We start from the raw sequence: 56849 nt of genomic DNA on the forward strand, positions 1-56849 counted from the left end.
GACCGCAAGCCCTTCATCGCCTGCCTGATCACCGTCGACCCGGACTTCTTCCCGAAGTGGAAGGAGTTCAACGGCAAGCCCGCCGACGCCACCGTCGCCGACCTGGCCGAGGACCCGGACCTGCTGGCCGCCCTGCAGGGCGCGGTGGACGAGGGCAACGCGGCCGTCTCGCACGCCGAGGCGGTCAAGAAGTTCCGCCTGCTGGACACCGAGTTCTCCGAGGAGAGCGGCCACCTGACGCCCTCGCTGAAGCTCAAGCGCAACGTCGTGCTGAAGGACTACGCGGCCGACATCGAGGCGCTCTACACGAAGTGAGCCGTCCCCGGGACGACAAGACGCCGGGCCCGCCCCTCCAGGAAGGGGGCGGGCCCGGCGTCGTCCCGGCGGCGGCCGGGGGCCGTGCCGGCGTCGTGCTACCCGGCCAGCAGCGAGGTCAGCCGCCCGGCCAGCAGGTCCCAGCGCCAGGAGCGCTCCACCCAGCGCCGCCCGGCCTCGCCCATCCGCCGGCGCAGCTCCTCGTCGCGCAGCAGCCGGACGATCCGCTCGGCCGCCGCCGGGGCCGAGCCGCCGGGCACCACGTACCCGGTCTCGCCCTCCAGCACGGCGTCCGGGGCGCCCCCGGAGTCCCCCGCGACCACCGGCAGGCCGGTCGCCGAGGCCTCCAGGTAGACGATGCCCAGGCCCTCGACGTCCAGCCCCCCGCGCCTGGTCCGGCAGGGCATCGCGAAGACGTCCCCGGCGCCGTAGTGGGCGGGCAGTTCCTCCCACGGCACCGAGCCGGTGAACCGCACCGAGTCCCGTACGCCCGTGGTGTCCGCCAGCTTCTCCAGGTCCGCCCGGTACGGGCCGCCGCCGACGATCAGCAGCACCGCGTCCGGCACGTCGGCCAGGATCTGCGGCATCGCCTCGATCAGGGTGTCCTGGCCCTTGCGCGGCACCAGCCGGGAGACGCAGACCACCACCGGCCGGTCCGCCAGCCCGAGCCGGCGGCGCACCTCGGCGCCCCCGGAGCCGGGGTGGAAGGTCGTCTCGTCCACGCCCGGCGGCAGCTGGACCATCCGGGCCGCGGCCTCCGGCCCGACCGCGGCGGCGATCCGGGAGCGGGTGTACTCGCCCAGGTAGGTCAGCACGTCGGTGCCCGCGCCGATCCGGCGCAGCAGCTGCCGGGAGACCGGCAGCTGGGCCCAGGCGGCCTCGTGCCCGTGCGTCATGCCGAGCAGCCGCCCGGCCCCGGCCCGGCGCAGCGTGGGCGCCATCAGGCCGAGCGGGGCGGCGGCGCCGAACCAGACCGAGTCGCACCGTTCGGCGCGCAGGATCTCGGCGGCCCGCCGGGTGACCCGGGGTGTGGGAACCATCACCTTCGTCCGGTCCCGGATCACCGGGAACGGCTGCTCGGCGTCGAAGCTCCGCACCTCGCTGCCGTCCCGCCAGGTCGAGGCGTACACCACGACGCTTCCGGCGGGCTGACGGACGGCCATGTTGTGCACGAAGGCCTGGATGCCGCCCGGTCGGGGCGGGAAGTCATTGGTGACGATCAAGGTTCTGTGCATCAGGCCACGGCTCGCTCGGTCGGGGGGTGCTCGGTGTACCGCTGGGTGATCCGTACGATAGGTCAACACCATGACCCACCGGGAACGGAAGCGCACACGGCAACCGTTTGACCCCCGGGTCAGTCCTAGTACCTAGGCCGCGACAGCGCGTGGCCCGGGCGTCCGTCGGTACGACGCCTCCGGTGGGGACGTACGAGACGAACGAGGGAGCGCAGTGGAATTGGCCCCGGCCACCGAGCCCGGTTCTTCGCGCGGCCGGCTCGGCCGCCCGCTCGGGGCGCTCGCCGCTCTCGGCGCGACCTGGGTGGCCACCCGGACGCTGCTGGTGCTGCTGATCACCGGTGTGCTGAAGTCGCCCGGCGGTGACGTCACCGCCGACGTGTGGATGATCTACCACGCCTGGTACGGCGTGCTGCAGACCGGCACCTTCCCGTTCGACGACGTGACCTGGCAGTACCCGCCGGGCGCCGCCCTGGTGATCCTGCTGCCGGGCCTGCTGCCCTGGTCGTACCTGGTCTCGTTCTGGGTGATCTGCGGGATCGCCGACGCCGCCGCGGCCGCGCTGCTGGTCCGCACCGGCCTGCGCCGGGGCCGGGCGCTGACCGGCGCCTGGATGTGGGTGGTGGGCGTCCCGCTGCTCGGTCCGATGATCTACAACCGCTTCGACGTCATCGTCACCGCGGTCGCGCTGGCCGGGCTGCTGGCGCTGATCCGCCGGCCGGCCGTCGGCGGGCTGCTGCTGGGCCTGGGCGGCATCGTCAAGGTCTGGCCGCTGCTCGGCCTGATCGGCACCCCCTCCGGCCGCCGCACCCGCCGTTCCTGGACGCTCGCGGGGGCCACCGCCGTCTCGATCGGCTTCCTGCTCGCGGCGGGCATGAACGGCGCCTTCGACTTCCTGGCCTTCCAGAAGGACCGCGGCATCGAGGTCGAGTCGGTCGGCGCGCTGCCGCTGCACCTGGCCCGGATCGCCGGGGGCTGGGACGGCAGGGTCACCATGAACTACGGCTCCCCCGAGATGCTCGGGCCGTGGGTCGGCGTGATCAGCAAGGTGATGATGGCCGGCACCGTGCTGGGCTTCCTCTGGCTGCTGTTCTGGCGCTTCACCTCCAAGCGCCGCAACGCGGCCACCATGTACGACGCGGCGCTGTGCGCGCTGCTGATCTTCGTGGTGACCAGCCGGGTGATCAGCCCGCAGTACCTGGTCTGGCTGGTCGGCGTCGCGGCGGTCTGCCTGACGGTGCGCGGCAGCAGCCAGCGGCCGGTGGCCCTGCTGATCCTGCTCGCCTGCCCGCTGACGCTGGTCGAGTTCCCGACGATGTTCACCCAGGTCCTGGCCAGCGACCCGGGCGCGATCGCCGTCCTGGCCGCGCGCAACCTGCTGCTGCTGGCCGCCGCCGTGCTCTCCTGCGTCCGGCTGTGGCGCTCCAGCCGCGGCGAGGCGCCGCTGCCGCCGACCGTGGTGCTGGACCGCGAACCCACCGCCGGCTACCCGGTCCGCCCCGGCATCGCGTACGAGCAGGACCTGCTGGACGGCATCGACCACCCGGGCGGCGCGCCCGCCGAGCAGCGGCGCTGACGCGTCCCAGCCCAGAGTCAGTCCTTCAGCGCCGCCACGTCCTCCCGCCAGAGCCGGGTGAACTCGGCCAGGCCGAGGCCCAGTTCGGCGCGGAGCAGCCGGTCCGTACGGCGCTCGCGGTCCTCGCCCTGCCCGTCGTCGGCGCCGACCGCCCGGTAGAAGGCGATCAGCCGCTGCGGCCCGTAGCGGCGGGCGATCAGCTCGCAGGCCAGCCAGGACTGCTCGTAGGCCTGGGCGATGCCGGGGGCGCCGGCGGTGAAGTCCCGGTCCTCGGGCAGCTCGGTGGGGGCCTTCCCGGCGGCGACGTCCCGGGCCAGCTCGGGGGCGATCTGCCGCGGGCCGCGGCCGGAGTCGCGGTAGGCCGTCCAGTCGGCGACGCCCTCGGAGAGCCAGAGCGGTGTCCAGGCCCGGGTGTCGGCCCTGGTCGCGACGTGGGTGGCCTCGTGGGTGATGACCACCTGCCGGCCGAAGGCGCTGAGCCGCCCGTACGCCTCGGGGTTGACCAGCACCCGGTCCGCCGGGGTGTTCCGGGGCGCGCCGGGGGCCGCCACGGTGACCGCCGCCATGTCCGTCCAGCTCGCCGGGTCGCCCTCCAGCAGCCGGGCGAACCGCTCCTCGGTGGCGGGCAGTTCGAGCAGCAGCCGGCCGGGCCGGCCGCCGCCCCAGAGCTCCTCGACGGCGGGCACCGCCCGGTCCCCCACCTCGACCAGCCCGGCCGGGTCGGGGCCGTCGGCGGAGGCGAGCACCAGGCAGCGCGCGCCCGGCGCCGCGCGCACCGGGCCGAAGTCCCACAGCGCCGGCGGCCCGCTCGCGCTCTCCTCGCGCTCGACCCGCCAGCCGTCCGCCGCCCGGGCCAGCTCGATCCGCCGCGGGTACACCACGGGGTGGTCGTCGTACCCGGCGATCCGGACCGCCAGGTCGGCCGCGGCGGTCAGCCGGTCCGGGCCGCCGCCGGCGGCGAGCACCAGGTCGCGGTACCCGGCCTCGGCCACCGGCAGCCCCGACCGGGAGGACAGCGAGGCCGCCCGCTCCGCCAGCGCCGCGGCCACCTCGGCGCGCCGGTCGGCGGCCTGCCGGGCGGGTGCCGCCGGGGCGGCCGGCGGCAGCGACAGCTGGGCCAGCCCGCCGGCCACGAGCAGCAGCGCACCCCGCCGGGACAGCGCGCGGCGGGGCCGGGCTATCGGGTGGGGGTCGCGGGGGTCGGACGGCGGCGAGCTCAGAGCCTGACCACCCCTGAGATCGGCATGGCGTTGACGCTCTCGTAGCGGACCCTGGCGCCCGGGTAGGGGGCGTGCACGATCACGCCGCCGCCGGCGTACATGCCGACGTGGTGCATGTCCCGGTAGAAGATCACCAGGTCTCCCGGTCGCGCGTCGGAGATGTTGATCCGCTGGCCGGCGGACGCCTGGGCCTGCGAGGTGCGCGGCAGGGTCACTCCGGCCTGCCGCCAGCTGTAGTACATCAGACCGGAGCAGTCGAACGCGCGCGGCCCGGTGGCCCCGTAGACGTACGGCGAGCCGACCATCCGCACCGCGGCGGCCAGCGCGGCGGCCCCCCGCTCGGAGGCGGGCGGGGTGGAGCCGAGGTCCAGCCGGTCGGTGCCGCGGGTGGCGCGCTGCTCGGCGTCCCTGGCGTCCTGGGCGACCATCCGGACCCGCTCGGCCGCCCCCAGGCCGTTCAGCAGCTTCTGCGCCTTGGCCAGCCGCTGCTGGATCTGCTGCTTGCTGTCGGCGAGCGAGCGGCGGGCCTCGTCCAGTTCGGCGAGCTTGCCGGTCGCCTCGGTGCGCCGCTGGTCGAGCCGGCGCTGACGGGTGACCAGCTCGTGCAGCGTCTCCCGCTGCCGCTCGGTGGCCTGGCCCAGGGCGCGGGCGCGGGCGAGGTAGCCCTCCGGGTCGGGGGAGAGCATCAGCTGGGCGGTCTGGGTCATCCCGCCGCCGCGGTACTCGGCCCCGGCCACGGTCGCCAGGTCGCCGCGCAACTCGTTGAGCTGGTCCTGGGCGACGGCGATCTCGCCCTGCAGGATCGTGGTCTCGCCCTGGAGCCGCCGCTGGGCCTCCTGCGCCGCGTTGGACTTCTCCGACGCCTGCTCGGCCTCGTCGTAGAGCTGTTCCACCTGCGCCTTGACGTCCTTGCGGTCGGCCGGGTCGGGGCTGCCGGGGGCGGCCTGGGCGCTGCCGCCGGTCGCCACGCCCAGCGCGGTGGTCGCCGCCGCCGTCAGCACCAGCGCGCGGGCGAGCAGTTGGGAACGGCGGTGCACGGGCATGCTGCAGCGGCTCCAATCCGGCGTCGCGGCCCCCGCCGCCGCACCACTGCGGGCGGCCGTGGAGCGGGAGTCCGGTGGCAGACGTTAGCGAGTCCGGGCAAGCGAGTCCAAACCCCTCCGGACCCGAATATTTGACCCGTAATCGGACATCAGCCCGATCCGCCGGAAAAGCCGCAGGCCCGGCCTCCCGTGACGGAAGACCGGGCCCGGAGGCGCGGAGCGGGGATCAGACCCGCACGATGCCGGACAGCGGCATGTTGGTGACGGCCTCGTAGCGGACCGAGGCGCCCGGCTTGGGCGCGTGCAGCACCTGGCCGTTGCCCGCGTAGATGCCGACGTGGTGGGCGTCGGTGTAGAAGATCAGCAGGTCGCCGGGCTGGGCCTGGGACAGGTCGGTGCCGATCCGGGTGCCGGCGTGGGCCTGGTCCTGCGAGGTGCGCGGCAGCGAGACGCCGACCTGGTTGAACGCCCAGACCATCAGGCCGGAGCAGTCGAAGGAGCTCGGGCCGGTGGCGCCCCACACGTACGGGCTGCCGACCTTGGAGGCGGCGGCCGACAGCGCGGCGGCACCGCGCGAGCTGCCGGCGGCGGGCAGCTTGGCGACCGGCGTGGACGAGGGCGCCGCGAGGTCGGTGCGGCTGTTGTCGCGCGAGGCGCGCTCGGCGGCCTGCTGCTGGGCCTTCGCGGCGTCGGCCTGGGCCTTGGCGTCCGCGGCGGCCTTCTCCTCGGCCGCGCGCAGCGCCTGGCGCTCCTGCTCGGTCAGGGTGTTGAGCAGGTCCTGGGCCGCCTTCAGCTTGTTCTGGACCTCGTCCTTGGAGGCCTTCAGCTGCGTGGTGGTGGACTCCAGCTCGGCGAGCTTGCCCTGGGCCTCGGAGCGGTCCTGGTCGAGCTTGCGCTGCTGCTCCTGGAGCTGCTTCAGCTGGTTCTTCTGGGTGTCACCGGCCTGGTTCAGCGCACCGGCCTGGGTGAGGAAGGTGTCCGGGCTGGACGAGAACATCAGCTGGACGGTCGGGGATATGCCGCCGTTGCGGTACTGCTCCCCGGCGATCTCGGCGAGGCCGCCCTGCAGGTCGGTCACCTGGGCCTGCTGGCGGGCCACCTGGTCCTGCAGGCCGGCGACCTGCTTCTCCAGGGCCTGCTGCTTCTCCTGGGCGGCGTTGTACTGCTCGGTCGCCACCTCGGCCTGCTCGTTGAGCTGGTCGACCTGCTCCTTGACCTGGTCCTTGGTCGGCTGCGGGTCGGCGTGGGCGCCGGACTGCGCGGAGAGGGCGACGGCTGCGGCAGCGACACCGGTCAGGATCGAGACACGGGCGCGGCCGGCTGGCTTGGGACGACGATGGGACGCCACGAAGGCGGACTCCTTCTTCCTACGTCCGCCTACCGGGTGAGCTGACGGGTTCGGGCCGGAAGCATGCCCTACGGCGCCTCACGGCCGTCGCAACGGCCGACCTGGCACCGATTCACCCCGGAGGAACGTGGTTCCCCGGCTCCGCTGCGCAGCGCCCCCGACCACTGGGCTCCCCTGTCGGGCAGTCGCTTCGTCCTGCCCCGCTGCCTCGCGAACTCGGCGGTAACCACCGCCGCCACCCTGGCTGGGCGATCGACAGTGCGGTGGTTCGGAGCATGACCCTAGTAACTGAACCGTGATCGGTTCAAATCCTTGTCAGAAAAAAGACGGAAGATTACCCAAGTTCTTTTGTGAAAATGACCGTTGGTGACCGCCGCCGTACGCAAGGCTGATCAGGTCTCACCCATTGAGCGCGAAGCGGTCGAAAACCCGAACGCCACCCCCGTCGGAGGGTGGCGCGGATCACAGGGCCCGGACGGGGCCCCTTCGGCGTGTCGGGCCGTCAGACCCGGCGGATGGTGTTGATCGGCATCGCGTCGGCCTTCATCACCTTCACGACGTCACCGGTGTGCGGCGCGTGGACCACCATGCCGTTGCCGATGTACATCCCGACGTGGTGCATGTCGCCGCCGTAGATCACCAGGTCGCCGGGCTGGGCCTGGTCCATCGAGGGCACCCGGGTCCCGTAGTGGCCCTGCTCCTGGGAGGTGCGCGGCAGCGAGACGCCCGCCTGGCCGTACGCCCAGACCATCAGGCCCGAGCAGTCGAAGGTGCTCGGACCGGTGGCGCCCCACACGTACGGCGAGCCCTGCTTGCTCATCGCCTTGGCGAGGGCCACCGCCGCGTAGCCGCTGGCCGGCGGCAGGTTGCTCAGGTCGACCCGCTCGCTGCCGCGGGAGGCGCGCTCGTCCTGCGCCTGCTGGGCCTTCAGGGCGTTGCGCTCGGCGGCGCTGAGCGAGTTCAGCAGGTCCTGGGCGGCCTTCAGCTTGGTGTTGACGTCCGACTTGGCCTGGTTCAGGTCCTTGGTGGTGGTGTCGAGCGAGGCCAGCACGGCGGCCGCCTCGGTCTTCTCCTGGTCCAGCCGGCGCTGCTGGTCCAGCAGCGACTTGAGCGCCTCGGCCTGGGTGGTGCTGGCCTGCTGGACGGTGGAGGCCTTGTCCAGGTAGCCCGACGGGTCGGAGGAGAGCATCAGCTGGACGGACGGGTCGATGCCGTTGGTGCGGTACTGCTCGCCCGCCACCTCGGCCAGGCCGACCTGGAGCTGGGTCATCTGCTCCTGACCCCGGGCCACCTGGTCCTGCAGCTGGTCGGCCTGCTTGCGCAGCTGGTCGGCCCGCTCCTTGGCGCCGTTGTACTTCTCCGCCGCCTGCTCCTGCTCCTCCTGGAGCTGGTCGATCTGCGCCTTGACGTCCGTCTTGTTCGGCTGCGGCGCGGCGTGCGCGGCGACCTGGGCGGAGAGGGCGACCGCGGTCGCAGCGGCAGCGGTGAGCACGGAGACCCGGGCGCGGCTCGCCTGCTTCGGACGGCGGTGGGAGGCCAAGGGAGCAGCTCCTTCTTCCATCGGACTCACCTGATCTGATGAGATTCCGGAAAATAGGTTTGACGCCAGACCCTAGTGAAGATCTATCCGTTTTGCTACTCCCCCGTAGGCGTGAACTCCGTTTCCCACACTGACTTCACGGGACCCGCACACCATCGCGGAAACGACGCTGACCAGGCCGCATTCCGCCCGGTCCGCACTCAGGGCCGCGACAGCCGGTTCAGCAGCAGCACCGAGGCCACCGGGCGCGCGCCCGCCTTCCGCACGCCCTCCGCGACCTCCCGGTCGGCCGAGACCACGACCACCGGACGGCCCTGCGGCTCGGCCCGCACCAGACGGCGGATCAGCTCGTCCGCCGTCTCCCCGGTCCGGCTGAACCGCACCCGGACCCCGCGCGGCGGCGCCATGATCACCGGGACGTCCAGGTCCTGCCCGTCGAACACACAGGTGACCTCCGCCTGCGTGCGCTGGGCCAGCATCGCCAGCCCGCCCAGCAGCCGGATCCGCTGCTGCTCCAGCGGCAGCGTCGGATAGCCGGTCTTGGTCACGTTGTAGCCGTCCACCACCAGGTGCACCTGCGGGATCGCCAGCAGCTGGTCCAGCAGCGCCGGGTCGTCCTCGGCCAGCCCGCGCCGCGCCACGTCGTGCGGCGAGGCCGCCCCCGGCACCACCGCCTCCACCAGGTCCGCCGGGCGGATCTGGGAGACCGGCAGCGCCAGCTCCCGCTGCAGCCCCTGGGCCGACTGCAGCACGGTGTCCAGCAGCAGCCGCAGCCGCATGTCCTCGACGCTGCGCCCCTCGCGGGCCGACCGCTTGCCCTGCTCGGCCGCGTTCTCCAGCTCGGAGACCCGGTGCCTGAGCCGCCGCGCCTCGGTCTCGGCCGCGCCGCGCTCGGCCGCGCCCTGGGCCTTCACGGCCTCCAGCTCCCCGACCACCCGGCGCGTCTCGGCCTGCGCCCGGCGGGTGTCGCTCTCCAGCGACCGCACCTTCTTGCGCAGCGACTCGGCCTCCCGCCGGACGCCCTCGAACTCCGCGCGCTGCCGCTCCAGGTCCGCCCGCGCGGCGGAGCGCACCTCGGCCAGCTCGGCCTGCAGCTTCTCCACCAGCCGGGCCGCCTCCGCGACCGCGTCCTCGGCCCCGGCCCGCTCGGCCTCCTCGCCGGCCTCGGCGACCAGCCGGCTCCAGCCCGCCGAGCGCACCAGGTAGGCCGCGGCCGCGACGTCCATCGGATCGGCGGCGCCCGGGACACTGCCCGACTCCAGCGCCCGCACCAGGTCCGGCTGCCCCAGCCGCAGCCGCTCCGCTATCCGCACCCGGAACGCCGGCTCCGCCTCCAGCGCGGCCGCCAGCGCGGTGGCCGCGTACTTGGCCCGCCGCGCGGGGGTGAACTTCACGTACTGACGCAGGCTCTGCGGGAGCTCGCCCGGCGGCAGTCCGCCCAGCGCGTCCGAGGCCAGCCCGACCACCCGCCGGCGCACCCCCTCGGGCAGCGGCCGGTCCAGCTTCTCCACGACCCGCTCCGGCTCGGAGCCGGCGGCGTGCTCGACGTCCCCGGAGGCCGGGACCTCCGCTGCACCCTCGACACTCCCGGCGCCCTCGGACCCGACGGCTCCGGACGCGGCGCTCCCCGCCGGGCCCGTCCCGGCCTCCGGCGCCTGCGCAGCGGGCCGAAGCCCCTGCGCTTCGCCGGGCTCCTTCGCTGCGTCCACCACGTCCTCGGCTCCGATCCTGTTCTCCGGCGGGGTACGGCCGCGACCGCCCCCTGTCGTCACGCTCCGTACGTCTTGTTCTCTGTCATTGTCCCGTGCGGCGGACGGGCGCGCCGCGCACCGCCCGCCGAAGCTGCGGGGGTCAGCCCTGCTCGGCCGGGGCCTCCACGCCCTCGGCGCCCGGACGGGCCACCAGTTCGACCTGGTCCACGGCGTTGCACCAGCGGCAGCGCACCGACTCGACGGTCTCGCTCAGCACCTCGGTCTCCTCGACCTTGGAGTCGCCGGCCAGGTCGAAGTGCAGGAACTCGGTCACCCGCGCGGTGCGGGTCACGTCGAACCGGGTGAGGTTTCCGCACAGGGTGCAGCGCCAGCGCGTCTCGGCGGTCAGAGCGGGGACGGTCATCGGGGGTCCTCTCGGGTGGTCCCTTCGTGGGCTAGGCGCTCCCCCCGGAGCCCCGGCATCGGCGGCGGGAGGCGGGATTGCCCGCCCCAAGCCTATTGCCTGGGGCAACCACCACGACCACCGGTCAGCGGAATAGCGGGGCTAGTCCACCTGCCGTAAACCGCCGTGTCACCTGCGGCGCCCGGAGGGATGCTTGGCCGCATGGCGCTCGCGGCCCCCGACCACACCGCCGAGCGGGGCGGCCGGCCGGACGCGCCCGCCCCGGCGGTCACCTACGCCCTGATCGCGGTCAACACCCTGGTCTTCCTGCTCGGCCCGGCCGCCGGCCTCAATCCGCTGTACGGCACCGGCCAGGCCCGGGTCTGCGCGGAGCAGCGGTACGAACAGCGCTGGGGCGCCGTCCCGGCCGAACTGCTGAGCGGACGGACGCTGACCGCCGAACAGCTGGCCGAGGCCCCCGACCCCGTCCCCGGCTGCCCGGCCGCCCCGACCCCGGGCAAGCACCCGGCGCTGTCCGCCCTCACCGGCCTCTTCCTGCACGCCGGCTGGCTGCACCTGCTGGGCAACCTGCTCTTCCTCCACGTCTTCGGCCCCACCGTCGAACGCCGGTTGGGCCGGGCCCGGTACGCCGTCTTCTACCTGGCCGCCGGCAGTCTGGCCGCGTACGGCTTCGCGCTCGCCGAGGCGCACTCGCCGGACTCGACCCGGGTGCTCATCGGGGCCTCCGGCGCGATCTCCGGCGTCCTGGGCGCCTATCTGCGCTTCCACCCCCGGGCCCGGGTGACGACCCTCGTCCCGCTGCTGCTCTTCCTGCCGCTGCGCTTCCCGGCCTGGCTGGTGCTGGGCCTCTGGTTCGCGCTGCAGTGGTGGTCGGTGCACTCGGCGGGCCCGGGGGTGGCCTACCTGGTCCACGTGATCGGCTTCTCGGCCGGCTTCCTCTACGCCTGCACCGTGGTCCGCCACCCCCCGCGACGACCCGGCTGACGCCCGATACGCTGGCGGCACCTCACAAAGGAGCCCGAACAGTGATCACCGCCATCGTCCTGATCAAGACCAGTGTCGACCGCATCCCGGAGATCGCCGAGGCCATCGCTTCCATCGAGGGGGTCAGCGAGGTGTACTCGGTGACCGGCGGCTACGACCTGGTGGCGATGGTCCGGGTGCGCCGTCACGACGACCTGGCCGAGGTCATCCCCGGCCGGCTCAACAAGGTCCCGGGCGTGGCGCACACCGAGACCCAGATCGCCTTCCGCACCTACTCCCAGCACGACCTGGAAGCCGCCTTCGCCCTCGGCCTGGACGAGTAGTGACGACCGGCACCGACCGGCGGGGAGCCCGGCTCAGCCCTCCCGGCGCGTGTCGGCCACACAACGGCCGCCCTCGTTGCGGTAGTTCCACGCCGCGCCGTCCGTGACCAGCTCGCGGACGGCGGTCAGGAAGCGGTCGACGTGCTCGTCCGGGGTCCCGGCGCCGAAGCTCACCCGGATCGCGTTCAGGCTGCGCTCGCCCGGCAGCGACGGCTCCGGCGCGCCGCACTCGGACGGGGCCACGTCCTCGTCCCCGAGCAGGGTCCGCACCAGCGGGTGGGCGCAGAACAGGCCGTCGCGCACCCCGATGCCGTACTCGGCGGACAGCGCGGCCGAGAAGTGCGAGCTGTTCCAGCCCCGGACGACGAAGGACAGCACGCCGACCCGCGCCGAGCCCTCCCCGAACAGGTTGAGCACCTTGACCTGCGGGATCTCCGCCAGCCCCGCGGTCAGCCGGTCGACCAGCTGCCGCTCCCGGGCCTCCAGCGCGTCGAAGCCCGCCTCGCCCAGCGCCCGGCAGGCGGAGGCGATCGCGTAGGCGCCGATGACGTTCGGCGAACCGGCCTCGTGCCGGGCCGGTCCGGTGTGCCACTGCACGGCCACCGAGCCGTCCGTCTCCCGGGCCACCGTGCGGGTCGCCCCGCCGCCGGCCAGGTACGGTTCCGCCTCGTCCAGCCAGTCCGCCCGGCCGGCCAGCACCCCGGCGCCGAACGGCGCGTAGATCTTGTGGCCGGAGAACGCGATCCAGTCGACGTCCAGTTCGCGCACCGAGACCCGGTGGTGCGGGGCCAGCTGGGCGGCGTCCAGGACCACCCGGGCGCCGTGCCGGTGCGCGGTCGCGGTCAGTTCGGCCACCGGCCACAGCTCGCCGGTCACGTTGGAGGCGCCGGTGACGCACAGCAGCTTCGGGCCCTCGGGCGCCCCGGCGAGCGCCGCGTCCAGGGCGGCCACCGCCTCGGCCCGCGAACGCGGCGCGCGCAGGTAGGTGACGGCCAGTCCGGCGTGCGCCCAGGGCAGCAGCGAGGCGTGGTGCTCGGTCTCGAAGGCGAACACCCGGGTGCCGGCCGGGACGGCGGAGGCCAGCAGGTTGAGCGAGTCGGTGGTGGCCCGGGTGAAGACCACCTGGTCGCCCTCGCGCAGGTCGAGGAACTCGCCGACGGTGCGGCGGCTCTGCTCGAACAGGTCGGTGGAGAGCTGCGAGAGGTACCCGGCACCGCGGTGCACGCTGCCGTAGTACGGGGCGTAGGCGGCGACGTCGTCCCACACCCGCTGCAGCGCGGGCGAACTGGCCGCGTAGTCGAGCGCCGCGTAGCCGACCTTCTCACCGTTGACGAGCGGGACCTGGACGTCGGCACCGAGGACGGCGAGCGGGGTGCGGATTTCGGTAGAAAGGGACATGAGGATGCACTCCTTCGAGGTCTGGGACCCCGGGAGTGTCAGTCGTCGGGCGTCCGCGCTTGTCGCACGGACGGCATGCCGTGACGACCCGGTCCTCACCCAGGGCACCCCGCCACGGACGGAGGGTTGCCGGACAGCGAGCTGGGGCTTTGCGCTGTCACTCATGACCTGCCGAAGACTCTAGGTCGCGTCCGCCGGGTGGTCAAACAGGCATCCACCATCCGGACGGCGCCTTCGCCCGCTCGCCTCCGGGGCGCTCCGACCCGGCGCCGACGCTCGTCGCTCCGGCGCTCGTCCCTCGCTTGTCGCTCCTCAACTTTCGGCACCGGCGCGCCCCTTCGGCTCGGGGCGGCCCCTTCGGCTCAGAGCACGGAAGCCCGCACCGGCGTACCGGTACGGGCTCCCGACTGCCGTCTCAGCCGCGGGTGGTGGCGTCCGACCAGCGGCGCAGCAGCTCCTGCGCGGCGCCCGAGTCGATGGCCTCCGCGGCCCGCACCATGCCCGCCGCGAGCTGCTCCGCCAGCGGTGCCTCGCCCAGGTCGAGCGCGACCAGCGCCGCCGCCGTGTTCAGCAGGACGGCGTCCCGCACCGGCCCGCGCTCCCCCGCCAGCAGACGGCGCGCGACCTCGGCGTTGTACGCCGGGTCCCCGCCGCGCAGCGCCTCGATGCCGACCAGCTCGATGCCGACGTCCCGCGGGTCGAAGGAGGTCTCGGTGACCACCCCGTCGCGCACCACCCACACCCGCGAGGTGGTGGCGGTGGTCAGCTCGTCCAGTCCGTCGTCGCCGCGGAAGACCAGCGCGGTCGAGCCGCGCCGGGCGAGGACGCCGGCGATCAGCCCGGCGAGCCGGGTGTCGAAGCAGCCGACGGCGTGGGAGGTGACCTTGGCCGGGTTGGTCAGCGGGCCGAGGAGGTTGAACGCGGTCGGCACCCCGAGGTCACGCCGGGCGGTGGCCGCGTGCCGCATCGAGGGGTGGAACTTCGCCGCGAAGCAGAAGGTGAGCCCGACCTCCTCGGCCACCTCGGCGACCCGCCGGGCGGACAGGTCCAGTGCGATGCCGAGCTTCTCCAGCACGTCGGAGGACCCGCTGGACGAGGAGGCGGCCCGGTTGCCGTGCTTGACCACCTTGGCGCCGGCCGCCGCGGCGACGATCGCCGACATCGTGGAGATGTTGACGGTCTTCGCCCGGTCCCCGCCGGTGCCGACGATGTCCACCGCCGGGCCGGGGATGTGCAGCGGCTCGGCGTGCGCGTACATCGCGTCCACCAGACCGGTGACCTCGTCGACCGTCTCGCCCTTGGCCCGCAGCGCGATCATGAACCCGGCCACCTGCGCGGGGGACGCCTCGCCGCTCATGATCCGGTCCATCGCCCACGCGGTGGACGAGCGGTCGAGGTCCTCCCCCTTCAACAGCGCCGTCAGGAGGTCCGGCCAGGAGCGGACCACCTGCGCGGGGTCGCTACCGCCGTTCGCAGGGTTCACGTTCACCATGGCTGACTCCAGCTGTTGTCGGTTCCCCCGCTCCCGGGGGACGTCCGTACGGATGGAGCCAGCCTATCGAGCGGCGGGTGCCTACGGCCCCGTCTTCTCTCCTACTGAAATAACGCAGGTCAACGAGTGGCCGGCGCCCGCTTCGCCAGCCGGGCCCGGAGCAGGGTGGCGACCGCCTCGGCCAGCGCCACCGGGTCCACCGGGTGGGAGATCGCGGCATCGGCCCTGCTCCAGGCGGCGAGCCAGGAGTCCTGCGGCCGGCCGATCAGCACCAGCACCGGCGGGCAGCCGTAGATCTCGTCCTTCAGCTGACGCCCGAGCCCCAGCCCGCCGGCCGGGACGGCCTCGCCGTCCAGCACGCAGAGGTCCACGCCGCCCTTCTCCAGCGCCTTGAGCACCGCGGGGGTGGTCGCGCACTCCAGGTAGGACAGCTCCGGAAGATCCTCGGCGGGCCGACGGCCGAGCGCCGTCAGCACCTGCTCGCGGGTGTTGCGGTCGTCGCTGTAGACGAGGACGGTGAGCGTCTCATCGGTCGTGTACGCCATGGACCCTGCTCCCTCAAGTGTGATCCGGACCACGTTCGCCTGATCCGGATGCTACTCCCGATCACCCGCCGCCGAGTCCCCCTCGCGCACGTTCCCGCTCAAGCCGCCGCGCCCGGGGCTCACCCGGCTGGCGGAGGGGCCGTCACCCGGAACCGCCCGTTCCCCCGTACGGCCGACCCCGGCTCCCCGCCCTTACCTCCTGCGGCTACGCCGACCGTGCAACGACGCGCCGGGCAACGGGGTCGTGGACCCCTCAGAGGAACCGTCAGAAAAGGGACACGCCGCTGCTCAACCCCCGTCCGGGCACCCCGCCACCCCTCAAGCGGGCATACCGCACGCACCGGACACTCCGAGGGACACCCCCCGGCGTGAAGACGGAATAAGGGACCGACATAATGTCCGTCGTGGCGACAGCAACAGCAGTAGAAACCGGGCACGCGCACGGATCGGTCAACCGGCCGAACATGGTCAGCGTCGGAACGATCGTCTGGCTCAGTTCCGAGTTGATGTTCTTCGCGGCCCTCTTCGCGATGTACTTCACGCTCCGCTCCGTCAAGGGAGCCGAGTTCTGGACCGAGAAGGCCCACGCGCTCAACGTGCCGTTCTCCTCGGTCAACACCACGATCCTGGTGCTCTCCTCGCTGACCTGCCAGCTCGGTGTGTTCGCTGCCGAGCGCGGTGACGTGAAGAAGCTCCGGGCGTGGTTCATCCTCACGTTCGCAATGGGCGCGATCTTCATCGGCGGCCAGGTGTACGAGTACACCGCGCTGGTCAAGGAGGACGGCCTGTCCCTGTCCTCCGACCCGTACGGCACGGTGTTCTACCTGACCACCGGCTTCCACGGCCTGCACGTGACGGGTGGTCTGATCGCCTTCCTGCTGGTCCTGGGACGGACGTACGCAGCCAAGCGCTTCACGCACGAGCAGGCCACCGCCGCGATCGTCGTGTCGTACTACTGGCACTTCGTCGACGTCGTGTGGATCGGCCTGTTCGCGACCATCTACCTGATCAAGTAACCAGCTGATCAGGTCGCTGGCCACCGGCTGCGGCCCCCGCCCTCACCGGCGACGGGCCGCTTCTGCCGGTGCCGACGCTCCCACCGACCGACCGCGCGCGCAGCCCTAGACAGGCAGCCTCGTGCCGGCCAGACCGGCCGCCGGGTGCACCCACCAGTCGACCAGATCCTGACACCGGGGTTATTCCGTGAAAAAGCTCTCCGCACGACGGCGCCACCCATTGGCGGCGCTGGTCGTCCTACTTCTCGCCCTGGCGGCAACCGGGGGGCTGTACGCCGCGTTCGCGCCCGCCGACAAGGCGCAGGCCGACGTCGCCGCGCAGTCGCTCGCGATCGATGAGGGCAAGAAGCTCTTCGCCGTCGGTTGCTCCTCCTGCCACGGCCTGAACGGCCAGGGCAGCAGTGACGGTCCGAGCCTGGTCGGCGTCGGCTCCGCCTCCGTCGACTTCCAGGTCGGCACCGGCCGCATGCCGGCCCAGCAGCCCGGCGCCCAGGTGCCGCGCAAGAAGAACATCTACACGCAGGCGGAGATCGACCAGCTCGCCGCCTTCGTCGCCTCTCTCGGCCCCGGCCCGGTGACCCCGAAGGAGGAGCAGTACACCTCGACCAACCCCGAGGACATCTCCAAGGGTGGCGAGCTGTTCCGCACCAACTGCGCCCAGTGCCACAACTTCGCCGGCCAGGGCGGTGCCCTGACCAAGGGCAAGTACGCCCCGTCGCTGGAGGGCGTGGACGCCAAGCACATCTACGAGGCCATGCAGACCGGCCCGCAGAACATGCCGTCGTTCCCGGACACCACCATGCCCGAGGAGCAGAAGAAGCAGATCGTGGCCTTCGTCCGCCACACCACCTCCGATGAGCCCAACCCCGGTGGTCTCACGCTCGGCAGCCTCGGTCCGGTGACCGAGGGCCTGTTCGGCTGGATCTTCGGGCTCGGCACGCTCATCGCGGTCGCGATCTGGGTCGCCGCCCACACCACCAAGGCCAAGAAGTCATGAGCCACGACATGTCAGAAGAGAAGCTCCCGGAGTCGCACGGCTCCGCCGGCGAGGTGGCCGAGCACGGCAACCCGTTCGCCGACCCGGGCCTGCCGGCCCACGAGCCCCGTCGCACCGACATCGACGAGAAGGCCGCCTCGCGCGCCGAGCGCCAGGTCTCGCTGATGTTCGTGATCTCGATGCTCGCCACCGTGGGCTTCATCGCCTCGTACGTGGCCATCGACCCGGACAAGATCGTCTACATCTTCCCGCTGGGCAAGGTCAGCGCGCTGAACTTCGCGCTGGGCCTGACCCTGGGCGTCGCCCTCTTCATGATCGGCGCGGGCGCGGTCCACTGGGCCCGCACCCTGATGTCGGACGTCGAGCTGCCGGCCGAGCGTCACCCGATCGAGGCCTCCGACGAGGTCCGCGCGGACGTCATCGAGCAGTTCAAGACCGGTGCCGCGGAGTCCGGCTTCGGTCGCCGCAAGATGATCCGCAACACCCTCATCGGTTCGATGGCCCTGGTCCCGCTGTCCGGCGTGGTCCTGCTCCGCGACCTCGGCCCGCTCCCGGAGAAGAAGCTCCAGGAGACCGGCTGGAAGGAGGCGACGGAGACCAAGCCGCTGCAGCTCGTCAACATGAACACCATGCAGCCGATGAAGCCCGAGGACGTCATCATCGGGTCGCTGACCTTCGCCATGCCGGAGGGCCTGTCGACCCACGACGAGGACTTCCAGCAGCGCATCGCCAAGGACGCCCTGATGCTGGTCCGCATCGCGCCGGACGACATCAAGGACGACAAGTCCAAGGAGCTGGGCTTCGAGGGCATCCTCGCCTACTCCAAGATCTGCACCCACGTCGGCTGCCCGATCAGCCTGTACGAGCAGCAGACCCACCACGCGCTCTGCCCCTGCCACCAGTCGACCTTCGACCTGGCGGATGGCGCGCGCGTCATCTTCGGCCCGGCCGGCCACCCGCTGCCGCAGCTGAAGATCACCACTGACGAAAAGGGCAACCTGGTCGCCACCGGCGACTTCGCCGAGCCCGTCGGCCCGAGCTTCTGGGAGCGTGCTCGATGAGTAGCGCGAGCAGCACCACGACCGGTGCCGCCAAGCCCTCCAGCACGCGCGACAAGCCCGCCAACAAGTGGGAAGCCGCCGCTGACTGGACGGACGGCCGGCTGGGGATCTACTCCCTGGCCAAGGCCAACCTCCGCAAGATCTTCCCGGACCACTGGTCCTTCATGCTGGGCGAGATCTGCCTCTACTCGTTCGTGATCATCATCCTGACCGGCGTCTACCTGACGCTGTTCTTCAAGCCCTCCATGGGCGAGGTGATCTACAACGGGTCGTACGTCCCGCTCAAGGGCATCGGCATGTCCGAGGCCTACGCGTCGACGCTCGACATCAGCTTCGAGGTCCGCGGCGGCCTGCTGATCCGTCAGATCCACCACTGGGCCGCGCTGGTCTTCGTGGCCGCGATGCTCGTGCACATGATGCGCGTGTTCTTCACCGGCGCGTTCCGCAAGCCCCGCGAGATCAACTGGGTCTTCGGCTTCCTGCTGCTGGTCCTGGGCATGTTCGACGGCTTCTTCGGCTACTCGCTGCCGGACGACCTGCTGTCGGGTACCGGTATCCGCTTCATGGAAGGCGCGATCCTCGCCGTCCCGCTGGTCGGCACCTACCTGCAGATGTTCCTGTACGGCGGCGAGTTCCCCGGCCACGACATCATCCCGCGGTTCTTCACCATCCACGTGCTGCTGATCCCGGGCATCATGCTCGGCCTGCTGGTGGCGCACCTGATCCTGGTCTTCTACCACAAGCACACCCAGTGGGCGGGCCCGGGCAAGACCGAGAAGAACGTCGTCGGCATGCCGCTGATGCCGGTCTACATGGCCAAGGCCGGTGGCTTCTTCTTCCTGGTCTTCGGTCTGATCTCCGCCATCTCGGCGATCGCCTCGATCAACCCGATCTGGGCGTACGGCCCGTACCGTCCGGACCAGGTGTCCACGGACGCCCAGCCCGACTGGTACATGGGCTTCTCCGAGGGCCTGATCCGTGTCATGCCGGGCTGGGAGATCAGCCTGTGGGGCCACACCCTGAACCTGGGTGTCTTCGTCCCGCTGATGATCTTCCCGCTGGTCCTGGTCGCGATCGCGGTCTACCCCTTCATCGAGGGCTGGATCACCGGCGACAAGCGCGAGCACCACATCCTGGACCGCCCGCGCAACGCCCCGGTCCGCACCGCCCTGGGTGCCGCCTGGATCAGCCTCTACCTGGTCCTGCTGGTCGGTGGTGGCAACGACCTGTTCGCCACCCACCTGCACCTGTCGATCAACTCGATCACCTACTTCGTCCGCGTCGGCTTCTTCGCGGTGCCGGTCATCGTCTTCATCATCACCAAGCGCTGGTGCCTCGGCCTCCAGCGCCGTGACAAGGAGAAGGTGCTGCACGGCCGCGAGACGGGCGTCATCAAGCGCCTGCCGCACGGCGAGTTCGTCGAGGTCCACGCGCAGCTGCCGCAGAAGGACCTGTTCAAGCTCACCGCGCACGAGCAGACCCAGCCGGTCGAGCTGCCGGCCCAGACGGACGAGAACGGCGTGGCCCGCAAGGCCGGCGCCCTCACCCGCACCCGGGCCAAGCTGTCCCGCGGCTTCTACGGCGAGGGCAGCCAGATCCCCAAGCCCACCGCCGAGGAGCACCACGAGATCACCAGCGGCCACGGCCACCACTGATCCCGTACCCGCGTCACCCCGAGGGCCGCTGACCAGAGTTCATCTGGTCGGCGGCCCTCGGCCTTTCCCGCATCCGCCAGCCCGTACCCGCCGCGCCCCTGGAGCCCCCGTGCAGCTCTCCGTCGACCCCGCGTCCGCCACTCCCCCGTACGAGCAGATCCGCGCCCAGATCGCCGAGCGGGCCCGCACCGGGGAGCTGCCGACCGGGCTGAAGCTGCCCACCGTCCGGGCGCTGGCCGAGGAGCTGGGGCTGGCCGCCGGCACCGTCGCCCGGGCGTACCGGGAGCTGGAGGCCGACGGCGTGGTGGAGACCCACGGCCGGCGCGGCACCCTGATCGCCGCCGCCGGGGACACCGCGCACCGGCTGGCCGCCGCGGCCGCCGCCGAGTACGCCGAGCGCGCCGAGCGCCTCGGGCTCTCCCACGCGGACGCCCTGGCAGCGGTCGTCACCGCCCTGGGGCTGGCCTACCCCGAAGGCTGACGACGAGGGGCCTGAGGGGGGTCTGCGGGGGCTCAGACCTCCGGGCGGATCATCCCGGCGGCCGGGGCCTGGGCGGCCGGTGCGGTGGTGCTGAGGGGCTGTCCGGCGGCGCTGTGCTTGACCCAGTCCGTCCAGGTGACGTTCCAGTCCCCGAAGCCGTTGCCGAACGGCTCCATCGTGGCGCCGTGGCTGTTCACCACCGTCACCAGGTCCCCCACCCGGGTGTTGTCGTAGAACCACTTGGCGTTCTCGGTGCTCATGCCGGTACAGCCGTGGCTGACGTTCTCGTAGCCCTGCGAGCCGACCGACCAGGGCGCCGCGTGGACGTACTCCCCGCTCCAGGTCACCCGGGTGGCCCACAGCACGTCGAGGTCATAGGCCTCCGTGCTGCCGGCGGCTATGCCGATGGTCTCGCCGTTCATCCGGACGGACTTCTCCTGGCCGAGCACCACCTTGACGCCGTTGCGGGTGTCGAAGCCGGGCTTGCCGGTGGTGACCGGGATCGTCCGGACGACCTCGCCGTCGCGCTTGAGGGTGAGTTCGTGGGTGGCCGCGTCGACCACCGACTCGACCCGCTCGCCTATCCGGATCCGCAGCGAGCTGCGGTCGCCGCCGTAGAGGCCGTCGGCGATCCGGCTGCCGGTGCCGTCGAAGGCCAGCGCGACGGTCGTCCCGGCCGGCCAGTACTCCTCCGGGCGGAAGTGCAGGTTCTTGTCGTCCACCCAGTACCAGGCGCCGGTGACGGCGGGCTGGGAGGTCACGGTCAGGGCCTGCTCGACCTCCTGACGGGCCTGCGGGTCCTTCACCGCCTCGGAGAGCTGCACGGTGAGCGGCTGGCCCACCCCGTAGACCCCGCTGCCGGAGGAGTCCGGGCCGAGCTTGGCGGTGAGCAGGCGCTGGGCGGCGAGGGTGGAGAAGTTCTGGGTGGTGTCGCCCCGGCCGCCCTTGCCGTCGTCGGCGGAGACCCGGACGGAGTACGCGGTGCCGGCCTTCAGCCGGCCGGTGGTCTGCCAGCTGCGCTGGTCGTCGGCGAGCCGGCCCGCGACCACCCGGCCGTCCGGGCCCACCACGGTGACGTCGGTGAGCCGGCTGCCCTCGACGGCCGTCACGGTGACCGGCTGGGAGGGATCGGTCCTGCCGTCCGCCGAGAGGTGGACCAGCGGGGCCGCGTCGATCCGGTGCGGCCCGGCCGACTCCTCCCCGCCGGACGAGCAGGCGGCCAGCGGGGCCAGCACTGCGAGGGCCAGCGAGATGCCGCCGATACCCGCGATTCCGCGCCTGTCGGCCATGACCGCCTCCGGGGTTCGCACGATTGATCAGATCGTAGGAACGCCTGGTGCCGAAGCGACATCCGAGCGACCCCCCGTTCACCCGGCCGAGTGAGGCGTCACCCCGCGGACGCGCCAGGGCCGGTCCCCCCGTGCGGGAGGACCGGCCCTGGTGTCGGTTGCGGAACCCTACTGGTTCTGGTTCTCGCCCCGGTAGAACTCGAAGACCCATCCGAAGATGCCGATCATGATGATCGGGGCGGCCCAGAACATCAGCCACCAGCCGAAGATCACGCCCAGGAAGGCGAGCGCGCCACCGAGCGCCAGCGAGAGCGGCTGCCAGCTGTGCGGGGCGAAGAAGCCCAGCTCGCCGGAGTCGTCCGCGACCTCGGCCTCGGGGTTGTCACCCGCGCCGCTGTCCACCCGGCGGGCGGTGAAGGCGAGGTAGTACCCGATGAAGGCGCACAGGGCGAAGGCGAGGAACAGCGCCGTGGTACCGGCGGCCTCCAGGCCCGGGCCCGAGTTGTTGGTCCACAGGCCGTACGTGATGGCCATCGCCAGCACGAAGACCGACAGGCCCAGGAAGATCTTTCCCTGTTCCTTCATCAGGCGTCACCCTCCTGCTTGCCCTTGCCCAGCTTCGGGGCGTCGTACTTCGCCGGGGTCACACCGGCGAGGTGCTTGGCCGGCTCACCGTGGTTCTCCAGGTAGTCCAGCGCGGCGATCTCCGGGTGGTGGAGGTCGAAGGCCGGGGATTCGGAGCGGATCCGGGGCAGCGTGAGGAAGTTGTGCCGCGGCGGCGGGCAGGAGGTCGCCCACTCCAGCGAACGGCCGAAGCCCCACGGGTCGTCCACGGTGACCTTCTCGCCGTACTTGGCGGTCTTCCAGACGTTGTAGAGGAACGGCAGGATCGACAGGCCGAGCACGAAGGAGCCGATGGTCGAGACGGTGTTCAGGGTGGTGAAGCCGTCCGAGGCCAGGTAGTCGGCGTAGCGGCGGGGCATGCCCTCCGCGCCGAGCCAGTGCTGCACCAGGAAGGTGGTGTGGAAGCCGAAGAACAGCGTCCAGAAGGTGATCTTGCCGAGGCGCTCGTCCAGCATCTTGCCGGTCATCTTCGGCCACCAGAAGTGGAAGCCGGCGAACATCGCGAAGACGACGGTGCCGAAGACCACGTAGTGGAAGTGGGCGACGACGAAGTACGAGTCCGAGACGTGGAAGTCGATCGGCGGGGAGGCCAGCAGGACACCGGTCAGACCACCGAAGAGGAAGGTGACCAGGAAGCCGACCGTCCAGAGCATCGGGGTCTCGAAGCTCAGCGAGCCCTTCCACATGGTGCCGACCCAGTTGAAGAACTTCACCCCGGTCGGGACCGCGATCAGGAAGGTCATGAAGGAGAAGAACGGCAGCAGCACCTGCCCGGTGACGTACATGTGGTGCGCCCACACCGTCACCGACAGGCCGGCGATCGCGATGGTGGCCGCGATCAGGCCGGAGTAGCCGAACATCGGCTTGCGGCTGAAGACCGGGATGATCTCCGAGACGATACCGAAGAACGGCAGCGCGATGATGTACACCTCGGGGTGGCCGAAGAACCAGAACAGGTGCTGCCAGAGCATCGCCCCGCCGTTGGCCGGGTCGAAGACGTGGGCACCGAACTTGCGGTCGGCCTCCAGGGCGAACAGCGCGGCGGCCAGGACCGGGAAGGCCAGCAGGACCAGCACCGAGGTCAGCAGGACGTTCCAGACGAAGATCGACATCCGGAACATCGTCATGCCGGGGGCGCGCATGCAGATGATCGTGGTGATGAAGTTGACCGCACCGAGGATCGTGCCGAAGCCGGAGAAGGCCAGGCCCATGATCCACATGTCGCCGCCGATGCCCGGCGAGTGCACCGCGTCCGACAGCGGGGAGTAGGCGAACCAACCGAAGTTGGCAGCGCCGTTCGGAGTCAGGAAGCCCGCCACCGCGATGGTCGAACCGAAGAGGTACAGCCAGTACGCGAACATGTTCAGACGCGGGAAGGCCACGTCCGGGGCGCCGATCTGCAGCGGCATGATCCAGTTGGCGAAGCCGGCGAACAGCGGCGTCGCGAACATCAGCAGCATGATCGTGCCGTGCATCGTGAACGCCTGGTTGAACTGCTCGTTCGACAGGATCTGGGTCCCGGGACGAGCCAGCTCGGCGCGCATGACCAGGGCGAGGATGCCGCCGATCAGGAAGAAGGCGAACGACGTGCCCAGGTACAGGGTGCCGATCGTCTTGTGGTCAGTGGTCGTCAACCACTTGATGATGGTCGAACCCGGCTTCCGGGTCCGCTGCGCCCCGACCGTGACGGCCTCGGCGCCCCCGCCGGCCGCGGCGGGCTCGTTGAGGATGGTCACTTCTCTTCACTTCCCATGGTGATGAGGCCGGAGGGCACCGCACCGTTCTGACCCTTGGCGCGAAGCTCGGCCAGGTGCTTGTCGTAGTCGGCGCGGTCGACGACCTTGACGTTGAACAGCATGCGCGAGTGGTCGGTGCCGCAGAGCTCGGCACACTTGCCCATGTACTCGCCCTTGACGGTCGGGGTGACCTCGAACTTGTTCACCACGCCCGGCACGACGTCCATCTTCATCATGAAGTTGACGGGCCAGAAGTCGTGGATGACGTCACGCGAGGTCAGACGGAACTGCACCGTCTCGTTGACCGGCAGCCAGAGCGTCGGCACGTCCTTGGGGGTGCCGACCTCGTACGCGGCGTCCTTGTTGGCCGGGTCAGGGGTCTCGGTGTTCTCGTAGTTGAACGCCCAGCTCCACTGGAAGCCGACCACGTTGACGTAGTGCTGCGGCTTCTCGGAGACGTGCGTCAGCTTGTTCTCGTCGCGGGCGACGAAGTAGAAGAGCACCGAGACGATGATGATGGGGACCGCGGTGTAGAGCGCCTCGATGGGCACGTTGTACCGGGTCTGCGGGGGGATCTCCACGCCGGTGCGCTTGCGCCGGTGGAAGATCACGCTCCAGATGATCAGACCCCACATCAGTACGCCGACCACCAGCGCCGCGATCCAGGACCCCTGCCACATCTGGAGGACCATCGGCCCTTCCTTGGTGACGGGGCTCGGGAGGCCAAGCCTGGGGAGGTCGTTGGCCGAGCAGCCGGTGGCGGTCGCGATGACGAGGCCCAGTGCCAGCGCCTGAGGCAGCTTCCGCCGCATCGTGCGCCGCGGCGAGCGGTCGGAGCCGTTGGGACTCACGTAGCGCCTTCCCGAAGTCTCGCCCGCCTTCGCGTCGCCCCGGGGAGGAGTGTGAGCCTCCACGGCGACCCGTCCACGGGCACGGTTTGAATGCTTATGCGGGCCAAACCCTACTCCAGCCTTATGCGCTCCTGACGGGCAGCCCCCGGTAACGCGCCGCCCGGTCGCCCGATCAGGCCCGGCAGGGGCTGCGCCGCAGGTCATCGTAGGCATTCGAGGTCCGTACGCCCGATCGGGGGATGACCTCGGACAACGCCCGTGACGACCCGTCGGACGCGGACGAAGCGGACATTCGGGGTGATCGACTGACGGTGGGTGAGCCCGGCGAGCGGACCCGGACCCGCCCCCGGTGTGTCGTTAAATGTGACCGTGTACTTCGACGCGGCCTCGACGGCCCCTCTGCACCCCGTCGCGCGGCAGGCGCTGACCGCCGCCCTGGACGAGGGCTGGGCCGATCCGGCCCGGCTGTACCGCTCCGGCCGGCAGGCCCGGATGCTGCTGGACGCCGCCCGCGAGACGGTCGCCGCGGTGCTGGGCGCGCGGGCCGACGAGATCGCCTTCACCGCGAGCGGCACCCAGGCCGTCCAGCTCGGCCTGCTCGGCGCCCTGACCGGCCACCGGCGGCGCGGCGCCCACCTGGTGCACTCCGCGGTGGAGCACTCCAGCGTGCTGCACGTCGCCGAACGCCACGAGGCGGGCGGGGGCGAGGTCTCGGTGGTGCCGGTCGACCGGGGCGGACGGGTCGACCCGGCGGCCTTCGGCGCGCTGCTGCGGCCCGACACCGCGCTGGCCGCGCTGCAGAGCGCCAACCACGAGGTGGGCACGGTCCAGCCGGTCGGCGAGGTCGCCGAGCTGTGCGCCGCGGCCGGCGTCCCGCTGCTGGTGGACGCGGCGCAGAGCGCGGGCCGGACGGACGTCCCGGCGGGCTGGTCGCTGCTGACCGCGAGCGCGCACAAGTGGGGCGGCCCGGCGGGGGTCGGGGTGCTGGCGGTGCGCAAGGGCGTCCGCTACTCCTCGCCGCTGCCGGCCGACGAACGCGAGGGCGGCAGGGTGCCCGGCTACGTCAACGTCCCGGCGATCGTGGCCGCGGCCGCTTCGCTGCGCGCCGTACGGGCCGAGGCCGACCGGGAGAACGCCCGGCTGCACGCGCTGGTGGAACGGATCCGGGCCCGGGTGCCGCGCCTGGTGCCCGAGGTCGAGGTGGTCGGCGACCCGGTGCGGCGGCTGCCGCACATCGTCACCTTCTCCTGCCTGTACGTCGACGGCGAGGTGCTGCTGACCGAGCTGGACCGGGCCGGCTTCGCGGTCTCCTCCGGCTCCTCCTGCACCTCCTCCACGCTGACGCCCAGCCATGTGCTGGCGGCGATGGGGGTGCTCACCGAGGGCAACGTCCGGGTCTCGCTGCCGTACGGAACGGCCGAGGCCGACGTGGACCGCTTCCTCGCGGTGCTGCCCGACCTGGTGGCCGGCGTCCGGGCGCCGCTCGGGCTGGACCTGCCGGCCCCGGAGGCCTCCACGGCTTCGGCTGAGCTGCCGCCCCGAGCCGAAGGGCGCGCCGGTGCCGTAAATGACGAGCGACAAGCGACCGACGAAGGAGGGAGTGCGGGAGGGAGGACTGTCGGCGCCGGGTCCGAGCGCCCGGAGGCGAGCGGGCGAGTCACAGTCATCGACGCCCTGGGCAAGCGGTGTCCGCTGCCGGTGATCGAGCTGGCGAAGCGGATCGGCGAGGTGCCGGAGGGCGGCACGGTCGCGGTGCTGGCGGACGACGAGGCGGCCCGGCTGGACATCCCGGCCTGGTGCGGGATGCGCGGGCACGAGTACGCGGGCGAGGCCCCGGCCGCCGACTACGGCGGCGACCGGGGCTCGGCCTACCTCGTGGTGCGGCGGACTACTTGACCAGGTGCGCGCGGATCTCGGCGGCCGCCTCGGCGCCGTAGCTGTCCTCGAAGCGCTTCAGGAAGCCGGTCGGGCGCAGCTCGTACTCCTGGGTGCCGACGGTCTCGATGACCAGGGTGGCGAGCATGCAGCCGAGCTGGGCGGAGCGCTCCAGGTCGAGGTCCCAGGACAGACCGGCCAGGAAGCCGGCCCGGAAGGCGTCGCCGACGCCGGTCGGGTCGACCTTGGCCTCCTCCTGGGCGCAGCCGACCAGGATCGCGGCCTCGCCCTTGCGCTCGATCCGGACGCCCTTGCTGCCGAGGGTGGTGATCCGGGTGCCGACGCGGGTCAGCAGCTCCTCGGCGTCCCAGCCGGTCTTGGTCTCGATCAGCGCGGCCTCGTACTCGTTGGTGAAGAGGTACGCGGCGCCGTCCACGATCTCGCGGATGTCGTCGCCCTCCAGGCGGGCCAGCTGCTGGGAGGGGTCGGCGGCGAAGGCGTAGCCGCGGGTACGGCACTCCTGGGTGTGGCGGACCATGCCCTGCGGGTCGTCGGCGCCGATCAGGACGAGGTCCAGGCCGCCGACCCGGTCGAAGATCGGCTTCAGCTCGATGCTGCGGGCCTCGGCCATGGCGCCCGTGTAGAACGAGGCGATCTGGTTGTGGTCCTCGTCCGTGGTGCACATGAAGCGGGCGGTGTGCCGGGTCTCGGAGATGTGGACGGAGTCGCAGTCCACGTTGTTGCGCTCCAGCCAGCTGCGGTACTCGGCGAAGTCCGCGCCGGCGGCACCGACCAGGACCGGGCGGAGCCCGAGCACACCCATGCCGAAGGCGATGTTCGGGGCGACCCCGCCGCGGCGGATGTCCAGGGTGTCGACCAGGAAGGACAGCGACACGGTGTGCAGCTGCTCGGCGACGAGCTGGTCGGCGAACCGGCCGGGGAACGTCATCAGGTGGTCGGTGGCGATCGAGCCGGCGACGGCGATACGCACGGAAGGTCTCCTCAGGGTGGCTGCTGTGCCAGCGGGCAGGCGGGGGTGAACCCACTCACGGTACCCGGCCACCGGAGGTGCCCCGGCAAGAGTGCCGCAAGTTGCCGCCCTCACGGCCATCGTGGCACCCGTCGCCGTCGAACGTGTACTACCTCCGGGTAGCACTGGTGGGCGGGCGGAGGCCGTCCTAGGGTCGCCCTCAGGAGGCCCGCCGCGCGGGCGGGCCCCGACGTCGACCGTGGCAGTGTCGCCACGGCTCCCGATCGGAGCGATGCCCGATGATGACCGACCACTCCCCGTTGTCCGCCCGGCGGGCCGAGGACGGCGAGACCCTCGACGCCCTGGTGGACTCCTCCCGGCGGCTGCGCCGGTTCTGGCCGCTGCTGGTGGCCGGCCCGGAGCCGACGGCCCCGGTGTCGGCCGGCCTGCGGGTGCCGTCCGGGGCGCAGCGGGTGGTCGCGGGGATGGCCGAGTACGGCTTCTGAGCCGCGGCCCGATCCAACCGCCGGCGAATCGAACCGCCGACGAATCGAAGCGGAACCGGATCCGCCCGGAGCACGTCACATCCGCGCGGAGCGGCCGAGGAGGCCGCACCGCTGAGCTCTCGGGAGGATGTGCAGATGGATCTGGAGACGATGCCCCGGCGTGGTCGGCGGACGGCGGCCCTGGCGGCTCTGGCGCTGGCGGCGGTGGTGACGGTGGCCGGGTGCAACGGGGACGGGAAGCCGGCCTCGGACTCGGCGACGAGCGGCTCGGCCTCGGCGAGCGCCTCCCCGCAGGCCCCGGTTCCCTCCGGCAGCCCCTCCGCGGCGGCTCCGACCGGCAGCCCCTCGGACACCGGCCGGCCGTCGGCGCCGCCGACCGATTTCGTGCCCACCCCGGCCTCGCCCGCTCCCGGGCAGCCGGTGCCGGGCACTCCCCCGGTCAACGGGATCGCACCGGGCGAGCCGAACCCCAACGGTTCGGGCTCGGGCTCGCCGGCCCGTCCGCCGGTGGCCTACCGGGTGGACGGCACCACCAAGCTGACCGTCTACTTCTTCGGCGGGGTCTGCACGAAGTACGCGCTGAAGGCGGACGAGTCGCAGCCGGGCCGGGTGGACGTCGTGGTGGTGCCGGGCCAGCCCGCCGTGCAGCCCGGGCAGGTCTGCAACGCGCTGGCCAAGCGGCAGTCGGTGGCGGCCGACCTGCGCTCGCCGCTGGCCGGCCGGACGGTGGTCGACAAGACCAGCGGCCAGGAGGTGCCGCTGGAGGCCGACCCGCACAGCGGGCCGGACCCGGTCACCCCGGACGTCGCCGGCCAGTAGCGCCGCGGGCGCGGAGACGACGAAGAGGCGGCCCCGGGAGCTCCCGGGGCCGCCTCTTCGCAGCTGGCCCAGCCGAAGCGGCGGGGCCAGCCGAACGCTGCGGGCCTAGCTGAACGAGTCGCCGCAGGCGCAGGAGCCGGTGGCGTTCGGGTTGTCGATCGTGAAGCCCTGCTTCTCGATGGTGTCGACGAAGTCGACGGTGGCGCCGCCCAGGTACGGGGCGCTCATCCGGTCGGTGACGACCTTCACACCGTCGAAGTCCTTGAGCACGTCGCCGTCGAGCGAGCGCTCGTCGAAGAACAGCTGGTAACGCAGGCCGGAGCAGCCGCCGGGCTGGACGGCGACGCGCAGCGCGAGGTCCTCGCGGCCTTCCTGCTCCAGCAGGGCCTTGACCTTGGCCGCGGCGGCATCGGTGAGGAGGATGCCACTCTCGACGGTGGTCTCGTCCTGGACGGTCATCTGCTTTCTCCCGGTCTTTGACGACGGTCTACCGCCAGTGCCAACCAACGGCCGTCCGGTTTCATTTCCGGGCGGCGATGGATTTCTTCGGCCTGTTCGGCTGATTGTCCGTGGGCCGGGTGTGCCACCCGTGTTCCCTACGTTCCCCATGCTCGCACAACCCTGGCGGACCGGTCACCGCCCGAGCCCCGGATCCGGCCGAACCGGCCCCGCGGCGGCCCGCCCGAGGCCAGGATGGTCCGCATGATCCTTCGCCCGGTCAGGGACACCGCCGCGGACGCGGAGACCGTCCACGAACTGTCCGCCGCCGCGTTCGCCGACCCCGCCGGGGCCGGGCCGGCGCCCCAGCCGACGCCGTTGCGGCTGGCCCGCACCCGGCACCTGGCGCGCACCGATCCCGGCGGCTGCTGGCTGGCCTCGATCGACGGGGAGCCGGTCGGGGTGGTGCTGTCGATGCGGCGGGAGGGCCTGTGGTCGCCGTCCCTGTTCGCGGTCCGGCCGTCCGCGCAGGGCAAGGGCGTCGGACGGCTGCTGATGGAACGGGCGGCGGCGCACGCGAAGGGCTGCCTGCGCGGGATGGTCTGCGCCTCGGACTCCCCCGCGGCGGCACGGCGCTACCGGATGGCCGGGTTCACCCTGCACCCGGCGATGCGGCTGACCGGGCGGGTGGACCGGGCCGGGCTGATCGACCCCGGGGACATCCCGGTGCACCGCGGCAACGCCACCCACCTGCACCTGCTGGACTCGGTGGACCGGCGGCTGCGCGGGTCCGCGCACGGGCCCGACCACGAGCTGATGCTGGGCCACTTCGAGGAACTGCTGATCGCCGACGCGCTGGCCGGCAGCGGCTACTGCTACCGGGACGGCGGCGGGGTGCGGCTGCTGGCGGCCACCAGCAAGCGGATCGCCGCCCGGCTGCTGCGCGAGGCGCTGGCCCGGGTGCCGGACGGGGTCGAGGCCCAGGTGGAGTTCCTGACCGCGGAGCAGGAGTGGGCGCTGGACGTCGGGCTGGAGGTCGGGCTGACGCCGCGGGCCGGCGGCTTCGTCGGGGTGCGCGGGATGCGGCCGCCGGCGCCGTACCTGCCGAGCGGGGCGTTCCTGTAGCGGCGGGAGGGAGCGCGGGCGGGAACGGGCACGGCCCCACCGGCTCCTCGGAACCTCAGGAGCCGGCGGGGCCGTGCGCGGGAGCCTCGGGCCCCGGTCAGACCATGGTGTCCAGGATCTCCTTGACCATCTCCATGGTGGTGCCCGGGTGCAGGAAGGCGAAGCGGGCGACCGTCTCGCCGTCCCAGCCGGTGGGGGTGACGAAGCCGATCTGGTCCGCGAGCAGCTGCTGCGACCAGCGGTAGTAGTCCTCGTTGGTCCAGCCCGTGCGCTTGAAGCAGACGGCCGAGAGCTGCGGGTCGAACAGCAGCTCCAGGTGGTCGGTCTCACGGATCAGCTGCGCGGTCTCCCGGGCGAGCGTGAGGCCGGCCTCGATGGCGTCGGTGTAGGCCTGGACGCCGTGCACGGCGAGCGAGAACCAGAGCGGCAGGCCGCGGGCGCGCCGGGTCAGGTGGTAGGCGTAGTCGGTGGGGTTCCACTCGTCGCCCTCGGTGTGCAGGACGTCCAGGTAGGACGCGTCCTGGGTGTGCACGGCGCGGGCGAGCTGCGGGTTGCGGTAGATCAGCGCGGCGCAGTCGAAGGGGGCGAACAGCCACTTGTGCGGGTCGACCACGAAGGAGTCGGCGTGCTCGATGCCGTTGTAGCGCTCGCGCACCGAGGGGGCGAACAGGCCCGCGCCGCCGTAGGCGCCGTCCACGTGGAACCACAGGTCGCGCTCGCGGGCGACCTCGGCCAGGCCGGCGAGGTCGTCGACGATGCCCTCGTTGGTGGTGCCGCCGGTGCCGACGACCGCGATCACCGTCTCGGGGTTCGGGTCGGCCGCCAGCGCGGCGCGCAGCGCCTCACCGGTGAATCGCCGGTTCACGGTCGGGACCTTGAAGGCCTCGACGCCGATGATGTTGAAGGTGTTCTTCACCGAGGAGTGCACCTGGTCGGCGACGGCTATCCGCAGCCGCGCCTCCGGGCCGACGCCCAGGCGGCGGCGGGCGGTGTCGCGGGCGACCACGAGGGCGGAGAGGTTGCCCGCCGAGCCGCCGGAGACGAAGGTGCCGCCGGCCGTCTCGGGCATGCCCGCGCGGTCGGCGATCAGGCGCAGCACCTGGTTCTCGGCGGCGATCGCGCCGGCCGCCTCCAGCCAGGAGATGCCCTGCAGGGAGGCGCAGGAGACCACCATGTCGAACAGCAGCGCGGCCTTGGTCGGGGCGCACGGGATGAAGGACAGGTAGCGCGGGCTGTCGGCGGAGATGACCGCGCGGGACAGCTCGTGGTCGTAGAGCTTGAGCACGTCGGCCGGGTTGTTGCCGTCCTGGTTCAGCAGGCCGGACAGCTGGGCGCGCAGGTGCTCGCCGTCACCGGGGTGGTCGAGCGGGACGGGGTCGTACTGCAGCCGCTCCCGCATGTAGTCGAAAACCAGGTCGACCAGTTCGTTGTCGGGCCGGTGCATGCGGTCGGGGGCTGCGGACACGGCGGGTCCCTCTCGGCTGTGGGGTGTCGGGGGTCAGGATCCGGCCCGGCCGGCGGGGGACTTCACCGCGACGACCGGACGTGATCAGCGTAGGCAGCCGGAGTGCTTCGCCGCGCGTCGGAACGCGGCTGGTCAGGCAGGTTTCGGGCGTCTTCGGGCCGGTCCGCGCAGGATTCCTGCGTACCCCGCCGGGGTCAGCCGATGAGCTGGGAGAGGACCACCGAGGAGCGGCTGCGCTGGACGCCGGGCTCGCGCCGGATCCGCTCGATGACGGCCTCCAGATGGCGCATGTCGGCGGCCCGCAGGTGGACCAGGGCGTCCGGGTCGCCGGTGACCGTCCAGGCCGCGACGACCTCCGGGAACTGCCGCAGGCTGGCCAGGATCTCCTCGGGGGCGGTGCGCTCGCGGCAGTAGACCTCGACGAAGGCCTCGGTCTGCCAGCCGAGGACGGACGGGTCGAGCACCACGGTGAAGCCCCGCACCACGCCGCGCGCCCGCAGCCGGTCGATCCGGCGGCGCACGGCGGTGGCGGAGAGGTTCACCTGCAGGCCGATCTCGGCGTACGAGGCGCGGCCGTCGCTGCCGAGCCGGGCGAGCAGGAGCCGGTCGGTCTCGTCCAGGTCGGCCCCGACCACCTCGTGTGCTCGGCTGCTGGTCATCGGTGCGGGGCTCCACGGGTCGTGCGGGGGTCGGCGGGGCGTCGCGGAGGCTGCTGCCGTTGCCGTCGCCATTGCCGAAACGGTTCGCCAACCATTCTGGCGGATGACCCGAACGAGTTCACCGCCGAAGGATGACGGGCCGGTGTCGGTCGGCGGGCAAACCGCCGGCCGGGGCGCGCCACGGCGCACCCGGAGGACGGTCCCGCCCCGGACGCGGCCCTCCGAGCGCCCTGCCGGCGGAAAGGTGGGGGCGACGGGCGGCCGGGGCCTTCGAAATATCGATTCGGACACGCCCGGACCCACCCAAATCGGTCAACCGGCTCCGATAGGGCCGATCCGGCGAGCGGTTCTCGTCACATCGACAGAACGGCCATCGTCACTCTGACGCGAACCGGTTATCATAGATAGCGTCAGATAGACGAAAAGGCTTCACCGCTTGATCGGCCGCACAGAAGGGCACCCGCCCGTGACCACCACCATCACCGAGACCTACGGCGTCGACCCCACTCCGACGCCGCTCGCTCTGCTGCTGCTCGGCCGTGAGGCCGACCCGAACAGCGAGCGCGGCGTCGAGTGCCCCGGTGACCTCCCGCCGGCCTCCGACCCGAACCTCGTGGAGCGCGCCCGGGCGGCCAAGGCCACGCTGGGCGACCGCGTCTTCATCCTCGGCCACCACTACCAGCGCGACGAGGTGATCGAGTTCGCCGACGTCACCGGCGACTCCTTCAAGCTCGCCCGCGACGCGGCGGCCCGTCCCGAGGCCGAGTACATCGTCTTCTGCGGTGTGCACTTCATGGCCGAGTCCGCGGACATCCTCACCACCGCGGCCCAGCAGGTCATCCTGCCGGACCTCGCGGCCGGCTGCTCGATGGCCGACATGGCCACCGCCGAGCAGGTCGCCGAGTGCTGGGACGCGCTGGCCGACGCCGGCATAGCCGACGTGACCGTCCCGGTCTCGTACATGAACTCCTCCGCCGACATCAAGGCCTTCACCGGCCGGCACGGCGGCACCATCTGCACCTCCTCCAACGCGAAGCGCGCCCTGGAGTGGGCGTTCGAGCAGGGCGAGAAGGTGCTCTTCCTGCCCGACCAGCACCTCGGCCGCAACACCGCGGTGCGCGACATGGGCCTCTCGCTGGACGACTGCGTCGTCTACAACCCGCACAAGCCGAACGGCGGCCTGACCGCCGAGCAGCTGCGGGACGCCAAGATGATCCTCTGGCGCGGCCACTGCTCGGTGCACGGCCGGTTCAGCCTGGACTCGGTGAACGACGTCCGCGCCCGGATCCCCGGCGTGAACGTCCTGGTGCACCCCGAGTGCAAGCACGAGGTCGTCGCGGCCGCCGACATGGTGGGCTCGACCGAGTACATCATCAAGGCGCTGGACGCCGCCGAGCCCGGCTCCAAGTGGGCCATCGGCACCGAGCTGAACCTCGTCCGCCGGCTGGCCAAGGCGCACCCGGACAAGGAGATCGTCTTCCTCGACCGCGCGGTCTGCTTCTGCTCGACCATGAACCGGATCGACCTGCCGCACCTGGTCTGGGCGCTGGAGTCGCTGGTCGAGGGCCGGGTGCCGAACGTGATCACCGTCGACCCGGAGACCGAGAAGCACGCCAAGGCCGCCCTGGACCGGATGCTGGCCCTGCCGTAGCCCGGCTGGTCGCGGCCCGCCCCGAGCCGTGTCGTGGGCGAGCGGGCGAGCCCCCGCCCCGAGCCGTGTCACGGGCGAGCGGGCGAACAACAGCCGAAGGGCGGGCCCCCTCCTGGTGGAGGGGGCCCGCCCTTTCGTCTGGCAGCAGTCGCAGCGTTACTCGGGGAAGCCCGGGATCACGCCCTCGCCGTCGGCCATCAGCAGCTCGCGGACCTCGTCGATCGTCGCGTCGGCGCTCGGCAGGATCAGCTCGGACGGCTCCAGCGAATCCAGCGGCACCGGGGTGCCGAACTGCTTCACCGCGTCCAGCAGCTTGCCGTAGGCCCGACGGAAGAGTTCGTCGTCCCCGGACTCCACTGCGGTGACGAGCTCGGAGTCGAGCTCGTTGAGCAGGTTCAGGTGGTCCTCGCCCACCTCGAACTGCCCCTCACCCATGACCCTCATGATCATGCCGTGCGTCTCCCTGGTTCGTGGGGTGGAGCTCAGATCACTTGTTGTAGTTGATGCGCGGGGTGTCCTGCTGCTGCTGCGGCTGGGCCTCCGGCCGGCCCTGCTCGATCGCGGCCGGGCCCGAGGCGGGACCGCCGGACAGCTCGGCCTTCATCCGGGCCAGCTCCAGCTCGACGTCGGAACCACCGGCGACGCGCTCCAGCTCGGCCTCGATGTCGTCCTTGCGGCCGAGACCGCTGGCGTCGTCGAGCGCACCGGAAGCGAGCAGCTCGTCGATGGCACCGGCCCGGGCCTGCATCTGGGCGGTCTTGTCCTCGGCACGCTGGATCGCCAGGCCGACGTCGCCCATCTCCTCGGAGATGCCCGAGAAGGACTCGGCGATGCGGGTCTGCGCCTGCGCGGCGGTGTACGTCGCCTTGATGGTCTCCTTCTTGGTGCGGAAGGCGTCCACCTTGGCCTGCAGCCGCTGGGAGGCGAGGGTGAGCTTCTCCTCCTCGGCCTGCAGCTGCTGGTACTGGGTCTCCAGATCGGTGATCTGGGACTGCATGTTGGCCTTGCGGGTCAGCGCCTCGCGCGCGAGGTCCTCGCGGCCGAGGGACAGCGCCTTGCGGCCCTGGTCCTCGTACTTGGCCGACTGCTGCTGGAGCTGGGTCAGCTGGAGTTCGAGACGCTTGCGCGAGGTCGCGACGTCCGCGACACCGCGCCGTACCTTCTGCAGCAGTTCCAGCTGCTTCTGGTACGAATAGTCGAGCGTCTCACGCGGATCCTCCGCCCGATCCAAGGCCTTGTTCGCCTTGGAGCGGAAGATCAGCCCCATACGCTTCATGATTCCGTCGCTCATGGGCCTCGGGTGCCCCCTTCTCCGGCCTGCGGTCTCTATCTCGTTACCAGACACGACGAGTGTATGTGCAGCGAGCCCATCGCCGCAGTGCACCTGCCTGCAACAAGACTGCTACAGCGACCAGTGGCGTTTCCTCATCCCCCGGGTGGATCCGCCCCTCATCCCCCCCATCGTCCATCCGACTGATCCCCTACGGGAAGCCCCCGGGAAACCCGGTTCCGGCGGCTTCCTGCCGGTATCGATATGCGTTCGGTTCCGAGGGCACCCGTGGAAGCGGCTCCGCACCCCGTACGCTGGTGGTGTGTTCCGACGCCGTTCAGATGATGCCGCCGCCTCCGCCACCGTGCTGGAGAAGCAGGACGAGACGACCCAGGCCCGCCACCCCGAGGCCAAGAAGGGCCGCCCCACCCCCAAGCGCAACGAGGCCGCGGCCAACCGACGCGCCCGGGTGACGGTGCCCAAGGACCGCAAGGAGGCCACCCGCCAGGCGCGCGAGCAGATGCGGAGCGAGCGCGAGAAGCAGCGCCAAGCGCTGATGAACGGCGACCAGCGCCACCTCCCGGCCCGTGACAAGGGCCCGGTGCGCAAGTTCGCCCGCGACTACGTGGACGCCCGCTGGTCGCTCGCCGAGTTCTTCCTCCCCGCCGCCGTCGTCATCCTGGTGCTCAGCATCATCAAGGTGACCCAGCTGCAGGTGCTCTCCACGCTGCTGTTCCTGCTGTTCTTCGTCTTCGTGATCCTGGACTTCGTCCGCCTCGGCCTGGGCCTGCGCAAGCAGCTCGCCGAGCGCTTCCCGAACGAGAACACCCGCGGCGCGGTCGCCTACGGGATCATGCGCACCCTGCAGATGCGCCGCCTGCGCCTGCCCAAGCCGCAGGTGCGGCGCGGGGAGAAGCCCTGACCGCCGAACCGGTCGACTCCGGCTGGGCCCCGCCCTCCTGGGAGGGGCCCGGCCTGTACGCGCTGCCGGGGCAGGGCCACGGCGGCCACGACCGGCTGGCCCAGGAGCGACGGCTGCCCTCGCGCAGCGGATCCTTCGCCGGCGGCACCGCCGCCTGGCTGGACCGGCTCGGCGGACTGCGCAACTTCGTCCGCCAGGAACTCGTCTCCCGCCAGCTCGCCGAACAGCTGGCCGGCCGCGCCGGGCAGCGGGTGCTCGACATCGGCTGCGGCCAGGGCACCCAGGCGCTGCGGCTGGCCCGGGCCGGTCACTACGTCACCGGGATCGACTCGGACCCGGTCGCGCTCGGCGTCGCCCAGGGGGCGCTCGCCGAGGAACCCGAGGAGGTCCGCGGCCGGCTGCAGCTGCTCAGCGGCGACGGCCACCAGTGCGGGCGCTGGTTCGGCCCGCGCAGCTTCGACGTGGTGCTCTGCCACGGCGTCCTGATGTACCTGCCCGACCCGGACCCGATGATCGCCTCGCTGGCCCGGCTGCTGGCGCCCGGCGGGCTGCTCTCGCTGCTGGTCCGCAACCGCGACGCCCTCGCCCTGCGGCCCGCCGCCGCCGGGGACTGGCGGGCCGCCCTGCACGCCTTCGAGAGCGACCGGTACTACAACCGGCTCGGACTGGCCGCCCGGGCCTACCGGCTCGCCGACCTCTCCGTCACCCTCTCCGAGGTGTCGGTGCCGATCCGGCACTGGTACGGCGTGCGGGTCTTCACCGACAACGCCCCCGACGACGCGGCCCCGCCGGTGGACGGGCGGCAGCTGGCCCAGCTCCTCGAAGCCGAGGACCGGGCCGGCCGCACCGACCCGTACCGGCAGGTCGCCGCGCTGCTGCACGTGATCGGGTCGAAGTAGACCCGCCGGGCCCGCTCACCGTGCGGGCCCGCCGAGGGGCCTACCCCTCGTGCAGGCTCATCGCGTAGATCACCCGGTCGTCCTCCAGGAGCACCGCGGTGTCGACGCCGTCCTCCGCGAGCTGCTTCCAGGTCTCCCCGATCCAGGTCTCGGCGTCGCCCTGACCGGCGAACTCCTCCTGGCCGGCGTCGGTCGTCGCCGCGCTGCCGTCCGCCTTCTCGTACCGCCACGTCCACGCCATGCCCGGCTCCTCCCACCGACGACGCTGCCTGTAGTTGCTGCGCACCTTAGCCTGCCCGGCCCGATCTTCCGTATGCCTCGTCCGGACGCCCCGTCCGGCAGGATGGGCGGCATGGCGACCCTCCCCCCGCTCCCCCGCACGCTGCTGCTCGGCGGCGCCCGGTCCGGCAAGTCCACCCGCGCCGAGCAGCTGCTCGCCGACCGGCCGGACGTCCTGTACGTGGCCACCGGCGGCACCCGGGACGGCGACGCCGAGTGGGCCCAGCGGGTCTCCCTGCACCGGGAGCGCCGGCCGGCGAGCTGGCGCACCGCCGAGACCTGCGACCTGGAGGCCGTGCTGGCCGACACCGCCGACCCGGCGCCGGTCCTGATCGACTGCCTGGCGCTCTGGCTGACGTCCGTGATGGACGAGTGCGGGGCCTGGGACGACGAGGCCTGGGCGGACCGGGCCGAGGCCGCGGTGCAGCGGCGCTGCGAGGCGCTGGCGACGGCCTGGGCCGCCACCGGGCGCACCGTCGTCGCGGTGAGCAACGAGGTCGGCATGGGTGTCGTCCCGGCCACCGCCGCCGGCCGCCGGTTCCGCGACACCCTGGGCCGGCTCAACATGGCCGTGGCGGACGCCTCCGAGCGGGTCCTGCTGGTCGTGGCCGGGCAGGTGCTGACCGTCAAGCCGGACGTCAAGCCAGCCGCGGGCTGAACACCTTCGGCGTGTAGCCTTCCGACCGATGGACACGACCGTGGATCTCGATACGTTCTCCTCGCTCGTCGAGCGCCCCGACGAGAGCGCCCGGCGGGCCGCCGACGAGCGCTGGCAGGCGGCCGACCGCCCGCGCGGCGGGCTCGGCAAGCTGGAGGAGCTGGGCAGCTGGCTCGCCTCCGTACAGGGGCGCTCCCCGGTGCTGCCGGTCTCCGCGCCCAAGGTGCTGCTGTTCGCCGCCGACCACGGCGTGGCCGCGCTCGGGGTGTCCCGGATGCCCGCCCGCGGCGGCACCGCGGCCCGGGTGCGGGACGTCCTGGACGGCACCGCGCCGGTGGCCAGGCTGGCCGCGCGCTACGGCGCCGAGGTGCGGGTGGTCGACGTCGCGGTGGACGCCGATCCCGCCGACTTCCCGGACGAGGTGGTCGCCCACCGGATCCGGCGCGGCTCCGGCCGGATCGACGTCGAGGACGCGCTCACCGCGGAGGAGACCGTCCGGGCCTTCCGGGCCGGCATGGCCGTCGCCGACGAGGAGGCCGACGCCGGCACCGACCTGGTGCTGCTCGGCGACCTCGGCGTGGGCGCCACCACCGTGGCCGGCGTCCTGGTCGGCGCGCTGTGCGGGACGGACGCGGCCGCGGTCACCGGACGCGGCTCCGGGATCGACGACCGGGTGTGGATGGTCAAGTGCGCCACCATCCGGGACTCGCTGCGGCGGGCCCGGCCGGTGCTCGGCGACCAGCTGGCGCTGCTCGGCACCACCGGCGGGGCCGACTTCGCGGCGATCACCGGCTTCCTGCTGCAGGCGGCCGTCCGACGGCTGCCGGTGGTCCTGGACGGCGTGGTCTCGGCGGCCTGCGCGCTGGTCGCGCAGCGGATCGCCTTCCGGGCGCCGGAGTGGTGGCGGGCCGGGCAGTCCAGCGGCGAGCCCGCCCAGGCGAAGGCGTACGACCGGCTGACCCTGACGCCGTTGCAGGACCAGGGGATCACCATGGGCGAGGGCGTCGGCGCGCTGCTGGCGCTGCCGCTGCTGCAGGCGGCGGGGGACGCGCTCGCGGACGAGGCGCCGAGGCCGTTCGTCCCGGCGGCGGCGAAGCAGCCCGCGGAGCCGCCGAAGCTGCCGTCGGCGGCGGACCTGCTGCGGAAGCTGTAGCGAACCGCCCCCGCCCCCGGACGCCGGTCGGAGAACGCCCCTGCGAAGGGGCGTTCTCGCTGTTGAGAGGAGTGCGCTCATGACGGACCCCGGCGGTCGGGCCACCTGGGCGGACGGGCTGCGGTTCGGGTTCGGGACGCTGTCCGTGCTGCGGGTGCGGGTGGAGCGGTGGGACCGGGCGGCGGGCGCGCGGGCGATGGTGACGGCTCCGGTGGTGGGGCTGGCCCTCGGGGCGGTGGCGGCCGCGGCCGGGGCGCTGGTCGCCTGGCGGGCCGGCGGTCCGCTCGGGGCGGTGACCGCGGTGGGGGTGCTCGCCGGTCTGACCCGGGGGCTCCACCTGGACGGCCTGGCGGACGTCGCGGACGGGCTGGGCAGCGGCAAGCCGGCCGAGGACGCGCTGCGCGTCATGAAGCAGTCGGACATCGGCCCGTTCGGCGTGCTGACCCTGGTCCTGGTGCTGCTGGCCCAGGTCGCCGCGCTGGCCGGACAGTTCGGACACTCGCCGCTGCGCGGCGCGCTCGCGGTGGCCGCCGCCGCGGCGGCCGCCCGGTGCGCGCTCGCCTGGGGCTGTCTGCGGTCGGTTCCGCCCGCCCGGCCGGGCGGGCTGGGCGCGATGGTGGCGAGCACGGTGACGCCCGCCGGGGCGGTCGCCGCGACGGCCGGCACCGCGCTCGCCCTGGCCGCGGCCGGGCTGCTCGACGGATGGTCAGTTCTCCGCCTCCCGCTGGCCCTTGCGCTCGGCCTGGGCTGCGCCCGACTGCTGCTGGGACGGTGCGTGCGGCGGTTCGGCGGGATCACCGGGGACGTGCTCGGGGCGATGGCGGAGACCGCCGCGACGGGCACGCTGTTCGCCCTGGCGTTGCTCGGCTGACACCGGGCGGCGCGTGATCCCAGCATGCGGACTACCATGCGTGGAGCACCGCAGCCCTGCACCGTGGCAGGTCCTGCCCGCCCGGCGAGCTCCGTGGAGCCGGGGCCTCTGGTGTGCACGGCCGCCTCCCGCGGACGCGCACACCAGGGGCCCCGGACCCGGAGCCCCGCCGACGGACGGCCTGCGACGGCGGGCTGCGCGCCGGTGCGGCAGCCTCGCCGCCTCCGGCCGTGGACCGCGAAAGAACAGGACGCATTACGTGACTGCATTGTCTGTGAGCACCTCCTCCGCCGCCTCGCTGCGCGCGGACGCCCTGGTGGTCGGTGTCGCCAAGGGCCCGAAGGGCATCGTGCTGACCTCCGGCTCCGAGGCCGTCAACGAGGCGTTCGAGGGCAAGCTGGCCGAGGTCCTCAGCACCCTGGGCGCGACCGGCGCCGAGGGCGAGGCCGTGAAGGTCCACTCCCCCGCCGGCCTGAAGGCCGCGCTCGTGCTCGCGGTCGGCCTCGGCGAGGCCGGCGAGGAGGGCCACGAGCTGGAGTCGCTGCGCCGCGCCGCCGGTGTCGCCGCCCGCACCCTGGCCGGCGCCAAGAAGGTCGCGCTGGCCCTGCCCGCCGAGTCCGCCGCGGAGATCGAGGCGGTCGCCCTGGGCGGCCTGCTCGGCTCGTACGCCTTCGGCACGTACAAGGGCAACGGCAACGGCAAGGAGCCGGTCGGCGAGCTGGTCCTGCTGGCCGCCCGCAAGGGCAGCAAGGACGCCAAGGCCGCCGTGGAGCGCGCCGCCGCGCTCGGCGAGGAGATGAACCGCGCCCGCGACCTGGTGAACACCGCGCCGAACGACCTGAACCCGAAGAGCTTCGCCGCGATCGCCCAGGCGGCCGGCAAGGAGCACGGCCTCAAGGTCGAGGTGCTGGACGAGAAGGCGCTGACCAAGGGCGGCTTCGGCGGCCTGATGGGCGTCGGCGTCGGCTCGACCAACCCGCCCCGCCTGGTGAAGGTGGCCTACACCCACCCGAAGGCCAAGGCCACTCTGGCGTTCGTCGGCAAGGGCATCACCTACGACTCGGGCGGCATCTCGCTGAAGCCGGCCGGCCACAACGAGACCATGAAGTGCGACATGGCCGGCGCCGCCGCCGTGTTCGCCGCCGTGGTGGCCGCCAAGCGGCTGGGCCTGACCGTCAACGTGACCGCCTGGCTGGCGCTGGCCGAGAACATGCCGTCCGGCTCCGCCACCCGCCCGGGCGACGTGCTGCGGATGTACGGCGGCAAGACCGTCGAGGTCCTGAACACCGACGCCGAGGGCCGCCTGGTGCTGGCCGACGCCATCGTGCGGGCCGGCGAGGAGAACCCCGACGTCATCGTCGACGTGGCCACCCTGACCGGCGCCATGGTGCTGGCCCTGGGCAACCGCACCTTCGGCGTGATGTCCAACAGCGACGAGCTCCGCGACGACCTGCACGCCCTCGCGGGCGAGGTGGGCGAGCAGTCCTGGCCGATGCCGCTGCCCGCCGACCTGCGCAAGGGCATGACCGAGTCGACCATCGCCGATCTGGCCAACATGGGCGAGCGGATGGGCGGCGGCCTGGTGGCCGGTCTGTTCCTGAAGGAGTTCGTGGCCGAGGGCATCGACTGGGCGCACCTGGACATCGCCGGTCCGGCGTTCCACGAGGGCGCCCCGTACGGCTACACCCCGAAGGGCGGCACCGCGAGCGCGGTGCGCACCCTGGTCCGCTTCGCCGAGCGGACGGCGAACGGCAAGGCCTGATCAGCCACCCGCTGCGACGGGGCCCGGCGCGCTTGCGCCGGGCCCCGTCGGCGTTCCGGCCCGGCCCGGCCGGCGTTCGCGCCCGGCCCGGCGGGCGTTCGGTGCCGGCCCCGCCGGCGTTCGGCCGGGTTACCTGCGAGTAGGGCGTGGTGGCGCGGCGCACCCCTGTTCGCTGCGGGCGAAACTTTGTTCCACAGTGCGGAAGAGGTGGCGGCGGCCGGGGCGGAAGACGCCCGTCCGGCGGCTGTCAATACCGCTCTGAGCTGCGATGATGCCCATCCGTGGAGGCCATTCCCGCCCCCGTGACCACTCCGTGGGACACCCCTGGGGTGGCCCCGGACATCAGCCACCGCGAACAAGTGCGAAGATGTATTTCCGGCACGACTGGGCGCCCCACAAAGGCTTCCGACCCACCGGACCGTACCGGCCCGGCGACCCACCCCATTGCATGGAGGACGTGACGTGGCGAACGACGCCAGCACCGTTTTCGACGTAGTCATTCTCGGAGGCGGAAGCGGCGGTTACGCCGCGGCGCTCCGCGCCGCTCAGCTGGGCCTGAGCGTCGCCCTGGTCGAGAAGGGGGAGCTGGGCGGCACCTGCCTGCACCGCGGCTGCATCCCGACCAAGGCGCTGCTGCACGCCGCCGAGATCGCGGACGAGACGAAGGAGGCCGCCGAGTTCGGCGTGCTGGCCACCTTCCAGGGCATCGACATCAACGGCGTCCACAAGTACAAGGACGACGTCATCGCCGGCCTGTACAAGGGTCTGCAGGGCCTGGTGGCGTCCCGCAAGGTCACCTTCGTCCAGGGCGAGGGCAAGCTCTCCTCGCAGACCTCGGTGGATGTCAACGGCCAGCGCATCGAAGGCCGCCACATCGTCCTGGCCACCGGTTCCGTGCCGCGCTCGATCCCGGGCCTGGAGATCGACGGCAACCGCGTGATCTCCTCGGACCACGCGCTCAAGCTCGACCGCATCCCGAAGTCGGTCGTCATCCTCGGTGGCGGCGTCATCGGCGTCGAGTTCGCCTCGGTCTGGAAGTCCTTCGGCGTCGAGGTCACCATCGTCGAGGCGCTGCCGCACCTCGTGCCGCTGGAGGACGAGAACTCCTCCAAGCTGCTGGAGCGCGCGTTCCGCAAGCGCGGCATCAAGTTCGAGCTGAAGGCCCGCTTCTCGGGCGTCGAGTACACCGAGACCGGTGTCCGCGTCTCCACCGAGAACGGCAAGCAGATCGACGCCGACCTGCTGCTCGTCGCCATCGGCCGCGGCCCGGTCTCGGCCGGCCTCGGCTACGAGGAGAACGGCGTCGCGATGGACCGCGGCTACGTCCTGGTCGACGAGTACATGCGCACCAACGTGCCCACCATCTCCGCCGTCGGCGACCTCGCCCCGACCCTGCAGCTGGCCCACGTCGGCTTCGCCGAGGGCATCCTGGTCGCCGAGCGCCTGGCCGGCCTCAAGCCGGTGCCGATCGACTACGACGGCGTCCCGCGCGTGACGTACTCCAACCCCGAGGTCGCCTCCGTCGGCATCTCCGAGGCCAAGGCCGTCGAGCTGTACGGCAAGGACAAGGTCGTCACCCTCAAGTACAACCTGGCCGGCAACGGCAAGAGCAAGATCCTGAAGACCGCCGGCGAGATCAAGCTCGTCCAGGTCAAGGACGGCGCCGTGGTCGGTGTCCACATGGTCGGCGCCCGCATGGGCGAGCAGGTCGGCGAAGCCCAGCTGATCTACAACTGGGAGGCCCTGCCGGCCGAGGTCGCGCAGCTCATCCACGCGCACCCGACCCAGTCCGAGGCCCTGGGCGAGGCGCACCTGGCGCTGGCCGGCAAGCCGCTGCACGCGCACGACTGATCGCGCCCCACCCCCCTTTTCCGGTACTTCCCGTACGCAAGTACTCCGTACGCAAGACTTGATAGGAGTCGCTGAAACCATGGCGGTCTCAGTAACACTGCCCGCGCTGGGCGAGAGCGTTTCCGAGGGCACCGTCACCCGTTGGCTGAAGGCCGAGGGTGAGCGTGTCGAGGTCGACGAGCCGCTGCTCGAGGTGTCGACCGACAAGGTCGACACCGAGATCCCGGCCCCGGCTTCCGGCATCCTCTCCTCGATCAAGGTCGGCGAGGACGAGACCGTCGAGGTCGGCGCCGAGCTGGCGATCATCGACGACGGCACCGGTGCCCCGGCCGCCGCCCCGGCCCCCGTCGCCGAGGCCGCGCCCGCCGCCGCCCCGGCTCCGGTCGCCGCTCCGGCTCCGGTCGCCGCTCCGGCCCCGGTTGCCGAGGCCCCCGCCGCCGCTCCGGCCGGCGACGCCACCCCGGTGCTGCTGCCCGCCCTGGGCGAGTCCGTCACCGAGGGCACCGTCACCCGCTGGCTGAAGGCCGAGGGTGAGACGGTCGAGATCGACGAGCCGCTGCTCGAGGTCTCCACCGACAAGGTCGACACCGAGATCCCGTCGCCGGTCGCCGGCACCCTGGTGAAGATCCTGGTCGGCGAGGACGAGACCGCCGAGGTCGGCGCCCAGCTCGCGCTGATCGGTGCCGCGGGTGCGGTCGCCGCCGCTCCGGCTGCCGCTGCCCCGGCCCCCGTGGCCGCCCCGGCTCCGGTCGCCGCCCCGGCTCCCGTGGCCGCTCCGGCCCCCGTTGCCCCGGCCGCTCCGGCTCCGGCTCCGGTTGCCGCTGCCCCGGCCCCCGTGGCCGCCCCGGCTCCGGTCGCCGCTCCGGCTCCCGTTGCCCCGGCTGCTCCGGCTGCTCCGGCCGCCGACAGCGGTGACGCCTACGTCACCCCGCTGGTGCGCAAGCTCGCCGCCGAGCACGGTGTCGCGCTGTCCTCCGTCGCCGGTACCGGCGTCGGCGGTCGCATCCGCAAGCAGGACGTCATCGCCGCCGCGGAGGCCGCCAAGGCCGCTCCGGCCCCGGTCGCCGCTGCCGCCCCGGCCGCCGCGCCGAAGGCCGCCGCCGCGCCGTCCGCCCTGCGCGGCCAGACGGTCAAGATGACCCGCATGCGCAAGGTCATCGGCGACAACATGATGAAGGCCCTGCACGAGCAGGCCCAGCTGACCAGCGTGGTCGAGGTGGACGTCACCAAGATCATGTCGCTGCGCGGCAGGGCCAAGGACTCCTTCCTCGCCCGCGAGGGCGTGAAGCTGTCCCCGATGCCGTTCTTCGTCAAGGCCGCCGCCCAGGCGCTGAAGGCCCACGCGGTCGTCAACGCCCGGATCAACGACGCCGAGGGCACCATCACCTACTTCGACACCGAGAACATCGGTATCGCGGTGGACTCCGAGAAGGGTCTGATGACCCCGGTCATCAAGGGTGCGGGCGACCTCAACATCGCCGGCATCTCGAAGAAGACCGCGGAGCTGGCCGGCAAGGTCCGCGACAGCAAGATCACCCCGGACGAGCTGTCCGGCGCGACCTTCACCATCAGCAACACCGGCTCGCGCGGTGCGCTGTTCGACACCGTGATCGTGCCGCCGAACCAGGCCGCGATCCTGGGCATCGGCGCCACCGTCAAGCGCCCGGTGGTCATCGAGGCCGACGGCGGCACCGCCATCGGCATCCGTGACATGACCTACCTGTCGCTCTCCTACGACCACCGCCTGGTGGACGGCGCCGACGCCGCCCGCTACCTGGTCGCGGTCAAGGAGATCCTGGAGGCCGGCGAGTTCGAGGTCGAGCTCGGCCTCTGACCCCTCCACGGTCCCGCCGGAACCCCGCGTCGTCCCCGGACGGCGCGGGGTTCCGCCGTTCCCGGCCGAAGACGGGCTCCGGGCCACGCCGGGTCGTGGCATGCGCGGACGCGGCCGAACGGGGATGCTTGAGCGGTGATGGACGAGACCGACTTCTGGCAGATCATCGACGACACCCGGGAGGCCGCCGACGGCGATCCCGACGAACAGGCCGACCGGCTGGTGGAGCGGCTCGTCCAACTGACCCCGGACGACGTGATCGACTTCGCCCGGCTCTTCGAGGCCCGGTTCGGCCGCGCCTACCGCTACGACCTGTGGGGCGCCGCCTACCTGCTGCTGGACGGCGCCTCCGAGGACACCTTCGACTACTTCCGCTGCTGGCTGATCGGCCAGGGCCGGGAGGTCTTCGAGGGCGGGCTGACCGAGCCGGACGACCTGGCGGACCTGCTGCCCGAGTTCGACGAGGAGGAGGACGGCGAGGCCGAGGACCTCGGCTACGCCGCCGACGAGGCGTACGAGCAGCTGACCGGGCTGCCGCTGCCCGAGGTGGGCGGCCGGCAGGCCGGACGGCCGTCCGGGGCGGCGCTGGACTTCGACGACCCGGACGTCATGGCGAAGCGCTTCCCCAAGCTGTGGGAGCGGTACGGGGACTGAGGCCGCCGCTCTGCCCCGCCCCCTGCCGCCCGGTCGCCCGTCGTGGGCTTCCGGGCGGCCGGCCTCAGGCGGAGCTGCCGGAGGAGCTGTCCTGCTTGACGCCCTTGAGGATCTGGTCCAGCACCGAGACGTCGGGCGCGGACGGGTCGTCGTCCACGCCGCCCTCGAAGACCACGTAGCCGCCGCCCTTGGCCGGGACGGCGGCCAGCACCACGTAGCCCTGGGTGCCGTCCGAGGTGCGGACGTGCCAGCGCGTGGCGTAGCCGAGCACGCCGGCGACGCTGACGTAGCCGGAGCCGGAGTCGGTGTGCGAGGTGATCCCGGTGAAGATCTGCCCGGCGTAGGTGGCCATGGTGGTGTCGGCGGCCGCCTTGGGGGTGGTGCCCTGGACGGTGTCCTTCTCGACCGAGAACTGGCCGCGGATGCAGGAGTTGCCGTCCGCGCAGGTGTAGCGGCCGCTGCCGAGGAAGACCGTCGAGTGCGCGCCGTCCGTCGCCGCGTCCCAGCCCTCGAAGACCGGGACGGTGATCGCGTGCTGCGGGTCGGGGACGGTGGTCTTGAGGACCGGCGCGGGCTTGGGCGCCGGCACCGTGGGGCTGGTGGTGGGCCGGGTCGGGGTCGGGCTGGGGCTCGGGGAGGGGCCGTCGCCGCGGGTGACGGTGACCGTGGGGTTCGGGGTCGGGTCCGCCTTCGGGTCACCGCCGCCGGTGAGCATGATGCCGGCGATGATCCCGCCCACGGTGAGCAGGGCGACCGAGATTCCGATGATCACACCGGTGTTGTTCTTGGCGGGGGCCGGTGGCGGGTAGCCCGGCCCCGGGTAGCCGTAGCCGGCGCCCTGGCCCGCCGGGTAGCCGGCCTGGCCCGGGTACCCGGCCTGGCCGGGGTAGCCCTCCTGGCCGGGGTAGCCGTACGCCGGGGCCTGGGCCTGAGGGGGCTGGGCGCCGTCCTGGCCCGGGTAGCCGTAGGCCGGGGGCTGGGCGCCGCCCGGGTACCCGTAGCCGGGCTTCTGCTCGGAGGACTGCCACGTCTGCGTCGGGGCGTCGGGGAGCCCGCCCGCGACGCCGCCCTGGAGCGGTCGGACCTCGCTGGTCCAGGCGTTGCCGTCCCACCAGCGCTCGTGACCGGGGGTGCCGTCCGCACCCGGGACCGGGTACCACCCGGGAGGCGTCGAGTTGCTCACGGCCGTACCGTACCCGGCGCGGCGGCGGTCCAGACAGGGCGGGTGTGTCACGACTCTGCACCGCCTCCGCACCGCTCCCGCGCCGCTTCCGCACACCGTCCGGGGGCCCGGCGGAGGGTCGGGGAACCGGCCTCAGTCGACCAGTCGGCGGGCCATCAGGACGTCGTCCGCGTAGCGGCCGTCGATCAGGAACTCCTCCGCCAGCGTGCCCTCGACGACGAAGCCGCAGCTCTCGTAGAGGCGGCGGGCCGGGGCGTTCCAGCCGAGCACCCGCAGGGTCATCCTCCGGGCGCCCCCGGCGCGGGCCGCCGCGCAGGCCGCCTCGACCAGGCGCCGGCCGATCCCCCGGCCGCGGACGGTGCCGTCGACGGCCAGGCCCTGGATCTGGCGGACGTGCCGGTTGCAGGCCAGCGGGGTGGGCGGGATCTGGCGGACGTAGCCGACGATCCGGCCGTCCAGGACGGCCAGCAGGAACTGCTCGGGGGCGTGGCGCTCGTCGAAGACCCCGTCCTCGGCGGGCGGCCGCGGCGAGACGTCGGACAGGGTGGACCAGCTGGCGCGGTTGAGGACGGCGAGCTCGCGGTCGTCCTCGGCCCGCGCCGGACGGATGATCAGATCGTCAGCGGGCATGCGCGCCATGCTAGTGAGACGGATGAGCACGTGACAGACGTGTGTGGACTGCGAGGATGGACCCATGCGCATCGCAGTCACGGGTTCCACGGGTTTGATCGGTTCGGCGCTCGTCCGCTCCCTGCTGGCGGACGAGCATGAGGTGGTCCGGTTGGTCCGGCACCGGTCCAGGACGGGCCCGCAGCCGGACGGCTCCACGGCCATCGGCTGGAACCCGCTGCTCGGCGAGATCGACCGGGACGGGCTGGCCGGGGTCCAGGCGGTGGTGCACCTGGCCGGCGCCGGGGTCGGCGACCACCGCTGGACGGACGCCTACAAGCGGGAGATCCGGGAGAGCCGGGTCCTGGGCACCGAGACGCTGGCCGTCGCGCTGGCCGAGCTGAAGGAGCCGCCGCAGGTCCTGGTGAGCGCCTCCGCGGTCGGCTGGTACGGCCAGACCGGCGACCGGGTGATCGACGAGGACTCCCCCGCCGGCGACGACTTCCTGGCCGAGGTCTGCGTGGAGTGGGAGGCCGCCGCCCGGCCCGCCGAACGGGCCGGGATCCGGGTCGTCCACCCCCGCACCGGGATGGTGCTCTCCTCGGCCGGCGGGGCCGGCGGGCGGCTGTTCCCGCTGTTCCGGCTCGGCCTGGGCGGCCGGCTCGGCAGCGGGCGGCAGTACTGGAGCTTCATCTCGCTGCACGACCAGGTGGCCGCGCTGCGCTTCCTGCTCGACCACGACGACCTCTCCGGCGCCTTCAACCTGACGTCGCCGCGCCCGGCGACCAACGCCGAGCTGACCACCGCGCTCGGCCGGGCGCTGCGGCGGCCGACGCTGTTCCCGGTGCCGGAGGCGGTGCTGAAGGTGGTGCTGGGCGAGCTGGCGGTCGAGGTGGTCGGCAGCCACCGGGTGGTGCCCCGGCGGTTGTCGGACGCGGGCTTCCGCTTCACCCACCCGGACGTGTACTCGGCGGTGCTCGCGGCGCTGTGAGGCGGCGTCGCTCTCGGCGGTGCTCGCGGTGCCGTGGGACGGCGGTGCTCGCGGCGGTGCCGTGACGTACGCGTGCCGGGTGTCGTGCGTACCTCCGGCTACGGCATCCGCCCTGGCCAAGGGCATATGCCGGGCGGGGGCCGGACGGGGCTCCGGCAGGGGGCGCACGGGAGCACACGGCGGGCGCGTCGCACGCCCCCGGTGACCGTGCGCGCCCGCCGACCCCCGAACCCGGCCACCAGGGCGCACTGTCCGTGACCGCGCCCCTGCCCGGTGCCGCACAACCACGACCGGCCTTCGAATCCGGCTCGATGCGCTTGTCTGATGCTCACACTGACTGGGCATCACCCTCCTCGGACCGTGTCCCGGCACCCCGCTGCCTGCGTCGGCCGGAGCCCCGGGACCAGGGAGGGAGCACGCCCGTGCCCACGTACGACTTCACCCGCCGTGCCCGCCGGCCGTCCGACCCGGACGTCATCGTGGTCGGCGCCGGACTCGCGGGCCTGATCGCGGCCCGCGCGCTCACCGGCCACGGCCTCGCCGTTCAGGTCCTGGAGAGCGGCGACCGGATCGGCGGCCGCATGACCACCCGCGAGCTGGACGGATTCCGGCTCGACGACGGCGGCCACCTGCTGAACACCGCCTTCCCCGAGCTGCGCCGCGCGCTCGACCTCGACCGCCTCGACCTGCGCCCGCTCGCGCCCGGCGTGCTCGTGCACAGCGGCGGCCGCCGGTACCGCGCCGGGGACCCGCAGCTCACCGCCGCCCGGCAGGCCGCCACCCGCGCCCCGCTGGGCAGCCCACTGGACAAGGCCCGGCTGGCCAGCTGGCTCGGCCGGCTCGCCGCCACCCCGGTCGGGCGGCTCCAGGCCCGGCCGGAGACCACCGCCGCCCGCGCGCTGACCGGCCACGGCCTCGCCCCGCGCACGGTCGACGGCTTCCTGCGCCCGCTGCTCAGCGCCCTGCTCGGCGATCCGGCGCTCGGCACCAGCAGCCGGGTCGCCGACCTGGTGCTGCGCTCGTACGCCCGCGGACGGCTCTGTCTGCCCGCCGGCGGGATCGCGGCGGTGCCGGCCCAGCTGGCCGCCGCCCTGCCCGTCGGCACCGTCCGCACCGGGGTGCAGGTCACCTCGGTCGCGGCGGACGGCGTGGAGACCCGCGAGCACGGGCGGATAGGCGCCCAGGCCGTCGTCGTCGCCACCGACGCCCGCTCCGCCGCCGAGCTGCTGCCCGGACTGCGGCTGCCGGACTTCCACCCCGTCACGACCTTCTACCACGCGGCCGACCGGGCCCCGGTGGGCGAGGCCGTCCTGCTGCTCGACGGCGACCGGCCGAACGGGCACCCGCCGCTGGTCTCGCACTCGCTGGTGCTCAGCGAGCTGCACCCGTCCTACGCCCCGGCCGGCCAGGCACTGGTCGCCACCACCGTGCTCGGGCGGCGCGCCTTCGACCCGGGCGGCCCGGCCGGGCTGGAGCCCGCCGTCCGGGCCAGGCTCACCGAGCTCTACGGCACCTCGACGACGGACTGGCAGTTCCTCAGCGTGCGGCACGTCCCGGACGCGCTGCCCGCCATGCCGCCGCCGCACAACACCCGGCGCCCGGTGCGCCTGCTGGCCGGGCTGTACGTCGCCGGGGACCACCGGGACACCAGCACCGCGCAGGGCGCACTGGTCTCCGGGCGGCGGGCGGCCCGGGCGGTGCTGCGCGACCTCGGGGTGCCGGCCGGCGCCCGGGAGGCGGAGGCGGCGGCCTGAGCACCGCGCCGTCGGCGGCGGCGCACCGGGCGGTGCGGTTCGGCGCGGTTCGGCGCGGTTTGGCGCTCCTCCGCGGTGTCCGGACACGCCAGCGGTCTGCCGGGGTGACAGACCGACGGCGTGCCAGGATGCCGCTGTGACCGACCTGACCGATCTGCCGGGTATGACCGATCCGAGTGGTACGACCGATCCGCGCGGTACGACCGATCCGCGCGGTACGACCGATCCGCGCGGTGCGGCCGATCCGACCGTCCGGCCGGCGGAGCGGTGAGCACCGTCGCCGCGCAACCGCTGAACCTGCTCCTGATCCCCGCCGCGGCCGTGGCCGCGCCGCTGGTCGCCGACCGGTTGCTGCGGTGGATCGCCGTACCGACCGTCGTGGTCGAGATCGTGCTCGGAGTGCTGATCGGCCCGGACGTCCTGGGCTGGGCGAACGTCGACGAACTGGTCGACGCGCTCTCCCAGTTCGGCCTGGCCATGCTGATGTTCCTGGCCGGGTACGAGATCGACTTCGGCAAGCTGCGCGGCGGCCCGCTGAAACGGGCGGGCGCCGCGTGGCTGTTCTCGCTGGTCGTCGCCCTCGGTGTGGGCGCGCTGGTCAACCCCGATCCGCTGGACGGCGCCTTCGCCGGGCTGGTGCTCACCACCACCGCCCTCGGCACGATCCTGCCGATCCTGCGCGACTCCGGGGAACTGCCGACCCCGTTCGGCTCGCTGGTGATGGCCACCGGGGCGGTCGGCGAGTTCGCGCCGATCATCGCGATCGCCGTGCTGCTCAGCGGCAACTCCCCCGCCCGGACGGCGGTCATCCTCGGCGCCTTCGCGGTGATCACCGCCGTCGCCGTGCTCGGCGCCCGCCGCCCCCGCCCGGCCTGGAGCACCCGGCTCATCGAGCGGACCCTGCGCACCTCCGGGCAGTTCGCGATCCGCGCGGTGATCCTGGTGCTGGCCGCCATGGTCGCCGCCGCCCTCTGGCTCGACCTCGACATGCTGCTCGGCGCCTTCACCTCCGGGATCGTCTCCCGGCTGCTGCTCTCCGACATCCGGCGGGCCGAGGAGGAGGTGATCGAGGCCAAGCTGGAGGCCATCGGCTTCGGCTTCCTGGTGCCGGTCTTCTTCGTGGTCAGCGGGATGAACTTCGACCTGGACGCGCTGCTGGACGACCCGGGCACGCTGCTGCTCGTCCCGGTGTTCCTGCTGCTGTTCCTGGTGGTGCGCGGACTGCCGGCCGGACTGCTCGCCCCGGCCGGGCTCGGCCGGCGCGACCGCGCGGCGCTCACCCTGTACGGGGCGACGGCGCTGCCGCTGGTCGTGGTGATCACCACGATCGAGGTGGACGCCGGGCACCTGCCCTCCTCGACGGCGGCGGCGCTGGTCGGCGCCGGGATGCTGTCGGTGCTGGTGTTCCCGCTGGCCGCGCAACGGGTGCGCGGCGGTGCGCGGCCGGAGGCGGGGGACGGGCAGGAGCGGCCGAGGGTCCGGGCCGAGAGCTGGTAGGGCCCCGGCGGGACGCGCGGCCGCCGGGGAGCCGGCCGGACCCGGGCTCCCCCGTGCGCCGGGCCGGTCAGATCACCCCCGCCTGCCGGGCCGTCTCCTCGAAGGCGCGGGCCACCGGGCTGCCGCGGTAGGGGGTGAGGCGGCGGTGGAAGTCCCGGACGTACTCCAGCGAGCGCGCCGAGCGCATCTCGCCCGCCGCCCGCAGGGCGTCGGTGGCCATGGTGCAGGCCTCGTCGAGGTCCCCCATGCCGAGCCGGGCGGTGGCCAGCACCAGCCGGCAGAAGATCCGGCTGCGGGCGTAGGCGGGCGAGCGCAGCCGCAGCGACTTCTCGGCGTGCTGGGCGGCGGTGCGCCACTGCTGCAGGTCGCGGTAGCAGTGGGCGAACTCGTCGGAGAGCTGCGCCTCGTCGAAGTACCGCGCCCAGGCGGGCAGTTCGTCGCCCGTCCGGGAGGCCGCCAGGGCCCGCTCGGCGCGCACCAGGGCGGTGGTGCAGGAGCGGACGTCGCCCAGCAGGCCGTGCCCGCGGGCCTCGGCGGCGTGCATCAGCGACTGGACCACCGGCGGGACCGCGGTGCCCACGCCCTGCTGGGCGACCCGGGCGAGCTGGACCGCCTCCCGGCCGTGGCCGAGGTGGACGGCCTGCTGGCTCATCGTCACCAGGACGTAGCCGCCGAGCGCGCGGTCCCCGGCGGCCTGGGAGAGCCGCAGCGCCTGGACGAAGTAGCGCTGGGCGAGGCCGTGCGCGGCGATGTCGAAGGACGTCCAGCCGGCCAGCCTGGTCAGGTCGGCGACGGCGCCGAACAGGGCCCGGCCGATCTGCTCGCCGTAGCGGCCGCGCAGCATCGGCTCGGCCTCGCTCTCCAGGTAGCGGACCAGCGCCTGGCGGGCGTGGCCGCCGCCGTAGGCGTGGTCGAGCGCCCGGAAGAGGTCGCCGACGGCGCGGATGGCGGCGATGTCGCCGCGGCCGACCCGCAGCGCGGGACGGGACTCGCGGGCCGGGTCGGAGTACGGCGGCTCGACCGCGACCGGCGGGCGGCGGCTCTGGGTGGGCACCCGGCCGATGGTGGGAGCGGTGCCGGTCGTCCCGGCCGTGCTCCGCGCGGTGGGCGCGCCGGGGCCGCCGTGCAGGCCGGGGGCGCCGCCGACCGGTCCACGCGCCGGGCTCGTGGCGGACGCGCCGGGCGTGCCCTGCCCGGGCGCGCCGGTGGCGGCGGCCGTACCGGGCGGCGGCGGGCCGGTGGCGGTGTCCGGACGGGCCAGGGTGGAGCCGTCCCGGGCGACCCGCTCGTCGGTGCGGCCGATCAGCCAGTCCCGGCTGGGGACGACCAGGCCGGCCGGGGTGAAGGCGATCCGGCGCAGCTCGGACTGCGGGCCGTTGTCCTTGCGCCACATGCTCGCCACGATGTCCACCGCTTCCTGCGGGGTCTCGGCGAACTCCAGGCCGGCGTAGACCGGGGCGCAGGCGTCCAGGCCGAGGTCCTGGGCGGTGAGGCGGCGGCCGAGGCGCCGGGTGAAGACCTCGGCGATCAGGGCCGGGGTGGCGCCGCGGGGCTGCTGGCCGCGCAGCCAGCGGGTGACCGAGGTCTTGTCGTAGCGCAGGTCGAGGCCGTGCTCCAGGCCGAGCTGGTCGACCCGGCGGGCCAGCCCCGCGTGCGAGAAGCCGGCCTCCTCGATCAGTGCGGCGAGCTGGCCGTTCTGCGGGGCCGGGCCGGAGTGGCCGCCGCTGCGCCCGGGTGCGGGGGCGCCGGGGGTCTCGTGCCGGTCGGGTGTGGCCTGCGCGGGCAGCCGCAGTGCGTCGGCGGTCGGATCGTCGGCGGTCAGCGTGTCGCCGGTCAGGGCGTCGGGAGCCAGGGCGTCGGGGGCGTCCGGAAGGGTCCGGCCGACCGGACCTCGGTGCTGGCCGAGCGGGTCGAGCGGTCCGTACGCCGGGCTGTCGGTTGCAGGCCGTTGGGGCATGTCTGTCAACACCTCTCGGACGTCGCACCGGGCTCTACCAGCACTTCGGCGGCCTGGGGCGGCGCCCCCTGTCGGGAATCGGCGTGAATGTAGCGAGCATTCGGGCGCTATGGGTGGATCTGACCGAGCAATCCTCCGAACGGGTGAAGCAACCGCGCCCATTGTGGGGAAGCGCGGTCACCATGGGTTTGGCCTTCCGCGGTCGAACCGTCGATCGAGGGTCGTAGTGGTTGCCGCCACAGCCCGGCGGGATGCTGTGGTGGCCCACCACATGGGAGCCGGACCGCCGGATTCCTACCGTTCTCGGCCATGGACACCACTACAGCCCGCCCGCTCGACGGCCGCACGGCTCTGGTCACCGGAGCCGCCTCGGGCATCGGCCGGGCCTGTGCCGAGGCCCTCGCCGGGGCCGGCGCCCGGGTCTACGTCGTCGACCTCGCGGCCGGTCCGGCCGAGGAGCTCGCCGAGCGGATCGGCGGGCGCGCGCTGGTCACCGACCTCGCCGACCCCGAGGCCGTGGACGCCCTGCCGGACGACGCCGACATCGTGGTCAACAACGCCGGGCTCCAGCACGTCGCGCCGGTCCACGAGTTCCCGCCGGACCGCTTCACGCTCATCCAGCGCGTCATGGTCGAGGCCCCGTTCCGCATCCTGCGCCGGACCCTGCCGCACATGTACGAGCGGGAGTGGGGACGGATCGTCAACGTCTCCTCCGTCCACGGCCTGCGGGCCAGCGCCTTCAAGTCCGCGTACGTCACCGCGAAGCACGCCCTGGAGGGCCTGAGCAAGACGGTCGCCCTGGAGGGCGCGCCGTACGGCGTCACCAGCAACTGCATCAACCCCGGCTACGTCCGCACCCCCCTGGTGGAGAAGCAGATCGCCGCCCAGGCGCTCGCCCACGGCATCCGCGAGGACGAGGTGGTCGAGCGGATCATGCTCGACCGCACCGCCGTGAAGCGCCTCATCGAACCCGACGAGATCGCCCAGCTCGCCCTCTGGCTCTGCTCCCCCACCGCCTCGTACATCACCGGCGCCAGCCTCCCGGTCGACGGCGGCTGGACGGCGCACTGACCCGCTCCTCCCGCGCGGGCCTCCGCCGCGCGGATCCCCGCCTCGTGGACCCCCGCCTCGTGGCGGCATCGACTCCCCCTCGGCCCTGGAAGTGGTGGCACATGGACTCCCCCGACTCCCCCGCAAGCGGTACGGCGACGCGCAGTTCACTCCCGAGAGTGGTGGCTGCCAGCCTGATCGGCACGACCATCGAGTGGTACGACTACTTCTTGTACGGAACGTCCGCGGCGCTGGTGTTCGGGAAGCTGTTCTTCCCGCACAGCGACCCGCTGACCGGGACACTGCTGTCCTTCCTCACCTACGCGATCGGGTTCGCGGCGCGGCCGCTCGGGGCCCTGGTGTTCGGGCACTTCGGGGACCGGGTGGGGCGGAAGAAGCTGCTGGTGGTCAGCCTGCTGCTGATGGGCGGGTCGACCACGGCGATCGGCCTGCTGCCGACCTACGACTCGATCGGGGTCGCGGCGCCGGTGCTGCTGACGGCGCTGCGGCTGGTGCAGGGCTTCGCGCTCGGCGGCGAGTGGGGCGGGGCCGTCCTGCTGGTGTCGGAGCACGGGGACCAGCGGCGCCGGGGCTTCTGGGCGTCCTGGCCGCAGGGCGGGGCGCCGGCCGGGAACCTGCTGGCGGCGGGGGCGCTGTCGCTGCTGACCACAGTGCAGTCGGACGCGGAGTTCCTGTCCTGGGGCTGGCGGGTGCCGTTCCTGCTGTCGGCGCTGCTGGTCGCGGTCGGGATGTGGATCCGGCTCGCGGTGGACGAGTCGCCGCTGTTCAAGGCCGCGCTGGCGGCGCAGCAGGCCCGGGAGACCGTCGAACAGCCGCCGCTGGTCAGCGTGTTGAAGCACCACTGGCGGGAGGTGCTGGTCGCCATGGGCGCCCGGATGGCGGAGAACATCTCGTACTACGTCATGACGACGTTCGTGCTGACCTACGCCGTCACCCACGCGCACTTCGGCAAGCAGAGCGCGCTCAACGCCGTACTGATCGGCTCCGCCGTGCAGTTCGCGCTGATCCCGCTGTTCGGCGCGCTGTCCGACCGGGTCGGGCGCAGGCCGGTGTACCTGGTGGGCGCGGTCGGGGTCGGGGTCTGGGCGTTCGTGTTCTTCGGGATGGTGGACACCCGGTCGTTCGGCTCGCTGGTCCTCGCCGTGACCGTCGGACTGGTCTTCCACAGCGCGATGTACGCGCCCCAGGCGGCCTTCTTCTCCGAGCTGTTCGCCACCCGGATGCGCTACTCGGGCGCCTCGATCGGGGCCCAGTTCTCCTCGGTCGCGGCCGGCGCCCCGGC

At 72.9% G+C, this 56849-nt stretch carries 53 protein-coding genes and 2 riboswitches (2 of these 55 only partly in view); of the genes, 29 read left to right on the forward strand and 24 right to left on the reverse strand.

The window, feature by feature from the left end; genetic code table 11:
• Positions 1–315 carry the 3' portion of an AMP-dependent synthetase/ligase gene (locus IE332_RS09960; protein ID WP_189915137.1) on the forward strand. It extends 1479 nt beyond the left edge of the window, so 315 of the gene's 1794 nt are visible here — the last part of the coding sequence; its start codon lies beyond the left edge, outside the window; it ends in the stop codon at positions 313–315.
• Positions 316–413: 98 nt separating this feature from the next.
• On the opposite strand, the gene IE332_RS09965 is transcribed toward IE332_RS09960, so the two are convergent.
• A complete protein-coding gene (locus IE332_RS09965) occupies positions 414–1550 on the reverse strand; it encodes a glycosyltransferase family 4 protein (RefSeq protein ID WP_189915139.1) in 1137 nt (378 codons plus the stop codon).
• Positions 1551–1764: 214 nt separating this feature from the next.
• On the opposite strand from IE332_RS09965, the gene IE332_RS09970 reads away from it, so the two are divergent.
• Positions 1765–3126 carry a glycosyltransferase 87 family protein gene (locus IE332_RS09970; RefSeq protein ID WP_229928480.1) on the forward strand — a complete coding sequence of 454 codons (1362 nt, stop codon included), beginning with the start codon at positions 1765–1767 and terminating at the stop codon, positions 3124–3126.
• 17 nt (positions 3127–3143) lie between these two features.
• On the opposite strand, the gene IE332_RS09975 is transcribed toward IE332_RS09970, so the two are convergent.
• The 6 genes from IE332_RS09975 to IE332_RS10000 all read right to left on the reverse strand — a co-directional run bounded on the left by IE332_RS09975 (position 3144) and on the right by IE332_RS10000 (position 10392).
• Positions 3144–4259, reverse strand: coding sequence for a hypothetical protein (locus IE332_RS09975; protein ID WP_189915141.1), 1116 nt, complete (start codon positions 4257–4259; stop codon positions 3144–3146).
• An 83-nt stretch (positions 4260–4342) separates the two neighbouring features.
• Complete coding sequence (locus tag IE332_RS09980) at positions 4343–5389, reverse strand: C40 family peptidase (RefSeq protein ID WP_189915143.1); 1047 nt, start codon at positions 5387–5389, stop codon at positions 4343–4345.
• A gap of 226 nt (positions 5390–5615) precedes the next feature.
• On the reverse strand, positions 5616–6737 hold the full coding sequence (locus IE332_RS09985) for a C40 family peptidase (RefSeq protein WP_189915145.1): 1122 nt from the start codon (positions 6735–6737) through the stop codon (positions 5616–5618).
• A gap of 10 nt (positions 6738–6747) precedes the next feature.
• Positions 6748–6901, reverse strand: a riboswitch (cyclic di-AMP (ydaO/yuaA leader).
• A gap of 338 nt (positions 6902–7239) precedes the next feature.
• A complete protein-coding gene (locus IE332_RS09990) occupies positions 7240–8277 on the reverse strand; it encodes a C40 family peptidase (RefSeq protein WP_189915147.1) in 1038 nt (345 codons plus the stop codon).
• Positions 8278–8477: 200 nt separating this feature from the next.
• Entirely contained in the window at positions 8478–9788 is a 1311-nt protein-coding gene (locus tag IE332_RS09995; RefSeq protein WP_189915430.1) for an NYN domain-containing protein, read from the reverse strand.
• A 340-nt stretch (positions 9789–10128) separates the two neighbouring features.
• A complete protein-coding gene (locus IE332_RS10000; protein ID WP_189915149.1) occupies positions 10129–10392 on the reverse strand; it encodes a hypothetical protein in 264 nt (87 codons plus the stop codon).
• Positions 10393–10593: 201 nt separating this feature from the next.
• Here IE332_RS10000 and IE332_RS10005 point away from each other — a divergent pair, with 201 nt between their 5' ends.
• A complete protein-coding gene (locus tag IE332_RS10005) occupies positions 10594–11376 on the forward strand; it encodes a rhomboid family intramembrane serine protease (RefSeq protein WP_189915151.1) in 783 nt (260 codons plus the stop codon).
• Positions 11377–11417: 41 nt separating this feature from the next.
• Positions 11418–11699 (forward strand): Lrp/AsnC family transcriptional regulator, encoded by a 282-nt coding sequence (locus IE332_RS10010; RefSeq protein ID WP_189915153.1) that lies wholly within the window; start codon positions 11418–11420, stop codon positions 11697–11699.
• Positions 11700–11732: 33 nt separating this feature from the next.
• On the opposite strand, the gene IE332_RS10015 is transcribed toward IE332_RS10010, so the two are convergent.
• The 3 genes from IE332_RS10015 to IE332_RS10025 all read right to left on the reverse strand — a co-directional run bounded on the left by IE332_RS10015 (position 11733) and on the right by IE332_RS10025 (position 15134).
• On the reverse strand, positions 11733–13097 hold the full coding sequence (locus tag IE332_RS10015) for an aminotransferase class V-fold PLP-dependent enzyme (protein ID WP_189915155.1): 1365 nt from the start codon (positions 13095–13097) through the stop codon (positions 11733–11735).
• A gap of 50 nt (positions 13098–13147) precedes the next feature.
• Positions 13148–13266, reverse strand: a riboswitch (SAM riboswitch).
• Positions 13267–13512: 246 nt separating this feature from the next.
• A complete protein-coding gene (gene trpD, locus IE332_RS10020; RefSeq protein WP_189915156.1) occupies positions 13513–14589 on the reverse strand; it encodes an anthranilate phosphoribosyltransferase in 1077 nt (358 codons plus the stop codon).
• Positions 14590–14708: 119 nt separating this feature from the next.
• Positions 14709–15134 carry a response regulator gene (locus IE332_RS10025; RefSeq protein ID WP_189915158.1) on the reverse strand — a complete coding sequence of 142 codons (426 nt, stop codon included), beginning with the start codon at positions 15132–15134 and terminating at the stop codon, positions 14709–14711.
• A gap of 395 nt (positions 15135–15529) precedes the next feature.
• Here IE332_RS10025 and ctaE point away from each other — a divergent pair, with 395 nt between their 5' ends.
• The 5 genes from ctaE to IE332_RS10050 all read left to right on the forward strand — a co-directional run bounded on the left by ctaE (position 15530) and on the right by IE332_RS10050 (position 20344).
• Positions 15530–16150: an aa3-type cytochrome oxidase subunit III gene (ctaE, locus tag IE332_RS10030; protein WP_097238232.1), complete on the forward strand. Its 621-nt coding sequence runs from the start codon at positions 15530–15532 to the stop codon at positions 16148–16150.
• Between the two features lie 187 nt (positions 16151–16337).
• Positions 16338–17147, forward strand: coding sequence for a cytochrome bc1 complex diheme cytochrome c subunit (qcrC, locus tag IE332_RS10035; protein WP_189915165.1), 810 nt, complete (start codon positions 16338–16340; stop codon positions 17145–17147).
• An 8-nt stretch (positions 17148–17155) separates the two neighbouring features.
• Positions 17156–18208 (forward strand): cytochrome bc1 complex Rieske iron-sulfur subunit, encoded by a 1053-nt coding sequence (gene qcrA / locus IE332_RS10040; protein WP_189915167.1) that lies wholly within the window; start codon positions 17156–17158, stop codon positions 18206–18208.
• Complete coding sequence (gene qcrB / locus IE332_RS10045) at positions 18205–19863, forward strand: cytochrome bc1 complex cytochrome b subunit (protein WP_189915169.1); 1659 nt, start codon at positions 18205–18207, stop codon at positions 19861–19863. The genes qcrA and qcrB overlap by 4 nt, the downstream gene beginning before the upstream one ends.
• Before the next feature lie 109 nt (positions 19864–19972).
• Positions 19973–20344: a GntR family transcriptional regulator gene (locus tag IE332_RS10050; protein ID WP_189915171.1), complete on the forward strand. Its 372-nt coding sequence runs from the start codon at positions 19973–19975 to the stop codon at positions 20342–20344.
• A gap of 32 nt (positions 20345–20376) precedes the next feature.
• Here the strand turns inward: IE332_RS10050 and IE332_RS10055 are convergent, their stop codons facing one another.
• From IE332_RS10055 to ctaC, 4 genes are all read right to left on the reverse strand, one after another.
• Positions 20377–21633, reverse strand: coding sequence for a L,D-transpeptidase (locus IE332_RS10055; protein WP_189915173.1), 1257 nt, complete (start codon positions 21631–21633; stop codon positions 20377–20379).
• A gap of 168 nt (positions 21634–21801) precedes the next feature.
• A complete protein-coding gene (locus IE332_RS10060) occupies positions 21802–22218 on the reverse strand; it encodes a cytochrome c oxidase subunit 4 (RefSeq protein ID WP_189915175.1) in 417 nt (138 codons plus the stop codon).
• Positions 22218–23993 (reverse strand): aa3-type cytochrome oxidase subunit I, encoded by a 1776-nt coding sequence (ctaD, locus tag IE332_RS10065; protein WP_189915177.1) that lies wholly within the window; start codon positions 23991–23993, stop codon positions 22218–22220. The genes IE332_RS10060 and ctaD overlap by 1 nt, the downstream gene beginning before the upstream one ends.
• Positions 23990–24844, reverse strand: coding sequence for an aa3-type cytochrome oxidase subunit II (ctaC, locus tag IE332_RS10070; RefSeq protein WP_189915179.1), 855 nt, complete (start codon positions 24842–24844; stop codon positions 23990–23992). The genes ctaD and ctaC overlap by 4 nt, the downstream gene beginning before the upstream one ends.
• A 363-nt stretch (positions 24845–25207) precedes the next feature.
• On the opposite strand from ctaC, the gene IE332_RS10075 reads away from it, so the two are divergent.
• Complete coding sequence (locus IE332_RS10075; protein WP_444542938.1) at positions 25208–26740, forward strand: cysteine desulfurase/sulfurtransferase TusA family protein; 1533 nt, start codon at positions 25208–25210, stop codon at positions 26738–26740.
• Here IE332_RS10075 and IE332_RS10080 read toward each other — a convergent pair.
• Complete coding sequence (locus IE332_RS10080; protein WP_189915183.1) at positions 26733–27710, reverse strand: carbohydrate kinase family protein; 978 nt, start codon at positions 27708–27710, stop codon at positions 26733–26735. The genes IE332_RS10075 and IE332_RS10080 overlap by 8 nt on opposite strands.
• Before the next feature lie 278 nt (positions 27711–27988).
• Here IE332_RS10080 and IE332_RS10085 point away from each other — a divergent pair, with 278 nt between their 5' ends.
• Positions 27989–28195: a hypothetical protein gene (locus IE332_RS10085; RefSeq protein WP_189915184.1), complete on the forward strand. Its 207-nt coding sequence runs from the start codon at positions 27989–27991 to the stop codon at positions 28193–28195.
• A 135-nt stretch (positions 28196–28330) separates the two neighbouring features.
• The gene (locus IE332_RS10090) at positions 28331–29014 is read left to right on the forward strand and encodes a hypothetical protein (RefSeq protein ID WP_189915186.1); all 684 of its coding nucleotides are present in this window, start codon (positions 28331–28333) and stop codon (positions 29012–29014) included.
• Between the two features lie 105 nt (positions 29015–29119).
• Here the strand turns inward: IE332_RS10090 and erpA are convergent, their stop codons facing one another.
• Positions 29120–29473, reverse strand: a complete 354-nt coding sequence (gene erpA, locus IE332_RS10095) for an iron-sulfur cluster insertion protein ErpA (RefSeq protein WP_189915188.1) — start codon at positions 29471–29473, stop codon at positions 29120–29122.
• Positions 29474–29716: 243 nt separating this feature from the next.
• Between erpA and IE332_RS10100 the strand changes: the two genes are divergently transcribed.
• On the forward strand, positions 29717–30577 hold the full coding sequence (locus tag IE332_RS10100; protein WP_189915190.1) for a GNAT family N-acetyltransferase: 861 nt from the start codon (positions 29717–29719) through the stop codon (positions 30575–30577).
• 97 nt (positions 30578–30674) lie between these two features.
• Here IE332_RS10100 and IE332_RS10105 read toward each other — a convergent pair whose 3' ends face one another.
• The gene (locus IE332_RS10105; RefSeq protein WP_229928481.1) at positions 30675–32042 is read right to left on the reverse strand and encodes a pyridoxal phosphate-dependent decarboxylase family protein; all 1368 of its coding nucleotides are present in this window, start codon (positions 32040–32042) and stop codon (positions 30675–30677) included.
• A 194-nt stretch (positions 32043–32236) separates the two neighbouring features.
• On the reverse strand, positions 32237–32701 hold the full coding sequence (locus IE332_RS10110; protein ID WP_049651848.1) for an Lrp/AsnC family transcriptional regulator: 465 nt from the start codon (positions 32699–32701) through the stop codon (positions 32237–32239).
• 466 nt (positions 32702–33167) lie between these two features.
• Here IE332_RS10110 and nadA point away from each other — a divergent pair, with 466 nt between their 5' ends.
• Positions 33168–34352 carry a quinolinate synthase NadA gene (gene nadA / locus IE332_RS10115; RefSeq protein ID WP_373313694.1) on the forward strand — a complete coding sequence of 395 codons (1185 nt, stop codon included), beginning with the start codon at positions 33168–33170 and terminating at the stop codon, positions 34350–34352.
• 156 nt (positions 34353–34508) lie between these two features.
• On the opposite strand, the gene pspAA is transcribed toward nadA, so the two are convergent.
• Complete coding sequence (gene pspAA / locus IE332_RS10120) at positions 34509–34802, reverse strand: PspA-associated protein PspAA (protein WP_189915192.1); 294 nt, start codon at positions 34800–34802, stop codon at positions 34509–34511.
• A gap of 37 nt (positions 34803–34839) precedes the next feature.
• Positions 34840–35643 carry a PspA/IM30 family protein gene (locus IE332_RS10125; RefSeq protein WP_189915193.1) on the reverse strand — a complete coding sequence of 268 codons (804 nt, stop codon included), beginning with the start codon at positions 35641–35643 and terminating at the stop codon, positions 34840–34842.
• 301 nt (positions 35644–35944) lie between these two features.
• On the opposite strand from IE332_RS10125, the gene IE332_RS10130 reads away from it, so the two are divergent.
• Both IE332_RS10130 and IE332_RS10135 read left to right on the forward strand, forming a co-directional pair.
• Positions 35945–36544, forward strand: a complete 600-nt coding sequence (locus tag IE332_RS10130; RefSeq protein WP_229928482.1) for a DUF3043 domain-containing protein — start codon at positions 35945–35947, stop codon at positions 36542–36544.
• 158 nt (positions 36545–36702) lie between these two features.
• Complete coding sequence (locus tag IE332_RS10135; protein ID WP_268256554.1) at positions 36703–37443, forward strand: methyltransferase domain-containing protein; 741 nt, start codon at positions 36703–36705, stop codon at positions 37441–37443.
• 40 nt (positions 37444–37483) lie between these two features.
• Here IE332_RS10135 and IE332_RS10140 read toward each other — a convergent pair whose 3' ends face one another.
• Positions 37484–37684, reverse strand: coding sequence for a hypothetical protein (locus IE332_RS10140; RefSeq protein WP_189915195.1), 201 nt, complete (start codon positions 37682–37684; stop codon positions 37484–37486).
• Positions 37685–37795: 111 nt separating this feature from the next.
• Here IE332_RS10140 and cobU point away from each other — a divergent pair, with 111 nt between their 5' ends.
• The 7 genes from cobU to IE332_RS10175 all read left to right on the forward strand — a co-directional run bounded on the left by cobU (position 37796) and on the right by IE332_RS10175 (position 46505).
• A complete protein-coding gene (gene cobU, locus IE332_RS10145) occupies positions 37796–38380 on the forward strand; it encodes a bifunctional adenosylcobinamide kinase/adenosylcobinamide-phosphate guanylyltransferase (protein WP_189915197.1) in 585 nt (194 codons plus the stop codon).
• Positions 38381–38408: 28 nt separating this feature from the next.
• Positions 38409–39533 (forward strand): nicotinate-nucleotide--dimethylbenzimidazole phosphoribosyltransferase, encoded by a 1125-nt coding sequence (locus IE332_RS10150; protein WP_189915199.1) that lies wholly within the window; start codon positions 38409–38411, stop codon positions 39531–39533.
• Between the two features lie 79 nt (positions 39534–39612).
• Positions 39613–40404 (forward strand): adenosylcobinamide-GDP ribazoletransferase, encoded by a 792-nt coding sequence (locus tag IE332_RS10155; protein WP_189915202.1) that lies wholly within the window; start codon positions 39613–39615, stop codon positions 40402–40404.
• 259 nt (positions 40405–40663) lie between these two features.
• Positions 40664–42166: a leucyl aminopeptidase gene (locus tag IE332_RS10160; protein WP_189915204.1), complete on the forward strand. Its 1503-nt coding sequence runs from the start codon at positions 40664–40666 to the stop codon at positions 42164–42166.
• Positions 42167–42628: 462 nt separating this feature from the next.
• Entirely contained in the window at positions 42629–44017 is a 1389-nt protein-coding gene (gene lpdA / locus IE332_RS10165; RefSeq protein ID WP_189915205.1) for a dihydrolipoyl dehydrogenase, read from the forward strand.
• 79 nt (positions 44018–44096) lie between these two features.
• Positions 44097–45851, forward strand: a complete 1755-nt coding sequence (gene sucB, locus IE332_RS10170; protein ID WP_189915207.1) for a 2-oxoglutarate dehydrogenase, E2 component, dihydrolipoamide succinyltransferase — start codon at positions 44097–44099, stop codon at positions 45849–45851.
• 138 nt (positions 45852–45989) lie between these two features.
• The gene (locus tag IE332_RS10175; protein WP_189915440.1) at positions 45990–46505 is read left to right on the forward strand and encodes a DUF4240 domain-containing protein; all 516 of its coding nucleotides are present in this window, start codon (positions 45990–45992) and stop codon (positions 46503–46505) included.
• 64 nt (positions 46506–46569) lie between these two features.
• Here the strand turns inward: IE332_RS10175 and IE332_RS10180 are convergent, their stop codons facing one another.
• Both IE332_RS10180 and IE332_RS10185 read right to left on the reverse strand, forming a co-directional pair.
• Complete coding sequence (locus IE332_RS10180) at positions 46570–47688, reverse strand: DUF2510 domain-containing protein (protein ID WP_189915209.1); 1119 nt, start codon at positions 47686–47688, stop codon at positions 46570–46572.
• A 132-nt stretch (positions 47689–47820) separates the two neighbouring features.
• Positions 47821–48318, reverse strand: a complete 498-nt coding sequence (locus IE332_RS10185) for a GNAT family N-acetyltransferase (RefSeq protein WP_189915211.1) — start codon at positions 48316–48318, stop codon at positions 47821–47823.
• Positions 48319–48382: 64 nt separating this feature from the next.
• On the opposite strand from IE332_RS10185, the gene IE332_RS10190 reads away from it, so the two are divergent.
• From IE332_RS10190 to IE332_RS10200, 4 genes are all read left to right on the forward strand, one after another.
• Positions 48383–49288, forward strand: a complete 906-nt coding sequence (locus tag IE332_RS10190) for a TIGR01777 family oxidoreductase (protein WP_189915213.1) — start codon at positions 48383–48385, stop codon at positions 49286–49288.
• Positions 49289–49710: 422 nt separating this feature from the next.
• Positions 49711–51042 carry an NAD(P)/FAD-dependent oxidoreductase gene (locus tag IE332_RS10195; protein WP_229928484.1) on the forward strand — a complete coding sequence of 444 codons (1332 nt, stop codon included), beginning with the start codon at positions 49711–49713 and terminating at the stop codon, positions 51040–51042.
• Positions 51043–51178: 136 nt separating this feature from the next.
• On the forward strand, positions 51179–51313 hold the full coding sequence (locus tag IE332_RS41850; RefSeq protein ID WP_268256551.1) for a hypothetical protein: 135 nt from the start codon (positions 51179–51181) through the stop codon (positions 51311–51313).
• The gene (locus IE332_RS10200) at positions 51310–52539 is read left to right on the forward strand and encodes a cation:proton antiporter (RefSeq protein ID WP_189915223.1); all 1230 of its coding nucleotides are present in this window, start codon (positions 51310–51312) and stop codon (positions 52537–52539) included. Before IE332_RS41850 ends, IE332_RS10200 begins: the two co-directional genes overlap by 4 nt.
• Positions 52540–52606: 67 nt before the next feature.
• Here the strand turns inward: IE332_RS10200 and IE332_RS10205 are convergent, their stop codons facing one another.
• Positions 52607–54496 (reverse strand): NsdA family TPR-like regulatory protein, encoded by a 1890-nt coding sequence (locus IE332_RS10205; protein WP_229928485.1) that lies wholly within the window; start codon positions 54494–54496, stop codon positions 52607–52609.
• A gap of 309 nt (positions 54497–54805) precedes the next feature.
• Between IE332_RS10205 and IE332_RS10210 the strand changes: the two genes are divergently transcribed.
• Together IE332_RS10210 and IE332_RS10215 are read left to right on the forward strand one after the other, a co-directional pair.
• Positions 54806–55567, forward strand: coding sequence for a 3-hydroxybutyrate dehydrogenase (locus IE332_RS10210; protein WP_189915225.1), 762 nt, complete (start codon positions 54806–54808; stop codon positions 55565–55567).
• A 101-nt stretch (positions 55568–55668) separates the two neighbouring features.
• A protein-coding gene (locus IE332_RS10215) for an MFS transporter (RefSeq protein WP_189915228.1) crosses the window boundary here: on the forward strand, positions 55669–56849 show its 5' portion. It continues 208 nt past the right edge of the window; the window shows 1181 of its 1389 coding nt (coding positions 1–1181); the start codon lies at positions 55669–55671; its stop codon lies beyond the right edge, outside the window.

Source organism: Kitasatospora xanthocidica, from assembly GCF_014656195.1.
GTDB classification, from domain to species: domain Bacteria; phylum Actinomycetota; class Actinomycetes; order Streptomycetales; family Streptomycetaceae; genus Kitasatospora; species Kitasatospora xanthocidica.

Excerpts from the sequence above, each read along its gene's own strand:
- IE332_RS10205 (WP_229928485.1), bottom strand. The coding sequence starts at position 54,496 with ATGCCCCAACGGCCTGCAACCGACAGCCCGGCGTACGGACCGCTCGAC.
- IE332_RS10140 (WP_189915195.1), bottom strand. The coding sequence starts at position 37,684 with ATGGCGTGGACGTGGCGGTACGAGAAGGCGGACGGCAGCGCGGCGACG.
- ctaE (WP_097238232.1), top strand. The coding sequence starts at position 15,530 with ATGTCCGTCGTGGCGACAGCAACAGCAGTAGAAACCGGGCACGCGCAC.
- IE332_RS10100 (WP_189915190.1), top strand. The coding sequence starts at position 29,717 with ATGATCCTTCGCCCGGTCAGGGACACCGCCGCGGACGCGGAGACCGTC.
- IE332_RS10000 (WP_189915149.1), bottom strand. The coding sequence starts at position 10,392 with ATGACCGTCCCCGCTCTGACCGCCGAGACGCGCTGGCGCTGCACCCTG.
- sucB (WP_189915207.1), top strand. The coding sequence starts at position 44,097 with ATGGCGGTCTCAGTAACACTGCCCGCGCTGGGCGAGAGCGTTTCCGAG.
- erpA (WP_189915188.1), bottom strand. The coding sequence starts at position 29,473 with ATGACCGTCCAGGACGAGACCACCGTCGAGAGTGGCATCCTCCTCACC.
- IE332_RS10190 (WP_189915213.1), top strand. The coding sequence starts at position 48,383 with ATGCGCATCGCAGTCACGGGTTCCACGGGTTTGATCGGTTCGGCGCTC.
- cobU (WP_189915197.1), top strand. The coding sequence starts at position 37,796 with ATGGCGACCCTCCCCCCGCTCCCCCGCACGCTGCTGCTCGGCGGCGCC.
- IE332_RS10055 (WP_189915173.1), bottom strand. The coding sequence starts at position 21,633 with ATGGCCGACAGGCGCGGAATCGCGGGTATCGGCGGCATCTCGCTGGCC.
- IE332_RS10005 (WP_189915151.1), top strand. The coding sequence starts at position 10,594 with ATGGCGCTCGCGGCCCCCGACCACACCGCCGAGCGGGGCGGCCGGCCG.
- IE332_RS10155 (WP_189915202.1), top strand. The coding sequence starts at position 39,613 with ATGACGGACCCCGGCGGTCGGGCCACCTGGGCGGACGGGCTGCGGTTC.
- IE332_RS10175 (WP_189915440.1), top strand. The coding sequence starts at position 45,990 with ATGGACGAGACCGACTTCTGGCAGATCATCGACGACACCCGGGAGGCC.
- pspAA (WP_189915192.1), bottom strand. The coding sequence starts at position 34,802 with ATGATCATGAGGGTCATGGGTGAGGGGCAGTTCGAGGTGGGCGAGGAC.
- IE332_RS10210 (WP_189915225.1), top strand. The coding sequence starts at position 54,806 with ATGGACACCACTACAGCCCGCCCGCTCGACGGCCGCACGGCTCTGGTC.
- IE332_RS10150 (WP_189915199.1), top strand. The coding sequence starts at position 38,409 with ATGGACACGACCGTGGATCTCGATACGTTCTCCTCGCTCGTCGAGCGC.
- IE332_RS10015 (WP_189915155.1), bottom strand. The coding sequence starts at position 13,097 with ATGTCCCTTTCTACCGAAATCCGCACCCCGCTCGCCGTCCTCGGTGCC.
- qcrB (WP_189915169.1), top strand. The coding sequence starts at position 18,205 with ATGAGTAGCGCGAGCAGCACCACGACCGGTGCCGCCAAGCCCTCCAGC.
- IE332_RS10185 (WP_189915211.1), bottom strand. The coding sequence starts at position 48,318 with ATGCCCGCTGACGATCTGATCATCCGTCCGGCGCGGGCCGAGGACGAC.
- IE332_RS10110 (WP_049651848.1), bottom strand. The coding sequence starts at position 32,701 with ATGACCAGCAGCCGAGCACACGAGGTGGTCGGGGCCGACCTGGACGAG.
- IE332_RS10060 (WP_189915175.1), bottom strand. The coding sequence starts at position 22,218 with ATGAAGGAACAGGGAAAGATCTTCCTGGGCCTGTCGGTCTTCGTGCTG.
- IE332_RS09980 (WP_189915143.1), bottom strand. The coding sequence starts at position 5,389 with ATGCCCGTGCACCGCCGTTCCCAACTGCTCGCCCGCGCGCTGGTGCTG.
- IE332_RS10025 (WP_189915158.1), bottom strand. The coding sequence starts at position 15,134 with ATGGCGTACACGACCGATGAGACGCTCACCGTCCTCGTCTACAGCGAC.
- IE332_RS10085 (WP_189915184.1), top strand. The coding sequence starts at position 27,989 with ATGATGACCGACCACTCCCCGTTGTCCGCCCGGCGGGCCGAGGACGGC.
- IE332_RS09965 (WP_189915139.1), bottom strand. The coding sequence starts at position 1,550 with ATGCACAGAACCTTGATCGTCACCAATGACTTCCCGCCCCGACCGGGC.
- trpD (WP_189915156.1), bottom strand. The coding sequence starts at position 14,589 with ATGGTGAACGTGAACCCTGCGAACGGCGGTAGCGACCCCGCGCAGGTG.
- IE332_RS10090 (WP_189915186.1), top strand. The coding sequence starts at position 28,331 with ATGGATCTGGAGACGATGCCCCGGCGTGGTCGGCGGACGGCGGCCCTG.
- IE332_RS10125 (WP_189915193.1), bottom strand. The coding sequence starts at position 35,643 with ATGAGCGACGGAATCATGAAGCGTATGGGGCTGATCTTCCGCTCCAAG.
- qcrA (WP_189915167.1), top strand. The coding sequence starts at position 17,156 with ATGTCAGAAGAGAAGCTCCCGGAGTCGCACGGCTCCGCCGGCGAGGTG.